The sequence below is a fragment of the Cellulosilyticum ruminicola JCM 14822 genome, assembly GCF_001311925.1.
Taxonomy (GTDB): Bacteria; Bacillota; Clostridia; order Lachnospirales; family Cellulosilyticaceae; genus Cellulosilyticum; species Cellulosilyticum ruminicola.
Genome location: NZ_BBCG01000004.1, coordinates 57672 through 115342, shown reverse-complemented (window position 1 = coordinate 115342; position 57671 = coordinate 57672). Strand labels below are relative to the sequence as shown.

Genomic DNA, 57671 nt, shown 5'->3' with positions numbered 1-57671 from the left:
AATTACATCTGAGATAAAAAAATATGTACAGGAAGAAATCAATAAATGTGAAGAAAAACTTAAATGGTTTGAAATATTATTTTTAGAAAATGTATATAGTGTAAAGCCTATATATAGTATTTATCATTATGGAAAGGCTTGTTTAGTAAATCAAATGTTTAATCATGAGTTATATAATATGGAAGAAAAGTTGAAAGCAAATAAAATTATATATGAAATAAATGCATGGGAATCTAAAAAAGCTAAAGTTAGCAAATGATGTCAAGTTGCATAAATTTGTTGACTTTATTTTTTTGTATTATAAGATTAATTTAACATAACCGGATGAAGCTATACAGAAGAGTGATCTAAGTGACGTTAAAACCTAAGGTTACAAGATCCACCGAAGGAGTAACACTCTCAGGTGCTTAGAAAAGCGAGAACTGCACGGCTGACGGACTCTGGAGAGACTCAAGTTATGGGCGCCGAAGGGGCAAAAGCATTTTGTTTAATCTCTCAGGCAAAAGGACAGAGCACAATACATAATATATAGCAGTAATATGATAAACTAAGTATAAATAAAATAGATTAGGGATTTATTTGCATTTAATAAAATTATATATATTTTATTTAGCCACGGTTAATAGTATTATGTATCAAGCAATAGTCTATAAACTTAAGTAACTCCTCTACTTTAAATTTTTAATTAAAAGAAGGGAGTATTTTTTATGGATATTTTAAAAATTTTAAAGACAATTAATGACTGGGTATGGGGGCCACCTTTATTAGTATTATTAGTAGGGACAGGTATTTTATTTACTGTAAGATTAGGACTCATACAAATTGTTAAATTACCAAAGGCTTTTAAATTAATTTTTAAAGCTGAAAATAATGGAACAGGTGATATTAATAGTTTTGGTGCTTTATGTACAGCACTTGCGGCAACTGTTGGTACAGGAAATATCGTAGGTGTAGCAACAGCGATTAGCGCAGGTGGACCTGGGGCATTATTCTGGATGTGGGTAGCAGCATTCTTCGGAATGGCAACTAAATATGCAGAAGGTGTATTAGCTATTAAATATCGAACAATCGATGCAAATGGTCAAGTATCAGGTGGACCAATGTATTATATCGAAAGAGGGCTTGGTGATAAAATTAAAGGATTAGCTAAATTCTTAGCTGTATTCTTTGCAGTAAGTGGAATCTTAGTTGCATTACTTGGAATAGGAACATTTTCACAAGTTAACTCAATTGCATCAAGTTTACAATCTACATTGGGTGTAGATACTAAAATTACAAGTATTGTTGTAGCAGTATTAATTGGAATTATTGTATTTGGTGGAATTCAAGCTATTTCTAAAGTAGCAGAAAAAGTTGTACCATTTATGGCAATCACATATATTATTTTTACGCTTATTATTTTAGGAAGCAATGGAAGCCAAATTATACCAGCATTGGGTATAGTTTTCAAAGGGGCGTTTACAGGAACAGCAGCAGTAGGCGGATTTACAGGAGCAATAGTTGCAAAAGCTATTCAATCAGGTATTGCTCGTGGAGTATTCTCTAATGAATCAGGTCTTGGGAGTGCGCCAATTGCAGCAGCAGCAGCAAAAACGGAATGGCCAGCAGAACAAGGGCTTATTTCAATGACAGGTACATTTATTGATACAATTATTATTTGTACATTAACAGGTTTAACACTTATTGTAACAGGTGTATGGCAAGGAGAACATGCGGGAGCAGTTATGACACAAGATGCATTTGCTCAAGTATTACCAACAGCTGGACCAATTTTAATTACTATCTGTTTAACACTTTTTGCATTTACAACAATTTTAGGCTGGTGCTATTATGGAGAACGTTGTCTTGAGTACTTAATGGGTGTAAAAGGTATTACAGCTTATAGAATTGTATTTTTAGTAATGGTAGCTTTAGGTGGATTCATTCAATTAGAAGTTATCTGGACACTTGCAGATATCGTAAATGGACTTATGGCATTACCAAACTTAATCGGTTTAATTTGTTTATCTGGTGTAGTTGTAAAAGAAACTAAAAAGTATATGGATTATCTAGATAAAGTAAAATAGATACTTAATTTAAGTTGATTTAGTTAAATTTAAACAAAAAATGCGCAATATGCGAAAATAATTTCGTGATATTGCGTATTTTTATGGGTTAAATGTATAATGTTATAGCACAAAATTTTACATGTTAATCATTTTTAAACATGCAATTATGAATAAGCATTATAATGGAATCAGATTTAGACAGATAAAAAAATAAAAAAATAAAAAGAGACGATTTATAGGAATTAAAGGGTTAAATATTAAGAAAGCTATAGGAGGAATTGAAATGAAATTATTACAAAGAATGAGAAAACAAGGTGCATGCTTATTAAGTCTTGCAACATTATTATCAGTATTTGCAGGAATGCCATTAATGGCATCATCAACTTCAGCAGAATTTAATTATAGTGATGCATTAGAAAAAAGTGTTATTTTTTATGATGCTAATAAATGTGGTCCACATGCTGGGGATAATAATGCATTTGAGTGGCGTGGAGCTTGTCACGTTAATGATGGTAAAGATAAAGGATTAGATTTAACAGGTGGATTCCATGACTGTGGTGATCATGTAAAATTCGGTGTTACACAAAACTATGCAGCATCAGTACTTGGTTGGGCTTATCTTGATTACAGAGAAGCATTTGAAAAAGCAGGTAATGCTGATAAAACATATGATATATTAAAATATTTTACAGATTATTTATTAAAATGTCATCCAAATGCTAATGTATTCTATTATCAAGTAGGTAATGGAGATACTGACCATGGTTATTGGGGAGCACCAGAAAAACAAGGTGATAGAGAAGTTTACTATACATTAAATTCAGGAGCAGCTGGTTCAGATATTGCTGGTGGTGCTTCAGCAGCATTAAGTATTATGTATCTTAATAGTAAAGACAAAGATGCAGCTTATGCTAAGAAATGTTTAGATGCAGCTAAATCATTATATGTTTTAGGAACAGCTAATGAAGGTGTTGCACCAGCTCAAAGTTATTATATGAGTAGTAGCTATAAAGATGATTTAGCTTGGGCAGCAACATGGTTATATAAAGCTACTAATGACTCTAAATATTTAGCAGATGCTGAAAAATACATACAATCAAAAGAAAATTCTAATGTACCAGTAGAAAGTGCTTGGACTATGTGCTGGGATGACATGAGTGTACCAACAGTTGTAGAATTATATAAAGCAACAAAGAAAGACAAGTATAAATCTGCAATAGAATACAATATGAAAGCATGGTATCAAATGTCACCAACTGCTGGTGGATTAAAAATCTTAAATAGCTGGGGGAGTTTAAGATATGCTGCAGCTGAATCAGCTATTGCAATGCAATACTACAATATTACAGGCGATTCAAAAGCTAAAGATTTAGCAATGAGCCAAATCAATTATATTTTAGGTGATAATCCAAACAGTATGTCTTATGTAATTGGATTTGGTGGCAATTATCCATCAAAACCACACCATAGAGCAGCTAACGGCTATCAAGGATACAATGATAATAATAATAAGAAAGCAGCAAAATATGTATTAACAGGTGCATTAGTAGGTGGACCAGGGGAAAGTGATTCATATTCAAATGATCCAGAAAAATATACAGAAACAGAAGTTGGTATTGATTACAATGCAGGTTTAGTAATGGCATTAGCTAGTATTATTTCAGATGGTAAAATTAGTGATATACCAACAAATCCAACAGAGCCAACAAATCCAACAGAGCCAACAAATCCAACAGAGCCAACAAATCCAACAGAGCCAACAAATCCAACAGAGCCAACAAATCCAACAGAGCCAATAAATCCAACAAATCCAACAGAAAAAGTAGAGGGTGTAGATGTAGAAGTAACAACAAGAGTGGGTGAATCAATAGATCAAGTATATAATATTAAAGCAAGTGGTTCAGAAAGTATTGATTTATCAAAAGTAGCAATTCGTTACTACTATAGCACAAATGATAATAGTGCAATGCAATTCTACTGTGATCATGCAGCAGCTCAATTAAATGTAGAACCTTGGTATCAAGCAATTACATCAGATGTAAAAGCAACATTTGGTAAAGATAGTGATGGAAATTATGTTGAAATCAAACTTAATAGTGATATTACATTAAAAGCAAATAGTGGAACAGTTACACTTCAAACACGTTTAGCAAAAGCAGATTGGTCTAGTGTTTCAAACTTTAAAGAAGGTAAAATAGTTGTAGTATATAAATAATTTGAAGATATATTAAAAATGATTAATAAAAAGGCTATGTCTTTGACATAGCCTTTTTATTAATGTTTAATTAAAAGTTAAGTGATTTGAAACGTTCCATAGCTTCAATTGTAGCATTACGATCACCGAAAGCTGTAAGACGGAAGAATCCTTCACCATTATTACCAAATCCAGCACCTGGTGTACCGACTACGGCAATTTCATTAAGAAGGTAATCGAAGAAATCCCAAGATTTCATGTTATTAGGGCATTTAAGCCAGATATAAGGTGAATTATCTCCACCATAGTATTCAATGCCTTTTGCTTTCATAGCAGCAGCAATAATGCGTGCATTTTCCATATAGTATTTAATATTTTCTTTGATTTGAGATTGACCTTCGGCTGTGAAGACAGCAGCTGCACCTCTTTGAATAATATAAGGAACACCATTAAATTTAGTTGTTTGTCTTCTGAGCCAAAGTTTGTTAAGGACGATTTCATCTCCATCACTATTAAGTGCTTTAAGAGATTTTGGAACAACTGTGTAACCACAGCGAGTACCTGTAAAGCCAGCTGTTTTAGATAAACTACAGAATTCGATAGCACATTCTTTAGCACCTTCGATTTCAAAAATACTTCTTGGAAGAGAAGCGTCATGGATGAAACATTCATAAGCTGCATCATATAGAATAATAGAATTATGGTCTAAGGCATATTTAACCCATGCTGTGAGTTGCTCTCTGTTGTAAACAGAACCTGTTGGATTGTTTGGAGAGCAGAGATAAATAATATCTGGAATAACTTCTAAATCAGTTGGAGGAAGTGGTAAGAAATCATTATTTGCATTAGAATCTAAGTAAATAATTTCACGACCAGACATAATATTTGTATCTACATATACAGGATAGACTGGATCTGGAACCATAATGATATTTTCATTACCAAAAATATCTGTAATATTACCAACATCACTTTTTGCTCCATCACTAATGAAAATCTCATCTGTTTCAAGAGAAACACCCATTTGTTCATAGTAAGATTGAACTGCTTGATGTAAGAAATCATAGCCTTGTTCTGGCCCATAACCTTTGAAAGTTTCTTTTTGTCCCATTTCATCTACAGCAGTATGCATAGCGGCAAGTACAGCTGGAGCTAAAGGCCTAGTAACATCACCAATTCCCATACGAATTAATTTTTTTTCTGGATGTTCAGCTACGAACTCGTTAACTTTTTTTGCAATAGTAGAGAAGAGGTAGCTGTCTTGAAGTTCTAAATAATTATCATTAATAAAAGCCATTTTTGAATCCTCCTTGTAAAATTTCATTTAGTATTTAAATTAAATAATTTAACATATTAAATTAATATTCAATAACGCCATCAAAAACTTTAGTGGCAGGTCCTTTCATAAGCACGCTACCATCAGTATTATAAGTGATTTTTAAATCCCCACCACGTAATTGGATAGTGAGTTCCTCACCTTGTTTGCAGAATCCATTAAGGACACAAGATACAGCAACGGCACATGCGCCTGTTCCACAAGCCCAAGTTTCACCTGAACCACGTTCCCAAACGCGCATTTTAACTGTATTTTCATTGATTATTTGTACAAATTCAGTATTTATTCTCTCAGGAAATAGTGGATGAAACTCAAATTTAGGTCCAATTGTTTCGAGAGAGAGATTATCAATATCAGTGTCGCAGAATAAAACAGCATGAGGATTGCCCATAGAAACGCAAGTTACATTATAATATATACCATCTATATCAATAGGTTGATTAATAAATGTTTCTCCTTCAGCAAGAATAGGGATATCTTTAGGAATAAGAATTGCATTTCCCATATTTACTTCTACAGAAGTAACCTTATTATCTTCAACATTTAATTTAAGGTATTTGATACCACTTAAAGTTTCTAAGGTGATGTTTGTTTGATCTGTATAACCTGCTTCATATACGAATTTACCAATACATCTTGTGGCATTACCACACATTTTTCCTTCTGAACCATCTGCATTAAACATACGCATTCTAAAATCAGCTATTTCAGATGGTAAAATCATAACTAATCCATCTGCACCAATTCCAAAATGGCGGTCACTTATAAATTCAGAGAATGCGTTAGGATCTTCAATAGTTTCCTTAAATCCGTCGACATAAACATAGTCATTTCCTATTCCATGCATTTTAGTAAAATTAATTTTTCATAAATCCACACCCTTCATATTATACTTCATAAGTTTTGAGAATATTATCAGCTACAACTCTTGGCGAGACTCGCAAGTCCATGGCTTGTTTTTGAATATATCTATGTGCTTGTTTTTCATCAAGGCCTAAATATTTGATAAGAGAATATTTAGCACGTTCAATAACTTTTACATCATCCATCTTCTTTTTTAAGGCTTTATTCTGTTGACGTAGGGTAGAAATAATTTGTTTTGAATTAAGAACAAATGGAATAGATTGCAATAGGACTTGCTTATTAATTGGTTTACCTACAACAAAAGCACCAGTAACTGCTACTTTATCTTGAACTTGTTCTTTGAGATCTGATTTAACCAGAATGAGTATAGCAGATAAAGATTTTTCAGCTATATCTAGGACAAGCTCGGAACCAAATTCATCGCTTAATGGCGTATTGATTATGACTAAATCATAATCGATAGAGTCGATTTTTCTTCTTGCTTCATTACCAGATGCGGCATATTCATAATCAGAAAAACCAAGAGGGCTAATGAGATCATATAAGGCATTTGAAGATTCTCTTTGGGTGGAGGCAATTAAAATTCTTTCCACACTACCGACTCCTTTTTAATGATTTTTGGTTTTAAATTAGAGGTATTGCTGGACTTCCCAATCATGAACAGTTTGATTGTACTCATTCCATTCTTGGGTTTTAATAGTAAGATAGTTAACAAAAATATGTTTACCTAAAACATTTTGAACGAACTCACTTTGACGCATAGTATTAAGCGCAACAGACAGACTTGCTGGTAAAGTTTGAATACCTAAATCGAGTAATTTGCTTAAAGATAAGTTGTAAGCATTTAAATCTAACTCAGGCATAAGTGGTAATTCATTTTGGATACCATCTAATCCAGCATCTAAAAGTAGTGCAAGTGTGAGATAAGGATTGCACATAGGATCTGGGCTGCGAAGTTCAATTCTGTTATAGCCTGTAGTGCTAGATGGCACTCTAATTAAGGCAGAACGATTTTTGAATGACCAAGAAATATGACGAGGTGCTTCAAAACCAGAAATAAGCCTTTTGTATGAGTTTACAAGTGGATTAGAAATGGCAGAAATTTCTGTAATATATTTAAGAATACCAGCAATGAAATGTTGTGCATTTTTAGGTAACGGATCAGAAGATTTAGTATCAAAAATATTTTCACCATCTTTGAAGAGAGACATATTAATATGCATACCAGAACCGCTAGTATTCATAAGAGGTTTAGGCATAAAAGAAGCATGGAAACCATTGCGTCCAGCGATGGTTTTTACTACTGTTTTAAACGCTAAAATATTATCAGCAGATTGAATAACATTGTCATATTTAAAGTCAATTTCATGTTGTCCGATTGCTGATTCATGATGAGATGATTCGATTTCAAATCCCATTTCTTCTAGTGTAAGGCATATTTCACGACGTGTATTTTCGCCTTGATCTAAAGGTGCCACATCGAAGTAAGAAGCCTTATCGCCGGGTTCGAGTGTTGGACGGCCTTCTAAATCTGTTTTGAAGAGGAAAAATTCACATTCAGCACCGACCTTAAAGATATATCCCATTTGTTTAGCTCTTTCAAAAGCGGATTTTAAGATATAGCGACTGTCACCAGCGAAAGGTTTACCTTCAGCTGTTTTAATGTCGCAAAATAAACGAGCAACTTTACCATGTTGTGGACGCCATGGTAAGACGCAAAGTGTTGTAGGATCTGGAAAAAGGAAAAGTTCGGAGTCTTCTATACTGCTAAAGCCCTTGATAGATGAAGCGTCGAAAGATATACCTTCATCAAAAGCTTTACTTAATTGTTTAGGTGAAATAGATATTGTTTTAAGCTCGCCTAAGATATCGCAGAATTGTAATTTAATAAATCTAATATCGTTATCTTCTACAAATCTTAATGCTCCAATTTTATTATACGACATATGAAATTCCTCCTAGTATGTTTTTAAGTGGTATTTAAAAATAATTACCCCTATTTTAAAATATTTGGTATTACCTGTAAAGTAGGTAAATTTATTTGTTTGAAAAAATAAATTATGTCAAAAAAAGTAAATACATTCACATTTAATGTAAAAAAAATAAATGTTAGATAAAATATATTGACAAATTCAGAAAATTGCTTTATATTTATGTTCAATTGTTATCGAAAGTAAATTGATTTGTGTTGTGTTCCATTAAATAAAATTTTTAAGGTCAAGATTTGTACTCTAATAATTATTTTTTAGCTCTACCACTAAAGGATAAAGAGACGGTTTTGATTTTTTTACTATATATTTAATTTAGTAGGAGGAAATTTAATGGATAACTTCAAAAATCAAAATCCATACGAACCACAAGGGTTGTATGATCCTCGTTTTGAACATGATAACTGCGGTATTGGAGCAGTTGTAAATATTAAAGGGATTAAATCTAGACAGGTTGTTGAGAATGCACTTAGAATCGTTGAAAATCTAGAACATAGAGCAGGTAAAGATGCTGAAGGAAAAACAGGAGATGGTGTAGGTATCTTACTTCAAATCTCACACAACTTTTTCAGTAAAGAAGCTGAAAGATTACATATTGAAATTGGTGAAGAGAGAGACTACGGGATTGGGATGTTCTTCTTCCCACAAAATGAGTTAAAAAGAAATCAAGAAAAGAAATTATTTGAAGTCATTGTACAAAAAGAAGGTATGGAATTCTTAGGATGGAGAACAGTTCCTGTGAATCCAGATGTTCTTGGACAAAAAGCATTTGATAGCATGCCATGCGTTATGCAAGGTTTTGTAAAGAGACCTAAAGATTGTGCAAGAGGCTTAGAATTTGATCGTAAACTTTATATTGCAAGAAGAGTATTTGAACAAAGTAATGAAAGTACATATGTTGTATCATTATCAAGCCGTACAATTGTATATAAAGGGATGTTCTTAGTAGGACAATTACGTTCATTCTTTCATGATCTTCAAAGTGAAGAGTATACTTCTGCTATTGCAACAGTACACTCTCGTTTTAGTACAAATACTAATCCAAGTTGGCAAAAAGCACATCCAAACCGCTTTATTGTACACAACGGAGAAATTAATACAATTACAGGTAACGTAGATAAAATGCTTGCTCGTGAAGACAGCATTAGCTGTGAAGCATTAAAAGATGATATGCATAAAATTATTCCAATCATTAATACAGCAGGTTCAGACTCTGCAAGACTTGATAATACTTTAGAGTTTTTAGTAATGTCAGGTATGGATTTACCTCTTGCTGTTATGATTCTTATTCCTGAACCTTGGAATAATAACAAAGCTATGTCACAAGAAAAGAAAGATTTCTATCAATATTACGCAACAATGATGGAACCATGGGATGGGCCAGCATCTATTCTGTTCTCAGATGGTGATTTAATGGGTGCAATTCTAGATAGAAATGGACTTAGACCTTCTCGTTATTATATTACAGATGATGATCATTTAATTTTATCTTCAGAAGTAGGTGCTATTGATATTCCGACTGAAAGAGTTGTGAAGAAAGATAGACTTCGTCCAGGCAAAATGCTTTTAGTAGATACCGTTAAAGGTAAATTAATTGATGATGATGATTTAAAAACAGAATATGCATGCCGTCAACCTTATGGTGAATGGTTAGATAAATATCTTGTAGAATTAAAACAATTACACATTCCTAATAAAAAAGTTGAAGAATATAGTGAAGAAGAATTAAAACGTTTACAAAAAGCATTTGGTTATTCTTATGAAGATATTAAAACAAGTATTTTACCTATGGCAAAAGCCGGAGCAGAACCAGTAGCAGCTATGGGTGCAGATAGTGTACTTCCACCATTATCTGAAACTAATCCACCATTATTTAATTACTTTAAACAATTATTTGCACAAGTAACAAACCCTCCATTTGATGCAATTCGTGAGGAAATCGTTACATCTACTTGTGTTTATATAGGTGAAGATGGAAATATTCTTCAAGAAGAAGAAGATAACTGTCGCGTACTTAAAGTTAATAATCCAATTTTAACAAGTACTGATATGCTTAAGATTAAAACAATGAATGTGCCAGGATTTAAAGTAGAGGTATTACCTATTACTTATTACAAAAATACATCTTTAGATAAAGCGATTGAACATTTATTCGTAATGGCAGATAAAGCTCACCGTGATGGGGCAAATATCTTAATTCTTTCAGATAGAGGGGTAGATGAATATCACGTAGCAATCCCATCATTATTAGCAGTTTCAGCAATGCAACAACACTTAGTTTCTACTAAGAGAAGAACATCAGTAGCTATGATTTTAGAAAGTGCGGAACCAAGAGAAGTTCATCACTTCGCTACATTACTTGGTTATGGCGCTTGTGCGATTAATCCATATCTTGCACAAGATACAATTAAAGACTTAATCAATCGTAAAGTATTAGATAAAGATTATTACGCAGCAGAATATGATTACAATAAATCTATTCTTAAGGGGATTGTAAAAATCGCATCTAAAATGGGTATTTCAACAATTCAATCTTACCAAGGTTCAAAAATTTTCGAAGCTATGGGGATTAGTAAAGAAGTTATTGATAAATATTTCCCTGATACAGTAAGTAGAGTAGGCGGAATCACTCTTGATGATATTAATAAACGTGTTCAACAATTACATTCAAGTGCATTCGATCCATTAGGATTAGATGTGGATTCAGAAGTTGATAGTATCGGTAGTCACAAATTAAGAAGTGGTAAAGAAGAACACTTATATAATCCTGAAACGATTCATTTACTTCAATATGCTACAAGAACAGGGGATTATGAGACTTTCAAGGAATTCTCTAATGCAATTCATAGAGAAAATAGAACATTAAATCTTAGAAGTATATTAGATTTTAACTTCCCAGAAGATGGTGGTATCCCTATTGAACAAGTTGAAAGCGTTGAATCTATTGTAAAACGCTTCAAAACAGGGGCAATGTCTTACGGTTCTATTTCTAAAGAAGCTCATGAAACTATGGCAATCGCTATGAATAGAATTGGCGGTAAATCTAATAGTGGTGAGGGTGGAGAAGACCCAGAAAGACTTAAAGATAAAGAAAGATGTTCTGCTATTAAACAAGTTGCATCAGGACGTTTCGGTGTAACTTCAGAATATCTCGTTAATGCAAAAGAAATTCAAATCAAAATGGCTCAAGGGGCAAAACCTGGAGAAGGTGGGCAACTTCCAGCAGGAAAAGTATATCCTTGGATTGCAAAAACAAGACATTCAACACCAGGTGTGGCACTTATTTCACCACCACCACATCATGATATTTATTCAATCGAAGATTTAGCGCAACTTATTTATGACCTTAAAAATGCAAATAAAGATGCACGTATTTCTGTAAAACTTGTATCTGAAGCTGGTGTCGGAACTGTAGCAGCTGGTGTAGCAAAAGCTGGAGCTGGCGTTATCCTTATTTCAGGATTTGATGGTGGTACAGGGGCTGCACCTAGAAACTCTATTTATAATGCAGGTCTTCCATGGGAATTAGGTCTTGCAGAAACACATCAAAACTTAATTATGAACGGTCTTCGTTCTAAAGTTGTCATTGAAGCTGATGGTAAACTTTTAACTGGTAGAGATGTAGCTGTAGCTGCACTTCTCGGAGCAGAAGAATTCGGATTTGCTACAGCACCACTTATTACAATGGGCTGCGTTATGATGAGAGTATGTAACTTAGATACATGTCCAGTAGGAATCGCAACTCAAAACCCTGAACTTAGAAAGAAATTTACAGGAAAACCTGAGTATGTTATTAACTTTATGTATTTCGTAGCACAAGAACTCCGTGAATATATGGCTAAACTTGGTGTTCGCACTGTAAATGAACTTGTAGGAAGAACAGATTTACTCAATATCAAAGAATTTGAACACAATATGAAAGCAGCTAAGATGGATCTTAGTTGTATCATAAATAATCCATTTGTAAATGAAGATGTACCTAGAACATTTAATCCAAAAGATATTTATAACTTTGAACTCGAGAATACAATTGACGAAAGAGTAATTATGACAAGAATGCAAAGTGCACTTCGCCATAGACAATCTAAGAAAATCGAGATTGATGTTAAAAATGTTGATCGTACAGTAGGAACAATCTTTGGTTCAGAAATTACAAAAGCATTTGGTACTACATTAGATGAAGATACTTATGTGATTAAATGTAATGGTAGCGGCGGACAAAGTTTCGGTGCTTTCATTCCAAAAGGTTTAACATTAGAACTTGTGGGAGATAGTAATGACTACTTCGGAAAAGGTTTATCAGGTGGTAAATTAATTGTTTATCCACCTAAAAATGCTAAATTTAAACAAGATGAAAATATCATCATTGGTAACGTTGCAATGTATGGGGCAACAAGTGGTAAAGCCTTTATTAATGGTATAGCAGGAGAACGTTTCTGTGTTAGAAACTCAGGAGCTTATGCAGTCGTTGAAGGTGTAGGCGATCATGGATGCGAATATATGACAGGTGGTAGAGTTGTAGTACTTGGAAAAACAGGTAAAAACTTTGCTGCTGGTATGAGTGGCGGTATCGCTTACGTGCTTGATGAAGATAGAGATTTATATAAGAAACTTAATAAAGAATTAGTTTCACTTAATGAAGTAACAGAAAAATACGATATTCTTGAACTTAAACAAATGATAGGGGAACATGTTGCTGCAACTAATTCTGAAAAAGGTAAGGAAGTTTTAGAACACTTTGCAGAATACTTACCTAAATTCAAGAAAATCTTACCACATGACTATGCACGCATGAGACAAACCATTTTAGAAATGGAAGAAAAGGGCATGGGTCTTGAACAAGCACAAATCGAAGCATTCTTTGCTAATACTAAGAAATAGGGGGAGCCAAAATGGGAAAACCAACGGGATTTATGGAATATAACAGAGCGACTAGCGGATGCGAAGCGCCTACTGATAGAATAAATAATTTTAATGAGTTTCACGCACCATTATCAAGAAAAGAGCAGCAAAAACAAGGGGCAAGATGTATGTCATGTGGCGTACCATTTTGCCAATCAGGTCAACCAATTAAAGGAATGGTAGTAGGTTGTCCACTTAATAACCTTATACCAGAATGGAATGACTTAGTATTTAATGGACAATGGGAAGAAGCAGCTAGAAGGCTTCTTCTTACAAATAATTTTCCTGAGTTTACATCTAGAGTATGTCCAGCACTTTGTGAAAAAGCTTGTACATGCGGATTAAATGGAGATGCAGTTTCTGTTAGAGAAAATGAAAACGCTATTATTGAAAACGCATTTGAAATAGGTCTTATCAAACCTCATAGACCATCAGTAAGAACAGGAAAACATGTTGCTATCGTCGGATCAGGTCCAGCAGGACTTGCAGCTGCGACGCAGCTTAATAAAAGGGGACATTTAGTAACAGTATTTGAACGTGAAGATCGACTAGGTGGACTCCTTATGTATGGTATTCCAAATATGAAAATTGAAAAAGGTATTATCGAAAGACGTATTGATATCATGTCACAAGAAGGTATCAAATTTATTACAAACACAGATATTGGTAAGAGACAAAAAGCAAGTAAGCTCTTAAAAGACTTCGATGCAGTTATTTTAGCTTGTGGTGCTTCAAATCCTAGAGATATCAATGCACCAGGAAGAGATGCAAAAGGTATTTATTTCGCAGTAGATTTCTTAAAATCAACAACTAAAAGTCTCTTAAAATCAGAACTTAGAGATGGTGACTTCATTAATGCTAAAGATAAAAATGTAGTAGTTATCGGTGGTGGAGATACTGGAAATGATTGTGTAGGAACATCTATTAGACATGGTTGTAAATCAGTTGTACAAATTGAAATGATGCCTAAATTACCAGATCAAAGAACTGAAAAGAATCCATGGCCACAATGGCCAATGGTTTGTAAAACAGACTATGGTCAAGAAGAAGCTATTGCGGTATTTGGACATGATCCAAGAATTTATGAAACAACTGTTAAAGAGTTTATTAAAAACGAAGCTGGCGAATTAAAAGCTGTTAAAGTTGTTAAAGTGAAATTTGTGACTGATGCTGAAACAGGTAGACGCCAAATGCAAGAAGTAGAAGGATCAGAACAAATAATAGATGCAGACATTGTCTTAATAGCAGCAGGATTCTTGGGGGCACAAAGCTATGTAACAGAAAGCTTCGGTGTTGATGTAAATGGAAGAACTAATGTAGCGACAGAGCCTGGAAGTTATCAAACAAGTGTAGAAAAAGTATTTACAGCAGGAGATATGCATAGAGGTCAATCTTTAGTTGTTTGGGCAATACGTGAAGGTAGAGAAGTAGCTAAAGCTGTAGATGAATATTTAATGGGATATACTAACTTAAGATAAAAATTCAAAAATTACTAAGAGAGTAGGAAAGTAACCACTACTTTCTTAGTAATTTGTTAAAATAAACTCTTTAAAGAATAAAATAAAGTATGGTATATATAATACGAATATACTTATATAGATAAGAAATAAATGATAAAATTCAATAAAAATATAAAAAAATGTTGAAATCATAATATAGGCGATATATAATAGGCATAACAAAATAATGATGTATAGCAAAGGCGCTAACTATATTCTGTGTATCTAACAAGATATGCAGGTAGTTAGCGCCTTTTTTGCTATTTAATTATTTCTGTTTTGCACTATCTGGGTAGAAATAGTGCATGAACATAACACAGATAACTTTTGAAAACAATTGAAGACGATTTAAAAGATTGATGGAGTATTTTAGTTAGTAAAAAATAGGAGTAATAGAGAGTAGGTAGGTGATAGACGTTGTTAAACACAGATTTAATTAGCTATTTGGCAAACCTCTCAAAAATTGAAGTGGAGGATGCTGATAAAGAAAAACTAGTATCTGAAATGAGTGCCATAGTAGAACTAATGGATGCCATGAATGAAGTTACGATTGAAGATGATCTTAATCTTAATGGTGAAGGAATTTCACTTAGTAACTTAAGAGAAGACGAAGTAGTAGAGTCTTTTAATAGAGAATTAGTCCTAGCTAATGCTTCTCATAAGAAAGATGGATTTTTCGTAGTACCGAAGATTATGGAGTAATTAGTGTGAGGAGGAAGAGTATGGCACTATGTGATATGGGCATTTTAGAACTCAGACAGATGTTAGATAGTAAAGAAATTTCATCAGTAGAATTAACGCAATATTACCTAGATAGAATTAGAGAGTTAGACAGTAAAGTTGAAAGTTATATTACAGTTTGTGATGAAGAAGCAATCCTAGCAGCAAAAAGAGCTGATGAAATCATTGCTTCAGGAAATACAAAAATGTTAACAGGGATTCCTATTGGAGTTAAAGATAATATTTGCACAAAAGATATTTTAACAACCTGTGCATCAAAAATGCTTTATAATTTTATTCCACCTTATAATGCAACAGCCATTGAAAAGATTAAAAGTCAAGATGCTGTTATCTTAGGAAAACTTAATATGGATGAGTTCGCAATGGGTGGTTCAACCCAGACCTCTTATTACAAAAAGACTAAAAATCCTTATGATATTACAAGAGTTCCAGGAGGGTCTTCTGGAGGAAGTGCTGCAGCCATGGCTGCGAAACTTGCAGTAGTAACATTAGGGTCAGATACAGGGGGATCCATTAGACAACCCGCTGCATTTTGTGGAGTAACTGGTATGAAACCTAGCTATGGAGCTGTTTCAAGATATGGCTTAGTAGCTTTCGGGAGTTCATTAGATCAAATCGGTCCACTTGCTAAAAGTAGTAAAGAATGTGCAGAAGTTTTAAATGTAATCTCAGGAAGAGATATTCATGATGGCACATCTTCAAGAAAACAAATTGATTTTACAAGTGAATTAGATTGTGAAATAAAAGGACTAAAAATAGCCTTACCAAAAGAATTTTTTGGTGAAGGTATTGACGAAGAAATCAGACAGGCAGTGCTTGCAGCAGTTAAAAAATACGAAAAGATGGGAGCAGAAATAGTAGAAGTATCAATGCCTAGTTTAAAATATGCAATCCAAACTTATTATCTCCTTTCATCTGCAGAAGCAAGTTCAAACCTTTCAAGATATGATGGTATTAAATTTGGATACTGTACACCTAAAGCTAAAACTTATGAAGAACGTATCATGCGTACACGTAAAGAAGGCTTTGGAGATGAGGTAAAGAGAAGAATTCTCCTTGGAACATATGCACTTTCAAGCGGATACTATGATGCTTATTATAAGAAAGCACTTTACCTTAGAGAAAAGATTAAAGCAGAATACGCTAAAATCTTTGAAAGCTGTGATGTAATGATTACACCAACAGCTCCTACAACAGCTTATAAAATTGGAGATAGCTATAACGATCCAGTTAAAATGTATTTAGCTGATATTTGTACAGTTACAGTAAATATTGCTGGATTACCAGCCGTAAATACAACATGCGGTTATGATAAGGACAATATGCCAATTGGTATGTCCATAGTAGGTAAAGCTTTTGATGATGCGAAGGTTCTTGGAGTAGCCGATGCATTTGAGAAAAACTTTATGAGTGTAGATCCAAGTTTATAGAAAGAGTAGGTGGCGAAGATGAGTCGTTATATTCCAATAATCGGACTTGAAGTCCATGCCCAACTTCTGACTAAAACGAAGATTTTCTGTTCTTGTGAGGTGGATTTCGGGGGCGAACAAAATACACGTTGTTGTCCTGTATGTACAGGGCTTCCAGGAACATTACCTGTTTTAAATAAACAAGTAGTAAAATATGGCGTAAAAGCAGCACTTGCATTGAATTGTGGTGTGGGGCAATATACAAAGATTGATAGAAAGAATTATTTTTATCCTGACTTACCTAAAGCGTATCAAATCTCACAATTTGATTTGCCAGTAGTGAAATCAGGAAAGATTAAAATAGAAACTGAAGATGGTGAGAAATATATTCGTATCCATCATGCTCATATTGAAGAGGATGCCGGTAAATTAATCCATGATAATATTGAAAATACAAGTTTAGCAGATTATAACCGTTGTGGCGTGCCACTTCTAGAAATCGTATCAGAGCCAGATATGTCTTCCGCTGAAGAAGCTAGAGCTTATCTAGAAAAGATAGCAGGGTTACTTCAATATGCAGGCGTAAGTTTATGCCGAATGGAAGAAGGTTCATTAAGAGCTGATGTTAACGTTTCAATCAAACGTCCAGATGCAACCAAGCTCGGTACAAAGGTTGAAATCAAAAACTTAAACTCACTTAAGGCGATTGTAAGAGCTATTGATTATGAAATTGAAAGACAAACTAAGATTCTAGATGCAGGAGATGTAGTCATTCAAGAAACTAGAAAATTCAATGATAACAGAGGTATCACACAATCTATGCGTTCTAAAGAAAATGCACATGATTATAGATACTTTAAAGAACCAGATGTTATTCCAGTTATTATTTCAGATGAAGATATCGCAGAAATTAAGCAACAATGCCAGTATTGATAGATGAAAGATTAGACATTTACACAGGAAAATATACACTTAGTAAAGCAGATGCAAAAATACTTGTAGCAGATAAATGTATATCTGATTTCTATGATGAAGCAGTTAAACATTATAATAACTATAAACAAGTGGCCAACTTCGTTATAGCAGAATTATTAAGATACATTAATGAAGGTGAATTAGATAGTAGTCAAATTCCATTCTCTCCAGAAGCATTTGCGAAACTTGTGAAAATGATAGAAGAAGATGTGGTCAACCGTAACAATGGTAAGACAATCTTAAAATTCATGGTAGACGGTGCAAAAGATCCTGAAGAAATAGCAAAAGAACAAGGATTCTTAATGAATAATAACGCTGATGAAATCGTAGAAGTAGTAGATGGCGTTGTAAATGAATTTACAAGTGAAGTAGAAGGATATCTTGCAGGTAAAGAGAAGTTATTCGGATTCTTAATGGGACAATGTACAAAACGTCTAGCGGGTAGAGCAAATCCTAAGAAAATTAAAGAAACACTTGAAGTAGCATTAAATAAGCTTAAGTAGTTCAAAAAATAAAAGTTTTAGAATTTAAAACTAAAGTATTTAGAAAGGAGAGTTAACATGGGAACGATTAGTGGTAAAGGTATTAAAAAGCAAATAGATTTCAAAAGTTTAAAAGACCAACCAGGCGAAAAGTTAACTATTGAAGCCTGTATCCATAAAGTTCGAAAAATGAGTGGATTTGCCTTTGTACTTCTTAGAACTGGTCAATATGTAATCCAATCAGTTTATGAAGAAGATAAATGTAAAACGTCACTTGATGAGATAAAAGAAGGCTGTTATGTAAGAGCAACTGGTGAAATTAGACCAGATGAAAGAGCTGGATTAGGTTTTGAATTAGGCTTATTAGAAATAGAAGTCTTAAGTAGACCAGTAGCTGAGTATCCACTTAATGTATCACATAAAAAAATAGGGTGTGGACTTGAAGCAAACTTAGATAATCGTTCAGTTGCTTTAAGAAATCCATATGAAAGAGCAGTCTTTAAAGTACAAGAAGGTGTTGTTTCAGCATTTAGGGAATTTATGGAAAATCAAGGGTTTACACAAGTTCATACACCTAAAATCGTAGCAGCAGGAGCAGAAGGTGGCGCAAATATATTTAAATTAGATTACTTTAATCAAGATGCTTATTTAGCACAAAGCCCTCAATTTTATAAACAAACTTGTGTAGCATTCTTTGATCGAGTATTTGAAATCGCTCCAGTATATCGTGCTGAAAAGCATAATACTTCAAGACATCTTAATGAATACATTGGCTTAGACTTTGAGATGGGATTCATTGATAGCATGAGCGATGTGATGGAAATGGAAACAGCAATGCTTAAATATTTAGTTTCCTATTTAAATGCAAATTGTAGTGAGTACTTTAAATTATTAGGTGCGACATTACCAGTAATTGATACAATCCCAACTATCACCTTTTCTGAAGCATTAGAATTCATTAAAGGCAGGGGTGGTAAAAATAAATATGATTTAGAGCCGGAAGATGAAGTGTTACTTTGTGAATACGCTAAAGAACATTGGAATAGTGACTTTTTATTCATCACACATTTCCCAGCTTCTAAACGACCATTTTATGCAATGAATGATAAAGATGATCCTAGATTTGCACTAAGCTTTGACTTGCTTTTCAAAGGCTTAGAAATCACAACAGGTGGACAACGTATCCACGATTATGAAGAACAGGTTAATAAAATGAAGGAAATGGGTATGGATCCAGAGGACTTTAAGCATTATCTCAATATTCATAAATATGGTATGCCACCACACGGCGGTTTAGGAATAGGTTTAGAAAGACTTACAATGAAACTTTTAGACTTACAAAATGTTAGACAGGCAAGTATGTTCCCAAGGGATGTACATCGATTAGAACCTTAAGAGATAAAGTAGTATATATGATAAAAATAGATATTTTGAGGAGGATTTAGTAATGGCAAAAGTAAATGAGATTTTTGGATGTAATGTATTTAATGAAGCAGTAATGCAAGAAAGATTACCTAAAAATGTATATAAAGCACTTAGAAAAACAATGGCAGAAGGTAAAGAAATCGATGCCTCTATTGCAGATGTTGTAGCAAGTGCTATGAAAGACTGGGCACTTGAAAAAGGTGCAACACATTATACACACTGGTTCCAACCAATGACAGGAATCACAGCTGAAAAACATGATGCTTTTATCTCTCCAACAGGAGACGGTAAAGTAATCTTAGAATTCTCTGGTAAAGAACTTATCAAAGGTGAACCAGATGCATCTTCATTCCCATCTGGTGGTCTTCGTGCAACATTCGAAGCACGTGGTTATACAACATGGGACCCAACATCTTATGCATTTGTTAAAGATGGTACATTATATATCCCAACAGCTTTCGGTTCATACGGTGGTGAAGTACTTGATAAGAAAACTCCACTTCTTCGTTCAATGGAAGCACTTAATAAACAAGCAATTAGAATTCTTGCTAAATTCGGCAAATCTGTTACAAGAGTAACAACAACTGTTGGACCAGAACAAGAATATTTCTTAGTAGATAAAGCAATGTATGCAAAACGTAAAGACCTTATTTTAACAGGTAGAACACTTTTCGGTGCAAAACCAGCAAAAGGTCAAGAACTTGAAGATCACTACTTTGGTAACATTAGAACTAGAGTAGCAGAATACATGAAAGATTTAGATGAAGAACTTTGGAAACTTGGTATCTTAGCTAAAACAAAACATAATGAAGTAGCACCAGCTCAACATGAACTTGCTCCAATCTTTGGAACAACTAACGTTGCTACTGATCATAACCAACTTACAATGGAACTTATGAAAAAAATAGCTGAGAAACATGATTTAGTATGTTTACTTCATGAAAAACCATTTGCAGGCGTTAATGGTTCTGGTAAACACAATAACTGGTCAATGTCTACAAGTGATGGTGAAAACCTTCTTGAGCCAGGTAAATCACCAAAAGACAATACTCAATTTTTATTATTCTTATCAGCTGTTATCAAAGCTGTAGATGAATATGCAGATCTCTTAAGAGTATCAGTTGCTAGTGCAGGAAATGACCATAGACTTGGAGCTAATGAAGCACCACCAGCAATCATTTCTATGTTCTTAGGTGATGAACTTACAGACATTCTTGAAAGTATTGAAAAAGGTGAAGAAGCACATGATGCATTAAAAACATATATGGAAACAGGTGTAGATGCACTTCCTAAATTTGCAAAAGATACAACTGACCGTAACAGAACATCTCCATTTGCTTTCACAGGAAATAAATTTGAATTCCGTTCATTAGGTTCTACAGCATCTATTGCTGGGCCAAACATTGTACTCAATACAACAGTTGCAGAAGTTCTTGAGCAATTTGCAGATAGATTAGATGGTGCAAGTGATGTAGAAAAAGAAGTACTTGCCATCGTAAAAGAAACAATGGCAGAACATAAACGTATTATCTTCAATGGTAATAACTATAGTGATGAATGGGTTGAAGAAGCTGCTAGACGTGGACTTCCAAACCTTAAAACATCAGTTGATGCAATTCCAACATTCTCAACAGAGAAGAGCATTGCTTTATTCGAAAAACATGGTATCTTCTCAAGAACAGAAGTAGAATCTCGTACAGATATCTTATTAGAAGGTTATGCTAAAGTAATCAATATCGAAGCATTAACAATGTTAGATATGGCTAAAAAAGAGATTTTACCAGCTGTATTAAAATACAACAAAGAAGTATTTGAAACATTAAAAATAAAACAAGAACTTGGCTTAAATGTAAGCGTAGAAAAAGAACAATCTTACGGGGCTAAATTATCAAACCTTACAGAATCATTAATGAGTAAGATTGATGAATTAGAGCAAGTATTACTTGATGCTAAAAATCATGAAGAAGTATTTGATCATGCTAAATATTATAGAGAATATGTATTTGAAAGTATGCAAACACTTCGTATGGTAGCAGATGAATTAGAAACAATGGTATCTGCAACTGAATGGCCATTTCCAACATACGTAGACCTACTCTTCTACGTATAATCACATAGATACTCCAAAAAAGGCGCCGCTACTCCCGGCGCCTTTTTGTGTGGTGGGGATGTTCCTACTACCACGCAAAAGAATGTTACATATCCTAATAATTAGTGTATTATTTATCGTTTTAATAAAGTCATTAATTTTTATATCATCTGCTCTATGACCTCTAGGGAAGATGGTACGATTAGATTTTAGAGCACCAAGATAGTTATTAAACCCTATCTGAGTTGAAGCATTAAATAATGCCCCAACTATCAGCTAAAACATAGCCTTTGTTAACTGGATGTGGTAGCTCTTTTAATAGGTTTGCAGCTATTTCTATTTTACTGGACGTATCTTTTTGATAAAGCACAATGTCATATGGGAGCACAAAGTCTCCACATCGAAGCATAACAGTAACAAACTGATGTCCATATACTGTTTTTCTTTTTAAATGGGAGTTATGAAATGAATAACCTTGGATGAAGAAACGCAAAAAATAGTCTTATGCCTTAATAAGGAAATACCACAAATGAGCTATTTTAGTAAAAATAGCTATACAGCAAAATTTAAGAACGAACAATGTGAAAATTGTCCACTATGTAATCAATGCCCGAGCAAAAAAGAAAAAAAGGGCTATAGTGTTAAGTTTAGCAATAAAAGTTATAGTAACAGTAAGATTCGTGAATTAATGCAAACAAAAGAATATATCAAGCTTACTAACAAAAGGGCTGGTGTAGAAGGCATTCCTTTAGTCATTCGAAGAAAATATCAAGTAGATGCCATGCCAGTTCGTGGCCTTTTGCGCTCAAAAATAGTGTTTGGCTTTAAAATTGGAGCATATAACCTCAATAAACTGCTAAGATACCTTAAGAAAAAAGGTATCTTAACTTCTGATACAATTTTAAGTATAGCGATATATACATTTATTGGTAAAAAATTAAGTGCAATAGACGATGAAAATAAATGTAACTATAATAAGACTTCAAAAACGTTAGTTTTTGGAATCTAATCACGTTTATTTATAGAAAGTTATTTACAAGGAAAATTTCCTAGACAAATCTTTTGTGAAGCAGGATTCGATGTAACAATATTAGGAACAAAACGCTATGAGCAAGCAGCACATCGTTGGTTAAAAGTTTATAATGTGTAGTTTGAAATTAATTAGCACATATCGTTAATATAGTATATTCTAGAAGAAAAAGAAGAGGTACTAAGTAGGCCCCGATGTACAAAAAAACATGGTATAATTAAATGGAAGACTAGACTTTAAAATAAATAAGAGACAGAGGAGAGAATTATGACTGAAGCGGTAAGGATATTAGCAATTGTATGTCCATTTATCTTTTTAGCTGGATTTGTGGACGCTGTAGCTGGTGGTGGTGGAGTTATTTCATTACCAGCTTACTTATTTGCAGGATTACCTGCACATATGGCAGCGGGAACAAATAAGTTATCAGCTGGATTTGGGACGATTATGGCGGCATTTAAGTATTTGAGGATGGTAAAGTAAAACTAAGAATAGCAGTATTTGCAGCGGTAGGTTCTGTAGCTGGAGCTACCATTGGAACCAATTTAGCTTTGTTCATTAGTGAGCAGTTATTAAAAGGTTTAATGTTAGTAGCTATTCCATTAGTAGCTATCTTCCTGATGATGCAAAAAGGAATGGGTAGTGAAAATGTAGAAAAAGAAATGTCAGTTGTGAAGCAATCTATATTAGCTACATGCATTGGATTAGTAATGGGATGTTATGATGGCTTAATAGGGCCTGGAACTGGAACATTTTTAATTCTATTATTCTCAGCTGTAATGGGACTTGAATTAGTGACTTCATCAGGCTGTGCGAAGGTGTCGAATTTAGCTTCTAATATTACTTCAATGATTATTTACACTTTAAATGGAAAGGTACTATTTTGGCTGGCATTACCAGCAGCAGTATGTGCTATGTTAGGTGGATATGCAGGTGCTCATTTTGCCATCAAAGGTGGGGCTAAAAATGTTCGCTATGTGATGTTCATTGTTTTAGCACTACTATTTGGAAAGACTATAATGGAGATTATATAGGCGAAAAAGGCTTTAATGAGTATTGATTTAATTTTATAAGAACAATACATAAACGAAATACCACTAAGAGAGTAAAGTACTTAGGGGGATTTTTATACTTGAAGTATTATTTTGAAAATATTGACTATTATAATGAGAGAATTTATTATAAAACTAAAATGTAAGGAGCAAAATGAGATGATAAAAAGCTTATAGATAATAGATGGCAAATGAGTTTTCATCAGGGAACTATCATGAAGGACTAAAAATAGATATGTTTAAAGGGCAGAGAAAATGAAGATTAACTAAAAAGAGGTTGTTACAAAAGTTTATTTTGTGGCAACCTCTTTTTATTCTAAGTCTCAAAACCAATGAGAATGCCTTTTCGTTCAGCATAATAGCTACAAAGGCCACTGGTTGGCATAATTTCGATTTTACTAGTTGGAAAGGCTAATTGTACTTTTTGAGCAATATAATCAGCTAGTTCTGGGGCGAAGCAGTGAGCAATAATGAGTCGTTTACCATTAAAGCCTCTTGCAAATAATTCTTTAATGGCTTTATCATAAGCAGTCATTTTACCGCGGCATTTTTGCAATACGTCTAAAGTACCCTCTTCAGTAGTTGTACCTAATATTTTTATACCTAGAATACCTGCATAGTGCCTTGTAATTTGCTTACACGTCCATTTTTGATGAAGTTATCGAGGGATTGAAGTACAAAGAGTAAATGCGTGTTCTTACGGTAATTTTCTATGCTTTCAACGATTTCATCAAAGCTCATAGAAGCATTAATATATTCAGTAAGCTTTCTAACGATAAGGGTAATTTCAGGTCCAGCAGATTTAGAATCTATAACATAAATTTTGCGTTCAGGATAAAGTGTTTTAAAGAGATCTGCTGCTATCTGTGCGCTATTATAACTGCCAGATAAACCACTTGTTATAGTAATAGCGAATACATATTCAGATTTTTCATAAGCACTAAGCCATGTCTGTGGGCTAGGTGCAGCGCTGCCTGTTTTTCCGTCATAGGCATACATTTGAGCCATAAACTTTTCTATATTAAGGTTAAAATCATCAACAAATTCAGTTTCGCCCACATCAAGTTTGAGGGGAGCCCTTGCAAAATCAATTTTATTTATAAGTGTAGGATGCTCTAAACATGTAAGGTCACATCCAGAGTCAACAACTATTCCGTATTTCATAAAATCCTCCTAATGGTCATGTATGATACTTTTAAGAAACTATAAAAATTGTACTATGAGAGGAGAAAGTGTTACAATTTACAAAAACGGTCAAAATGTAAGTAAATTTGAGCATTAAGTTGGGAGGTAATATGAGACAATCAGAGGGTGGTACAAATCTTACAACTAGGAATCAATATATTAGAATGCATATAGCAAAGACATTAATTCATTTAATGAAGGCAAAAAGTTTAGAAGCTATCACAATCACTTCTTTAGTTAAGGAAGCTAATGTATCACGAATGACTTTTTATAAATATTATAAGTCTAAGATAGAAGTGCTTTCAGATTATATGTATGAATTAATGAATGCTTATATGGAAGATACGAAGCAAAAAACGGATATTGGTGTATTCCGTGAACTGAAACATATTTGTCATTGTTTTACATTCTTTAAAATGTACAGTGAGGAAATTACAGTTTTAATTGAGGCCAATATGTATGCTGTTATTATTGACACATTAAATGATTATATGGATACTTATGTATTACCAATCTTTCCATATTCAAAATATGAATTATATTATTATGCAGGTGCATTGTGCAATACCTATATAAAATGGATAAAATCAGGCATGAAAGAAACACCCGAAGAGATTGCTACATTAATATATAGACATCTGGATACAAAGAAATAGGAATATGTTATAAAATTAACGAATCCATTGATACACAAAGGATATCGTTAATTTTTTAATTAGTCTCAAAAGTATTGACCACCGTATAAAAGTGTACTAATATTTCTTTATAAGAAATAGTGTTACAAATAGTGAAATAGCGGAGGCGTTAATATGAATCATATTTTAGATAAATTTTCATTAGCAGGGAAAGTAGCAATTGTAACAGGAGCAACTAGAGGATTAGGTCAAGGGATCGCAGTGGGACTCGCTGGTGCGGGAGCAGATATTGTAGGTGTGGGCACAAGCAATTTAGATGAAACGAAACAAAAAGTAGAAGCATTGGGCAGAAGATTTGTAGAGATCAAAGCGAATCTTATTTCCCAGGAAGTAATTCCTCAAATTGTAGAGGAGACTATTAAACAATTTGGAAAAGTAGACATTTTAGTTAATAATGCAGGAATCATTAGGAGAGAAGATGCTATAGATTTTACTGAAGAAAATTGGGATGATGTAATGAACATCAATTTAAAAACCACATTTTTCTTATCACAGGTAGTGGCAAAACAGTTTGTAGCACAAGGTAAAGGGGGAAAAATCATTAATATTGCTTCTATGTTATCGTTTCAAGGCGGCATTCGCGTACCATCTTATACGGCTAGCAAAAGTGCTGTAATGGGGATTACAAGAGCTATGGCAAATGAATGGGCTGCATATAATATCAATATTAATGCAATTGCACCAGGCTATATGGCCACAGATAATACTGCTGCTTTAAGAGGAGATAGTGAACGTAATATAAGCATTTTAGATAGGATTCCAGCTGGACGTTGGGGAACTCCAGAAGACTTAGCGGGAGCAGCAGTATTTTTAGCTTCGGATGCAGCAAATTATGTGAATGGATTTACATTAGCCGTTGATGGAGGTTGGCTAGCAAGATAGAAAACAAAGAAGAAGTTGCTTATTGTGTAGTGCAAAGCAACTTCTTTTTTTACACCTATTTTACAGCTAAAGGACTTGTGTTGTATTGGAAAAATAATTACTATATAATCAAGCTTAGAAATATGATAGAAAATTCAGAAGTAAAGGGGCTAGAAAAATGGCTAAAGCAATATTACAGACAGTAGACCGTGCTTTACAATTATTAGAGATTGTGGCAGAACATCCTGAAGGCGTGATGGCTAAGGAATTAGAGGAATGCATGGAGCTCAATAAAGTAACGGTACATAGATTACTAGCAACTTTAGAAAATAGAGGCTTCATTGAGCGTGATGGAAATGGATATACAATGGGTATTAAAGTCGTAGAATTAAGTAGTATGAAACTTAACAATGTAGAACTTAAAACAGAAGCAACACCATATTTAAGAAAGCTTGTAAAAGAATTAGGCCTGCCAGTACAAATGGCAATTTTAGAAGGTCAGGAAGCAGTATTTATTGATAAGGTAGAAAGTTTAACAAGCCTTAGAATGTATTCGCAAATAGGTAAAAGAATTCCTGTGTATTCTTCAGGAGTAGGAAAGGCTTTACTTTTACAAAAAACAGATGAAGAGATATTAAACTTACTTTCAAAAATTCAATTTACACAGTTCACAAGTAAAACTTTAACTTCGGCTGAAGCGGTACTTGAAGAAATTAAGCAAGCAAGAATAACAGGTTATGCAGTAGATCATGAAGAACATGAAGAAGGTATCGTCTGCATAGCAGCACCTATTTATGACTATAGAGGTGAGATAATTGCAGCCATTAGTGCAGGGGGAAGAGAAGGCGTATTTAAAGGTAATTGGGGTCAAGAAAGCATTCAAATTATTAAAAATACAGCCTTAGAAATTTCAAAGAGATTAGGTTATAGAGGGTAGCTTTGAAATAGAAATTTAGGATTGATAATAGATATATAATAGATAGAGTATGGGAGTAGATAAAATGAAAAAAGATTTGATGTATAGTCTTACAGTATTATTTACAGTTGCCAATGGTATACTTGGTGCAATGACAATCGGGATAACGGAGCTAATTAAGTATTCTGGGGATGATACAGTAAATTTAGCAGAAGAAACGATGAGTATAGATCCAAATGTTTTAGGAGATATGCACCTTGTTGGATGTAGTTTGAAGGCTAATAAGGGATGGATATTTGTTATTTTAATGTGCATTGGAATTATTGCTTTTATAACTATGAATATCTATGATTATCAACAGAAAAAATCTATAGATAAAATATAGGACAATATAGAAATAAGGATAAATAGTAAGAAAAGAAGATTTTATGGTTGGATAGTACATGAAGTCTTCTTTTTTATATTAATAACCTATAAAGGTGGAGGGTTTGCCAAAGTATGAATAAGTGAGTTTTTTATTTTGCGAAAAATAAAAATATAATAATAAAAACGAATAAAAACAATATTTAGATTGTTTAAATAAATAGAATAATGTAGAATATTTAGTGTAAAAATATCATAGTCGTTAATTTAAGACTAAGTTTTTCCAGCAACAATAAGTTGTTCTAAATAACCTTCTATTTTAGAATAGGTAGTTTGTCTTAAGCGTTTTTCATGCAAAGCCAACTTTCCTATTCTTTGAACTAAGTTAGAAAACGTCTTGTAAGTATGTAGAGTGATTCTTTTTAGTGTATAGAATTGACATAAGTCTACAAGCAGTAATGTATAAAATCTTTGCATACTTACGCTTCTACCCTGACTTTTAAGTATGCTTTGATCTACACTATCATAAAGTGGCATTGTAAGTAATGTTCCTAGAAGTTTCCTATAAAGAATTGCTTCTACATATTTAGTTTTACCTACATGCATTTTATCTAGGGAAAGGGTGCTTTTTGGAACCTTAAAAAGAAGTTCTATTTGCCATCTCATACGATAAAGTTCTGTAATAATAGATGTATTAAGGATTTCTTTGCTGATGTTAGTAATCATAAGATTCCAGTGTAAAAACTGACATTTGTATGCATCGATATCGGCACCATTATTTTGTATAATAGCCTTTCTGATACATTTAGTTGCAATATCATCAGAAAGTTTTACACCTACTAAGCAGACTTTAGCTTGTTATATTTTGCGGTTCCAATATAAATATCTTGATTAATAGAATCTTTACTTTGGCTAAGAAGTTCTTCTAACTCCAGTTGTGCATAGATAGCATATCTTCATCTGCAACTTGATTTGGTAATGAAATAGTTGTTACATCTAAAAGTTTCACATCTGAAAAATAGTTGAGTAATAATGATTGATGATTTTCTAAAGCATTCACATAGATTAAAGAAAAAGCTTGTTTCAATAGTTCTTGTAAACAAGGTATACATTCATTGAGTCTTTTAGAAATAGCTTGTTTACTTAAGGATACACCATTTTGAAACAACACATTTTTCAACAATCACTTCTTCGGTGATATTCTTTGAATCTAAAAGTCATAAAGACATTGCTTTTGTAAATGTCTCAGGTAGAAGTTTAGAATGACGTTTCATAAAACTAGTTAATTTTTAAACTTTTTCTATAAAAGATGGTATAAAAAGTATAAAAAGTTTAAAAAGTTTAAAAAGTCTAAATACTAATCTTGCGATATACATGGGAAATCTCTTAATCTGAGTAGTATTAGACTATAGAGGTTTCCTATTTTTATTGAATTTATTACTGGAAAATTTTGTTTATAAATTAACGCTTATGGTAAAAATATTTAATAATGTGAGGTGTGATATGATTGATATTCAGGGAGTAACCAAAATTTACAAGGGGAAGAAAGGAACTGAGATTGTAGCTAATGACAACATTAACTTAGTAGTAGAGGAGGGGGAAATATTAGGATTATTAGGTCATAATGGTGCTGGAAAAACAACATTAGTTAATCAAATACTTGGATTAGTAAAACCAACTAAAGGAGAAATTAAAGTATTAGATCATTCTATTGTAAAAAATCCTGAAATGGGAAGATTTTTGTGCTCCGTTCAACCACAAGCGCAAGTTCCTATAGGAGAATTAACACCTAATCAAGTAGTTGCTATCATGGGAAAAATGAGAGGTGGAAGTATCGAAGAAGTAAATAAAGAACGTGATAGATTATTTGAAGCATTAGACATTGAACGTTGGGCTAAAGTTGAAGGAAGACATTTATCTGGGGGAGTAAAACGTTTAACAGCATTTTGTATGGCTGTTATTCAATCAAAAAACGTCATTATTTTAGATGAACCTACCAATGATGTAGACCCTGTAAGAAGAAGATATTTATGGCAAGAAATTAGAAGACTTACCCAAGAAGGTAGATCAGTTATATTAGTTACACATAATGTTGTAGAAGCTGAATCTGCTGTAGATAAGGTTGCTATTTTAGACAGTGGTAAGATGATAATACAAGGAACACCAAGTAGCATAAAAGAATCTATGACAAATAATTTAAGGCTAGAATTTACAACATTAATACCTCAAGACCAAATTAGTTTACCAAGCTGGATAGTATCATCTCGGTTTGAAGGAAATCGTATGTCATTAGCTATGGAAGAAAAGAACGTAACAAGAGCTATTGAATGGGCACGAAGTGAAACGAGTAATGGCGAAATTACAGACTATTCATTATCAGAAGTTACACTCGAAGATGTATATGTTAAATTAACAGAGGAAAGAGAGGGGAAAAATCATGAGTTACGCAAAACAATTTAAGTATGTATTTAATTTACAATTTATTAGATGTGGTGGCACATTAACATTCTTTATGTTAATTCATATTCTTTTTGCATTAGGAATTGCTATTGGTTTTACTTATTTATACGCAGATATAGATCAAAGTAGTGTACTATTTTTAGCTACAGGTGCACCTACAATGATTTTAATTATGATAGGGCTTGTTAGTTTACCTATACAAAATTCAAATGCTAAAGTAGAAGGTTATATTGATTTTTTACGTACATTACCTGTCAGAAGATCAGTTATTATATTAGTAGATACATTAATTTGGTTATGTGTTACATTACCAGGAATTATTATTTCAACAGTATGTTCTCATTTTATTTTTCATCCAGGGTATGCTATTTCATGGACAATTATCCCAGGCTTTATATTAACAGCATTAACTTGTATTGGTGTTGGATATGGATTTTCATATGCATTTTCACCTCAAGCAGCTATGTCATTATCACAAGTTATTGCCTTTGGTTCGTTAATGTTTTCACCTATTAATTTCCCTATAGACCGTTTACCAGGATGGCTTCAAGCTGTTCATCATGTACTTCCAATTTATTCAATGGCAGAAGTTTTACGTAGTTCAATGGCATGTACAACATTTAGTGTTAATTCTGTTCATTATATTAGACTCATTATATGGTGTGTCATTGGATATGGTGGTGCAATTTATGTACTTAATAAAAAATAGGAAATAAAAAAAGGAGAAATAATATGCGAAAAATTGCAGTGGTTGGAGCCGGTGTAATGGGAGTAGATCTTGCTGCAACAGCAGCGTTTTATGGATATGAGGTTATATTAAAAGATAAAGATGAAGATGTTTTAGAAAAAGCTAAAAAGATTATGAAGAAAAATATTAGACAATATCGTATGTTATCTAATGAGCTACAGACATGGGATTCTAAAGATATTATGAGTCGAATAAGTTTTACAACAGATTATACAGGTTTTGAAAATGTAGAATGGGTAATTGAAAATGTAACTGAAGATATAGAAGTAAAGAGTAAAGTTTATAAAGAACTTAATGAAGTATGTTCACTCGGTACATATTATGGTGTAAATACAAGCTGTATTTCAATCACTCAGATAGCATCATTAATGAATGAACCAGATAAAGTGATTGGTATGCATTTTATGAATCCAGTTCCATTAAAAGAAGCAGTAGAGACTGTTATTGGTTTTCATACTTCAGAAGAAACAATAAATGAAGCAAGAATGTTATTAAATAGTATGCAAAAGAAATTAATAAAGGTAAATGACTTCCCAGGGTTTGTTGCTAATAGATTATCTCATTTATTTATGAATGAAGCAGCTTTTTTAGTACAAGATCATGTAGCAAATCCTGAGAATATAGATGCTATTTTTAGAATGGGTTATGCCCATAAAATGGGGCCATTAGAAACAGCGGATCTTATTGGGTTAGATACAGTTGTAAATTCTTTGGATGTATTATACAAGGAGTATCAAGATCCTAAGTTTAGATGTTGTCCATTGCTTAAAAAGATGGTAGCAGCAGGATTATTAGGAAGAAAGAGTGGTAGAGGTTTTTATAAATACTAATCAATTTATAAAAGGGGAGTCAGGCATTGAAATATGTTAAATGTGTAGTATGGGATTTGGATAATACTTTATGGGATGGAACTTTGTTAGAAGGGGATGCAGTTTCCTTAAAGCCAGGAATAAAAGAAATATTAAAGACATTAGATGAACGAGGAATTTTGAATTCAATTGCTAGTAAAAATGATTTATCAGATGTAATGCAAAAATTAGAAGAATTTGAGATAGCACATTACTTTTTAGTACCTCAAGTAGGATGGGGAGCAAAATCCACAGCTATAGCACGTATAGCAGAACAGATAAATATCAATAGAGATACGCTAGTATTTATAGATGATCAGCCATTTGAAAGAGATGAAGTAGCAAGTGTATATCCTGAAGTAATGATTGTGGACGCAATAGATTATAAAGAGCTAATTAATATGGAACGTCTAAATCCTAAAGTTATTACAGAGGATAGTAAGAGACGTCGACAAATGTATTTGGAACAAGAAAAACGTGTATATGATGAAACACATTATGAAGGAACATCTATAGAGTTTTTGGAAAGCCTAAACATGGAGATTAGAATTTCTAGAGCCCAAGAGTATGACTTAAAAAGAGCTGAAGAATTAACAATACGTACTAATCAATTAAATTCAACAGGTATTCAATATGGATATGATGAATTAAAAGAATTGCTTGATGTGCCTAGTTATGATGTATGGGTATGTGAACTTACAGATAAGTATGGAAGCTATGGAAAGATAGGATTGGTACTTGTAGAACACATAGATAATAGGAGTATTATTAGATTGCTATTAATGTCATGTAGAACTGTTTCAAGAGGAGTGGGAACTGTATTACTTTCATTTTTAATGAAACGTGCTAAAAGTGCACAAGAAGTTCTGCAAGCAGATTTTATAAGAACAGATCGTAATAGACAAATGTTGATTACATATCAATTAGCTAATTTTGTTCAAAAGAAAAAGGAAGATAAGAGAATCTTATTTGAAAATGATTTATCTATTATTCAAGAGTATCCACCATATATAAAAATTATTGTTGATGATGAAAGAAAAAAATAAGTTTAGGAGGAGTATAGAATGGAAAACTATGAACAAGCACGTGAAAGCATAAGGAACTTTATTATAGGTAATATGGATGTGTTTGATGAAGATATTACATTAGCGGATGATGATAATATATTTGAAAAAGGGTTTGTGACTTCAATATTTGCAATGCGTTTATTAGATTTCATTGAAGATGAATTTAAGATTGAAGTAGCAGATGAAGATATTAATTTAGTTAACTTTAGTTCAGTACAGCAAATGGTAAAATTAGTAGAGAAAAGCGAGGGATAATATGAAAAGCATTTATGAAAATCCTATTCTAATAGAAGCAGAAAAGTTCGTAAATGAAGTTTTAAGACCAAATGCAAGCAAGTTTGAAGAACAAGGCTATATAGATAATGAAGTAATTCAAGAAATGGCGGAGCGAGGATTTTTAGGTGCCATTTTGCCGACTGAATATGGTGGACTTGGATTAAATGCATTAGACTATGGTTACTTTACTGAGATTATAGGAAAAGCATGTTGTGCAACAAGAACATTATTAACTGTACATACATCACTAGTTGGGGAAACAATACTTAAGCTAGGAAGTTCAGAGCAAAAAGAAAGATATTTATATGATATTGCACAAGGAAAAAAGATAGGATGCTTTGCACTTTCTGAACCAGAAACAGGAACAGATGCAACTGCTGTAAAAACGACATATCGAGAAGAAGAAGATGCATATGTAATAAATGGCTCTAAAAAATGGATTTCATTTGGTGCATTAGCAGATATATTTTTAGTAATCGCTGCAAATGAAAAAACTGTTACAGCGTTTATTGTAGAAAAATCAATGCAAGGTATTAAAGTAGAACCTATGAAAGGTATGTTAGCAGGTAGGGCGGCTCAGATGGCGCATATTACATTTGATGAAGTTAAAGTGCCTAAAGAAAATGTTTTAGGAAGAATAGGAGCAGGATTTAATTTTGTTGCAAATACAGCATTATTTTATGGACGTTATAGTATTGCATGGGCAGGGTTAGCACTTAGCGAAAGAGCGTTAGAAGAAATGGTAACTTATTCGAGAAAACGTGAACAATTTGGAAAGAAAATAGGAGAATTCCAATTAGTAAGAGAAATGATTGCAGATGCAGTTACTAAAGTACATGCGGCAAGAAGCTTATGTATTCACGTTGGGCAGTTACGTAATGAAAATCATAGAGATCAAGTTATGGAAACTAATGTTGCTAAATACTATACTTCTAAGATAGCAAATCAAGTAACAGCAGATGCAGTACAAGTATTTGGTGGAAATGGATGCTGGAATGAATATGCACCTGAGCGTTTATTTAGAGAAGCAAAAGTATTAGAAATTATAGAAGGAACATCTCAAGTACAACAGATGATGATTGCTAATTATGGATTACATAAATATTATAAGCACTAATGGGGGATATGTATGCAAAATGAAAAAAGGAATTTAGTTCAAGTTCTCTATAGTGTAAAAAAGAGTAGGCAGAAAATTTATTTTTTAAATGCTAAACAAGAAGTTAATGGTATTTCGTATGAAGAATTAGTAAATGAAGCAAAAACGTGTCTTATTAAATATCAACAACAAGGACTACAAGCAAAGGATTATGTATTAATACAGGTAAGAGATGAGAAAAAGTTCTTTATTACATATTGGGCATGTTTAATGGGGGGAATGATACCTGTATTACTTCCATTTATTAATAATAAAAATGAATTTTATAGATTATTTAATGTATGGCAACAGATTCAACAAGCATGGTTAATCACAGATGATATTAAGTATCAGCAAAAGTTAGAACAGTATGCTACCAAAATTAATGAGCCTATTTTAGAAGATATATTAAAGAAACTTGTTAATCCATTTGAACTACCAAAGTGTGAAGGTGAGTTAAGTGAATATAAGTTAGATGAACAAGATATAGCGCTCATTCTTTATTCATCTGGATCAACAGGAGAACCTAAAGGAGCTATATTAACTCATGGAAGTATTTTAGCTAACATGCGTAGCTTTATTTCAGCATTACACTTAGGGAAAGAAGATGTTTCTCTTAATTGGTTACCTAATACACATATATTTGGACTTATAGGATTTCACTTTATTCCTATGTTTTTAGATATTAATCAGTATCAGATGACAACCAATTTATTTACTTTAAATCCACAATTATGGTTATCAAGTGTTAATAAATATCGTGCAACATATTTAGCAACATCTAATACTGGATTAAAAATTTTTAGAGGTATATGATGTTAAAGCAGCAGAATTAGAACAGTGGGATTTAAGATGTATAAGAAGCATAGTTATAGGCGCTGAGCCTATTTCATATAACATTTGTGATAGCTTTTACAATGTGTTAAAGAAATGGCATCTTAGTAGAAAAGCATTAGCACCAGGATATGGTTTAACAGAGATGACTATGGCCGTAGCAATTAGGCAGTTAGGGAAGGATTTTAAAAGATACATAGTGGATAGAAACAAACTAATTGTAGGCAAGTGTATTCAAGAACGAGATGAAGAGAATGAAGAAACTGTTACATTTGTTGAATGTGGAGAAGTATGTGATTGCTGTGAAGTACAGATAACTGATGATGAAGAAAAAACATTAGCTGATGGATTTGTAGGACATATCAAAGTGAATGGACCTTGTGTTATGCAAGGTTATTATAACAGTAATGGTGCAATAACCAGTGCTATTGATGAGAAAGGATGGTTGGATACTCAAGATTTGGGATTTATAGATAACAAACATCTTGTGATTATTGGTAGACAAAAAGAAATGATCATTATCAATGGAGTAAATTATATACCTAACGATATTGAAAAGCTTATAAAAGAATCAACACAAACTGGGGAACTTGAGCACTGTATAGCGTGTGGTTATTTCGATGAAGAAACTGGTGCAGAAGAGCTGGTAATTTTTATAAAGTATGATACTGATAAATTCGAGTTTATAGAGTTAGCTGAGCATATTAGACAAACTGTCCTAATTTCATTGGGAATAAGGCTAAGGTCTGTTGTTAGAGTAGATGAGATTCCACAAACACATACAGGTAAAGTGCAAAGATTTAAGCTTATAGAGAACCTGAAACAGGGAAATATCTGTGAAATAGATAAGTGTAAAAGTGAAAAATTAATAAAACTAGATAAAAAAGAAAAGTTAAATGACATAACATATGTAAAGGAAATTATTAGACAAGAAGTTAAAAAGATGGTCTTAATATCAGAAGTTAGTGATGATGAAAACTTTTTTGATTTAGGTATAGATTCATTTAGACTAGTTGAATTTCACAAAAATATACAAGAATGTTTAGGTATTAGATTGGCCGTCACAATATTACTTGATTACCCTACTATAAATACTATATCTGAAAAAATAGTGTTAGATTTAAATGAGAAGAAAAATATAGTAGTTGGGAAAAAGAAAAGTAGGACAAGTAATAGTGCAATTGCAGTCGTAGGAATGGCATGTAGATTTCCTAATGATGTAAATTCACCAGAAGCATTTTGGAATATGTTAGAAAGTGGGATAAATCCTATTACTGAAATTCCTGATACACATTGGAGCAGAGATGGAAAGATTAAAAATGGTAGCTTCTTAGAAAATATTGATCAATTTGATCCTCTGTTTTTGGTATTTCACCTAAAGAAGCAGAAGCCATGGATCCACAGCAACGAATTTTGCTAGAGATGACCTGGGAAGCCTTTGAAGATGCGGGCATTAATCCTAAAAGTGTAGGAAATAGCAGAACAGGTGTATTTGTAGCTATTATGCAAAATGATTATGCTTACTTAGGTAAAAAAGTAGGTAAAGGATTTGGGGCATATTCTGTTACAGGGACTATGCCAAATAGTGCAGCTGGAAGGCTTTCATATGTATTCAATTTAAATGGACCTTGTATGGCGATAGATACTGCATGTTCATCATCTTTAGTAGCGATACATCAAGCTATGTTACAACTTAGAACAGGAACTTGTGAATCAGCAATAGTTGGTGGAATTAGTATACATGCAGATTCAGATATGCAAGAAAGTTTTGAGTCATTAGGTGCATTATCAGATACTAATAAGTGTAGTAGTTTCGATGAAGATGCGGATGGTTATGTAAGAGGCGAAGGTGGAGCAGTATTAATACTAAAAAGATTAGATGATGCCATAGAACAAAAAGATGATATTTGGGGAATCATTCGAGGCGGTGCAGTAAATCATAACGGTCATAGTGGAGGACTTACTGTTCCAAGCGGATTAGCACAAAGTAAAGTAATTACTGAGGCGTTAATGGATGCTGAAGTTGATTCAAATGAGATTGATTATATAGAAGCACATGGTTCAGCAACTAGACTTGGAGATCCTCAAGAATTAAATGCATTAGGAAATGTATTTGGTAGTAGAAAAGAAACATTATATGTAGGAAGTATTAAATCAAATATAGGTCATCTAGAAATGGCTTCAGGTATGGCAGGTATATGCAAAATTTTAGTATCAATGAAATATGGTAAATTACCAGCTAACCTTCATTTTAAGCAAGGAAATAAGTTAGTAGATTGGACATCACTACCATTTAAGGTAGTTGATAAAACAATAGAATGGCCATATAAATCAGGTAAACGAATAGCAGGAATAACTTCTTTAGGATTAAGCGGGATAAATGCACACTTAATTTTGGAAGACAGAGAGAGTTTGCATAATATGGATGTAAGTGAAGAATCTATAGAACAAATTTGTACTATTTCGGCAAGAACAAATAATGCACTAAAAGAAAATATACAACAATTAATTAGCTGGTGTGACAAGCCAACTACTTCATTAATTAGTTTATGTAAGTCATTAAATATAAGTAGAGCACAACTTGGATGCCGTTTAGCCATTCAAACCAATAGCATAGAAATGTTAAAGGAACAATTAGGTAAGGCGATAAAGAAGGACATTAATAATCAAGGAAAATTAGATAAAGTAGTCTGGCTATTTACAGGACAAGGATCACAGTATAGTAAGATGGCTTATGAGTTATATAAATATAGTGCAGCATTTAGAAATCAATTAGAGAAACTTGATCAGCTTTTTAGTCCATTTATTAATAATTCTATTATTAAGCTTATTTATGAATTAGATGAAAGCTTACTTGCAAAACATAGCTATGCACAAGCTATGATTTTCTCAGTACAAGTATCTCTTGCGGCATTTTTAAAGGTACTAGGAGTTAAGCCAGATTTAGTTATTGGACATAGTATAGGGGAATATGCAGCAGCTTATGTTGCAGGAATAATGGATTTAGAAACAGCAGTAAAAATGGTTGCTACACGCGGAAGAGTTATGGATGAAACTAAAGTAAGCGGAAAAATGGTAGCATTATTAACTGATTTGAAGATAGCATCAAGCTTAATAGAAGAGTATGAAGATGTTTCAATCGCAGCAATTAATGCACCTCAAAATGTAACTATTTCAGGTGGTTTAGAAAGTATAAAAGCTGTTAAGAAAAAGGCTAGAAAGGCTCATATATTTGCAGAAACCTTGAGTGTTTCAAGTGCATTTCATTCCATTTTAATGACTGAGGATTCTAAGAAATTAAAAGAACAATTACAAGGAATTAAATTTTCAAAATCTCAAATTCCTATGATTTCTACTGTGACAGGAAAAGTAATAGATACAGTAATAGATGAAAGTTATTGGGAAAAACATCTTGTAAGTACAGTAAATTTTGTACAAGCAATTGAGACTTCTACAGAGTTAGGTGCAACGGTATTTCTCGAAATAGGTGCAACAGCAACATTATGTGGATTAGTAGCTCAAAATTTACAAGATGATAAATATATGATGTTACCTTGCATACGCAAAAATGAGTCAGATTATAAGCAGATATTAACAAGCTTGGGTTGGTTATGGGAAAAAGGAATAGATATTAAGTGGAAGGAAATTTATAAAGATCATAGGGTAGAAAGAGTAGAAAACTTACCACATACATCTTATGAGCGAAGTAGAGTGTGGCTAATAGACGAAGGCATCAATAAGCATATGATGGGGAGTGATAGCTTAATGAAGGAAGAACAGCTAAGTAGTGTAATTAAGAATAAGTTAAGGGAATTAATTTCACAAGTAACAGGAGTTAGTAAGGAAACAATTACAGATGAGCTTAATTTATTTGCATTAGGTGTAGATTCACTTATGCTAGTGCAGTTAAGTAAGAGAATTAATGCACAGTATCAAGTAATGATTCCTGTAAATGTATTCTTTACTACATTACATACAATTAATGCGATTCTTGAGTATGTAAGTGAGAAAAATCCTAGTGTATTAGAATATACAAATCAAGTAGAAGTAAATAAGGTACAAGAAAATAAAATTGAAGTGAATAAACCACAAGTAAATAGAACGGTTTTAAGCAAAGTAAGTAAACCTGTAGAGCAACATAAAGCAAGTATACCTGTGATTCAAAATACATCAAATAGAGAATGTGATGATTTACAAAGTATTTTCAAGGACCAGTTAACAATTATAAAACAACAATTAGCACTTTTAGGAAATACAAATTTTGAAATTCAAGATAGTATCCAGTTAGAACAAATAACAAATGAAGAAGTAGCCATTACACAAGAAGAAACTGAAGTGAAACATATTCCTACTTCTGAAGTAAAAAAGGGTACGGATGAAGGTCAACTTATGGCAAGCGCATCAAGAAATATGCAATTTGCTAGTGATGAATTAACACCACAGCAACAGAGATTTTTAGATGAATTCATTACAGAATATACACAAAAAACAAAGAAATCTAAAGCATATTCTCAAGATAATAGAGCACATTTAGCTGATTGGATTTCATCTCTTAATTTTAGTACAAGCACAAAAGAAATTGTATATCCATTAGTGTCAGACCACTCTAAAGGATCTAAATTTTGGGACATAGATGGAAATGAATATATTGATACAGCAATGGGTTATGGAGTTGGATTCTTTGGCAATAATGCAACATTTATTAATGAAGCAATTAATGAACAAATTAGAGAAGGGTTTGAATTAGGACCACAAACAGATTTAGTAGGAGAGGTTACTGATTTAATTTGTGAATTAACAGGATGTGAAAGAGTTGCATACTGTAATACTGGTTCAGAAGCAGTTATGGTTGCTATTAGATTAGCTAGAGCTGTAAGTAAACGAGATAAGATTGTACGTTTTATTACATCATTCCATGGAAGTTTTGATGGGGTGTTAGCAGAAGCTGAAGATAGTGGCAGTAGACCGATGGATATAGGTATACCACAATCTATGGTAGAAGATACAATGGTTTGCCAATATGGTAGTAGAGAAACATTAGAATTTGTAAGGGCACATGCGAATGAACTGGCAGCTGTATTAGTTGAACCAGTCCAAAGTCGTAACCCAAGTTTACAACCAAAAGAATTTTTACAAGAACTTAGAGAGATTTGTACAGAATATGGCATAGCAATGATTTTTGATGAAATGATTACCGGCTTCCGTATTGAATTAGGTGGTGCACAAGCTTTCTTTGATATTAAAGCAGATATGGCGCTATATGGAAAATTAGTAGCTGGAGGTATGCCTATAGGCATAGTTACAGGATCTAGTAAATATCTAGATGCAGTTGATGGGGGATATTGGTCATTTGGAGATGAGTCAATGCCAATTGTACCAACTACATTTTTTGCAGGAACATTTTGTAAACATCCATTAACAATGGCAGCCTGTCGTGCAGTATTAAGAAGACTTAAAAAAGAAGGAAATCAACTTATTGCTGAAGCAAATAGCCGTACAGCTCGATTTGTAGAACGAATTAATGAGTTCTTTATGGAAGAAGAAGTACCTCTACATGCTGTAAACTTTGGATCTATGTATCGTTTCGAATCTCTTGTTGCAACTAATATGCCATTACTTGGTTTAGAATTAAACTTATTATTTAAGTTAATGCAAAATAAGGGTGTATATGTTTGGGAAAGACGTACATGTTTCTTCTCTATAGAGCATACTGATGAAGATGAACAAAAGATATATGATGTAATATATGAAAGCGTAAATGAACTTCGTCAGGGAGGATTTGAATTTAAGGTTTTGGAAGGTTTTACACCAGAATCTAGTAAAAAAAAAATAGACAAGAGTCAAGGCTAAGTTTATCTGCAGAAGAACGTCGTATATATGTGTTATCTAAGTTAAAAGGTGGTAATGAAGCTTATCAAATATGTGGAGATATACAGCTTAATGGAACACCTAATCTCACATTGTTTAAAAAGGCTTTTGAAAAAATAACTACAAATAATGAAATGTTAAGATGTAGTTATCAAATAAAAGATGGAGAGCTAGTTAGATCTATAGCAAACGAGATAGAAATTGAGGTTATTCAAGGGAATCTAAAAGAAGAGTCAAGAGAAGAATTTGAGAAGAGATGGCGCAAACCATTTGATTTAGCTAAAGCACCTCTTTGGCGTTTAGGAACGTTAATAGATGAGAATGGTGAAAATCATTTCCTATTTAATTTTCATCATATAATTTCTGATGGAACATCTATAGATATTATAATGAGTGAATTTGTAGAAAGTATAAATGGTAGGGAGTTAACGAGCGATAAACGTTCATATTGCGACTTTGTATATGAGGAAAGTGCAAACTTAAAATCAAATGAAAGTAAAGCAAAAAAAGAATGGTGGAGTAGCGTATTGACTCCCCTACCAAATCCTTTAAATTTACCATATAAGGGTGTACGTCCAGAAGTGAATGATTTTAAAGGAGATACAGTACATTTCACAATAGAATCAGATACATTAGAAAAATTAAAAATAAAGGCAAGAGAGCAGAGAACAACTACATTTATATATTTTTTAAGTACATGGACTACTTTCTTAGGTTGTTTAGCAGGCCAAGAAGATTTTTGTATAGGTACGCCATGGGATAGAAGAAATGATGGAGAATATGATCAAACGGTAGGGATGTTTGCTCAGAGTTTAGCATTACGAGTACAGCCAAAGCAAACGCAATCATTTAAAAGCTACTTAAAAGATGTAAGAGAGATGTGTACTAAGTTATATGAACATGCAGATTATCCTATGGAAGAGCTTTTAGATGAATTAAAAGTACCAAGAAATATTAATAGAAATCCTTTATTTGATACGATGTTTATCTATGAAAATGGACATATGCAAGGAGTTGAATTGGGTGAAGTTAAAGGAATAGTAAGAGAAGAGAAAGGTACTTATACTACATTTGATGTATCTCTTGAAATGTCAGAAGAACTAGGAAAGGTATATTGTACAATTAACTATTCAACACACTTATTTAATAAGGAACAAATTGAAGAGTGGATTGTTTGGTATAAAACCTGATTAATCAAGTGTTAGATGATAGTGAAATTATATTAGGAAAGTTACAGTATCTTTCAAAAGAGCAACAAATGGAATTATTGGAACAAGGGCAAGGAATTTCACCAAATGTAGAAGGAATAACGGCAAAAGGGCTTATTTCAGATGCATTTGAGAAATATAGTAATGAATCTGCTATCTGGTTCGAAAATAGAGAGATGACCTTTGCAGAATTAGAAGAACGCGTTAATGTACTTGCTAATTATTTGGTAAGTAAAGGTGCAAAATCTGGACAAGTTGTTGCTATGTTATTAGAACGTACACCAGATTTAATTGCAACATTATTAGCTATACAGACTATAGGAGCTACATGGTTACCATTGGATATAGCCTTTCCAGAAGAACGATTAAGTTATATGCTCCAAAAAAGTCAAGCACAGTATTTAATATATAGTAGAAAAGGAATATTAGGTAACTTCAGAGAGCTTGATATAGTAGGCATAGATATTAATGATGTTCAAGAGGTGCCTAATATACAAGAAGTTAATTATGAAAGTAAAGTAGTTGATATAGCTTATGTTATTTTTACATCAGGATCTACAGGAAAGCCTAAAGGTACAGCTATCGAACAAGGTGCATTAGCTAATTTTATAGTAGGAATGAAAGAAAGTTTAGAGTATCAAGAAAAGGGTAGAATTGCATGTATGACAACGGCTTCTTTTGATATATTCCTACTAGAAACAGTATTTTGCTTAGCACATGGAGGGTGTATCGTTTTAGGTAAAGAAGATGAGGTAATTAACCCAGAAAAAATTGCAAACTTAGTATGTGCAGGAAACGTAAACTATTTACAAATAACACCTACGCGATTACAACTTTTATGTACTAATAAAGAGGCGAGCCGTAAAGTTTTACAGCATATTAATACATTAATAGTTGGTGGCGAAGCATTTCCAAATCATCTATTAAGTACATTACAAGAGTATAAGAATTTAAGAATATTTAATGTATATGGACCAACAGAGACATGTATATGGTCTGCTTGTAAAGAGCTAACTTATTCTCAAGATGTAACAATAGGATTGCCTATTGCAAATACACAAATTTACATTTTAGATGCACGTAAACAATTAGTACCTAATCTTGTAGAAGGTGATTTATGGATTGGTGGGAAAGGTGTAGCAAGAGGATACATAGGGGATGCTAACTTAACTAATGAACGATTTATAAAGAATCCTTTTGGTGAAGGCAGAATGTATTGCACAGGGGATAGAGCAAAATGGGAAAATGGTGAATTAGTATGTTTAGGAAGAGCAGATAACCAAGTAAAAATAAGAGGATATCGTATAGAACTTGAGGAAATTGAACAGGTAATCAAGAATTATCAAGGCATTAGTAATGCAGCAGCCAATATTTATGAATTAACACCAGGTAATAAGATATTAGTTGCATATTTTAGTAGTGCTGAAAAAGGAAAGATAGAAGTTGAAGAAGTTAAAGAATGGCTAAGAAGCCAATTACCAGATTATATGGTACCAGCTATACTTATGGAAATTCCAAAGATTCCTCAGACATATAACGGAAAAGTAGATAGAAATGCATTACCTGTCCCAGAGAGAAAAGAAGAGATAAAAGAGGACATAAGTAATCCAATAGATAAAAAATTAGTAGCTATCTGGAAAAGAATATTAGGTGATCAAGATATAGCATTAAATGATAATTTTTTTGATATTGGAGGAAACTCATTTAACTTAGTTCTTATGCAAGCAGAACTTGAACAAGACTTTGAAGGAATATTTGAAGTAACAGATTTATTCTCTAATCCAACAATCATTAAGCAAAGACAATTTATTGAATCTAATATGAAAAATGATAGCCATATAGGTACGTTTAGTATAAGCCCAGAGTGGATAGAGATAAATAACGGAGAAGAGGGCTGCTTACAAGTTGCATTAGAACATAAACTAAATCAAAGTATGCAACAAATAGGTAATACATATCACTTAAATGTACAAGGAATCATAGGTGCATTATTTGCGGTTTGTCTAAATAAAGTAGGAAATATGAATATGTTACCAGTATGGTTTAGTAATCAAAATGGGGAATTAGATCTTGTTTCTTTTGATTTCAATGCATATGAAACGTTAGATGAAGTGTTTGAAGAAATACATAAGGTTAAGCATTATACACTTGCAAATGTAGATATTGTATTAGATAAATGTGAAGAAATTAGAGCCTGTACTGTATTAAATGAAAAAGAAATGGCAGATCAAATGAGTGATTACTTTGACATTATGATAGGCATAGATAAGCAGCAGGAAAATATAGTATTTAAATATAGCAATCGATTAAACAAAGATGCATTAGAACAATTTATAGGTCAATTTATGAATTTACTATACAGTATGTTTAATATTAAGGAGGAAGATTATGAATAAAGTTACAATCATATTTCCTGGCCAAGCATCCCAATATGTTGGAATGGGAAAAAAATATTATGATAAATATGAGTCAGTTCGTGAAAGATTTGAAGAAGCATCAGAAATATTAGGATTTGATTTAGCTAAGCTATGTTTTGAAGGACCAACTAAAGACTTAGTACAGACACAAAATGCACAAGTTGCCATTTTTGTATTAAGCTTTGCTATGTTTGAAGTTATTCAAAAAGAGGAAAATGTACAGGCGGATTATTTAGCAGGGCATAGTCTTGGTGAATTATCAGCATTAGCTGCATCAGGAGCTTTCAGTTTTAAAGATGGTGTACGTATTGTCTATACTAGAGGACAAGCTATGGCAAAATGTACTCAAGGTGGAATGAGTGCAGTTACTAAATTATCTGTAGATTATGTTTTAAACTTATTAAAGGAAATAGATTTAGAAAGCATGAATGTAGAAATAGCTAATTATAATGCACCTTATCAAACTGTATTAACAGGTAGCAAAGAGGGACTCAAAGAAGTAGGAGAATATCTTACAAAATCAGGAGCAAAAGTAGTTAGCCTCAATGTCAGTGGTGCATTTCATAGTAAATATATGTTAGGCGCAGCTGAAGAACTTAGTAAAGTTTTAAATGAAGTAGAAATAAAAGAAATGAAGATACCGGTTATGTGTGGCCTAGAAGGAAGACTTTATACAAATGATGATGATATAAGAGAGGCACTTATTAAACAATTAACAGGCCCTGTACATTGGAGTACAGTAGTACAAAAATTAGATGAATTAGGAACTAAATTATGGATAGAAGTAGGACCTAAGGATGTATTAAAGAAATTAATTAATCGTAACATAGAGCAAGTAGAAGCTTATGCTTATGAAAAAGAAGAAGATTTAGAAGGTATTCAAAAAGCATTAGCGCGTATAGAAGAAGTGAAAAAACAAATGCCAAATTTAATAGGATTATGTTTAGGGGCAGCAGTGGCAACGCGTAATACAAACTGGGATGAACAGGCATATACAGAGGGAGTAGTAAAACCTTATAAATCAATTACATCTATATTTGATCAAGTAGCAAAAGAAGATAGAAAACCTAATGAAGTGGAGATGAGACAAGCATTAGAATTATTAAAACTTATCTTTGATACAAAAGGAGTTTCAGTAGAAGAACAAAAACAACGTTTTAAATCAATTCTAGAGTACTCAGAGAGTGAAGCATTATTTCCAGAGTACGAATCACTAAAAGAGGAGTGAGATAATGGAAAAACGTCTGATGAAATTAGAAAGCTTAAAACTTGATGATTTATCAGCATGTAAATTAAATGTTAAGAGCAAAGTAATAGAGAAAAAGGTAGTAAATAAATCTAAGGCAGTTGCAATCATTGGAATGAGTGGAAAGGTTGGAAATGCAGAAAACTTAGAAGAGTTTTGGAAACTACTAGTAAAAGGTAAAGAAGGTATTGGCTCACTCTCAGAAGATCGTAAGGAAGATTTAGAGAAGCTAGTTGCTGCTAAGGGAATAACAGAAAAATTAGATGAAGATAATTATTTAAAAGAAACCTTTTTTAAAGATGTAGCTGGGTTTGATTGTAGTTTTTTTAATATTGCTCAGCAAGAAGCTAATCACATGGATCCTAATCAACGTATCTTCTTAGAAACAGCATGGCATGCATTAGAAGATTCAGGATATGGTGGAAAAAGTATTAAGGGAAGTAATACAGGTGTGTTTGTAGGATTTTCTTCAGACTTTGGAGAAGAATATAAACGCGTTTAGAGACATTAACCCCAGAGGTACCAGACATTGCAATTGCAGCTAATGTTAAATCTATTATCGCTAGTAGAATAGCATATTATCTTGATCTTAAAGGACCAGCATTATTAATTGATACAGCATGTTCATCAGGATTGGTTGCAATGTACACAGCATGCCGAGCTATACAAAATAATGAATGTCAAATGGCTTTGGTTGGGGCAGTCAAATGTGATTTGGTACCACTTAAAAAAGAAGCAGGATTAGATATCGGTGTAAAAGATATTAAAGAGATTCAAGCACCAGATTTACATACTAGAACATTCGATGAAAGATGTGCAGGAACAGGTGGAGCAGAGGGAACATTTGCTTTTGTATTAAAAGGATTAGATGATGCAATGGCAGATGGAGATGACATAAAGGCTGTTATATTAGGTGGAGCAATTAATCAAGATGGTACTTCTAATGGCTTAACATCTCCAAATGCTAATGCCCAAGAAGAACTTATTGTAAGAGCTATTAAAGATTCTAATGTATCAGCAGAAAGTATTAGTTATATAGAAGCACATGGAACAGCTACCCCATTGGGAGATCCTATAGAAGTCAAAGGCATTCAACAAGCATTTAAACACTTTACAAATAAAAAGCAGTTTTGTGCGATTGGTTCATTAAAAACTAATATAGGTCATCTTGATCATGCTTCTGGATTAGGAGGCATCGCAAAAATCATTTTAGCAATGCAACATAAAATGATACCAGCCAGTATAAATTTCATGCAGCCTAATAGAAAGATTAACTTTGTAGAATCACCAGTTTATGTAAATACTCAAACTAGTATTTGGGAGACAAATGATACTTTAAGAGCAGGTATTAATAGTTTTGGTTTAAGTGGAACGAATTGTCACTTGATTTTAGAAGAAGCACCATCAAAGAAAAATGAAAAAACACATGACGCTGAAGAAAAAGCAATAGTATTACCATTAAGTGCAAAATCACTATCTGCATTAAAACAATTGGCTATTAATTATAGTCAATATTTAGAAAATGAACAGGTGGATTTAACTGATACAGTTTTTACAGCAGCTAATGGGAGATTACATTATGAGGTACGTCTAGGCGTGGTATTTAATAGTCGCAAAGAATTATGTAAAAAACTTAGAGCGTTTGTTAGGATGGATGAAAATTCATTACCTATAGAAGGTATTTACTTTGGGCGTCATCGTATTGTTGCCAGTGAAGGAAATAAAAAATATGAGTATGATTTAACAGAAGCAGAAGCTCAAAATTTAGAGATAAATGCTAAGATAGTATTGAGAGAAAAAGGCGATAAACATATGGAAGAAGTTCTAAATGAATGGGCAAAGAGCTATGTTAAAGGTGCAGATTTAAATTGGAGAGTACTAACTAATAATCAAGAACAACATCGTATTTCATTACCAACGTATCCGTTTGAGCATGTGCATTGTTGGGGAAAGGTTGGCAAGAAAAGAGAATACCAAAGTAAATTGACAACACATCATTTATTAGGAAAAGAAATCGCTAATGTAGTAGGTCATAAAATTTACGCAGGTGACTTTTCAACCAAGTCTCATTGGGAACTAGATGAGCATAAAATCAATAACCATGCAGTTTTACCTGGAACAACATACGTGGAAATGTTGGTAGCAGCAGGATTAAAAGAACAAGGAGATTTTCCACTTACCTTTACTAATATTATGTTTGGAGCACCGTTTACAACAGTAGGTGATGAAATACGTAAGTTACATACATTAATAGAAGACGAAGATGGAAAACGAAGATTTAGATTTGTAAGTTCTACTGTGACAGATGAATGGATTCAACATGGTGAAGGTGTATTTATAAATAATGTAAATGAGTATATGAAAGCACCTAAAAAGGTAGATTTAGCAAAAGTAAAAAATAGTTTAAATCAAATTATGCCAGTAGAACGAAATGATGATATAAAAAGAGGACTCTATTTAGGCAAAAGATGGGATGAATGCTATAAAAATGGATGGATGAACTCAGAACATACTCATTTCTTAATAGAATTAGCTGTACCAGAAGAATTTCAAGAGGATGCAAAGAAATATTATATATATCCTTCATTAATGGATGTAGGAATTAATGGTGCGAATAACTTTATGAGTGAAAGTGAGCTATATCTACCATTATCTTATGGAAAATTAACAGTATACAATAAATTACCTAAGCGTGTATTCTTTGAAATCACAAAAATAAAAGGTGAAAAAGGCGGGAAAACACAAGTATTCAATGTAAATCTATATGCACCAGATGGGGAAATTGTAGTAGAGGTAACGAACTACTGTATTAAATCAACTTCAGATAGTAATTTATTTAAAGTAGATAAGCAAAGTGATTTATATGGATATAGTGAAGTTTATAAATTAGAATCAGAAGTTACAAATTATAGAGAAGTAGAAGGAAAAACTATTGCATTTATTGGAAAGGCACCTAGATTATTTAATGAACTAATAGAAGTCTATAAAGGACGTAATGAAATAATAAAAGTGCCTTTTAAGACAAGTGATGATCTTGAAGAGCTTGTAAATCAAAAGATAGATATAGGTATTTTTGCATGGACACCATCTGTAGAATGTGATTTTACAGACGAGGCACTTATTAAGGGCTTTGAGTTCATGAAAAATGGTTAGCGTTACGTCTAAAAGTAAATGAAGGTTTAGTGTTATTAACACAAAATGGAGTATTTACAATGGAGGATAAAATAATTCATCCAGGACAAGCAGCATTAAGTGGTTTTAATCGTACAATGGAAAAAGAATTAAGTCATATGCCATTAAGATGTATAGACTGTGATAAAGAGGTATCTATAAGTTTATTAGCTAATGAAATAGTAAATAAGGATAGAGCAGGATATATAGTATATAGGGAAAATAGAATGTTTGTACCACAAATTGAAAATAATACTTTATCTCAAAAGGTGGATAAATTAGAAACAACAGTTGATGGTGTAATGATTATCACTGGTGGGACAGGAGAATTAGGAAGAACAATTGCTAAGGCTCTAGCTAGTAATGGAATTAATAAAATTGTATTATTTGGAAAACAAAATGTGCCAGATGAAGCTGAATGGGATTACATTAAAACTGATAGTCAAGATGAGAAGATTAGTCAGCGTTATGAAGATTTCTTAGAACTAAAAGATAAGCTAGAAGTTTTTAAAGTACTTCCAGTAAACATGAGTAATGAAAATGAAGTTTTAGAAGCATGTGAGAAAGTAAGAAGTCAGTATGGGCCAATCATCGGTGTAATGCATTTGGCTGGTAATGTAGGAGATGGATTTATAATTAATAAATCTAGAGATGTGTTTGATAATGTTTATCAACCTAAGGCAAGTGGTGCGTGGTATATGCATAAAGCTACATTACAAGATCATTTGAGATGGTTTATTAGTTTTTCAAGTATAGCAACGTTAGATATACAACCAGGACAAGCTGATTATGTGGCTGCAAATATGTTTTTAGATGCGTTAGCACGATATCGAAAGAGTATCAATTTACCTGTTTGCAGTATAGAATGGCCAGCTTGGAGAGAAGTTGGTATGGCTAAACGTATGAATGCTGTAGATGAAGAAGAATTATTTATACCAGTGAATACGGATGAGGCGATTAAGTTATTGATGAATATATTAGTCATGGATGATAAAATGCCAGCTGTTATTATGCCAGGGAAAATGAAGGTTGTAGCGCCTGAAACTAAAGAAATAAGTCATAAGGTGTGGCAAGAAGATGAAAATGAAGTGGTGCTTGTAGGAGTGCAAGAACCTGATGAAATTGAGTTAAATATTGCTAGAATTTGGGCTAATACACTAGATATGAATCAATTTGATATTGAAGATGATTTTAATAGTTTGGGTGGAAATTCACTTCTTATTTCTCAACTATTGTCTGAATATGAAAAAGTTTATCCAGGACAAATGGAAGTAGCAGATTTATTTACGTATTCAACAATTGGTGAACAAGCTCAATATTTAAGACAGAAAGGCAACCCTGTTCAGGAAGTACAGGTTAAAAAAGTTAAAAACGATGAACGTAATCAAAATGATAGTAGCAAAGATGAAGCAATCCAAAAGGAACAGGATTTAGATGAAATACTAGAACTTGTAGCAAGTGGCAAGATGACAATAGAAGAATCAGCTCTAAAGGTATTTTTGAAATAAATGTTCAATCATAGTACAAGCTAGCAATATAGGGGGATAAAGTATATGGAGCAAATTAAAAAGTATATATTATCACAAGTGGCAAGACAGCAGTTATCGAAAGAAGAAGCGAAGCAATTTATTATGAAGCTTAGCAAAAATAGTCAAGAACAATATGAGGATATTGCAATTATTGGTATGGCTGGAAGATTTGCAAAGGCATCTAACTTAGATGAATTTTGGACATTACTAGAAAAAGAAATTAACTGTATTCGAGAATTTCCTAAAGAAAGAGTAAAAGACTTCGAAGTTATTATGCAAAATCCTTATTATACGGAGTTTATGGGGTGTAAGCAACTATCTAAAAAAGAGATGCAAGATGTTCATCAATTAGGAGGATACTTAGATCAAGTAGACAAATTTGATTCAGCATTCTTTGGAATATCCCCTAATGAAGCAACATATATGGACCCAAATCAACGCATAGCTTTAGAGGTAGCATGGGAAGCTATGGAAGATGCAGGATATGGTGGAGATGCTTTAAAAGGAAGTCGAACAGGTGTATACATTGGACGTGATGGAACAAACTATACTTATTACAAACAATTTTCAGAGCCAAATCAAATGCAGCTTACTGGATCTTGGGAGAGTATATTAGCAAGTAGAATTTCTTATCTTTTTGACTTTAAAGGACCATGTATGTTAATCGATACAGCATGTTCTGCTGGACTTGTTAGTATACATATGGCTATTCAAGCTATTAGAATAAAAGAATGTGATATAGCTATTGCTGGTGGTATAAATTTAATGCCTACAGGAGAAATTAAATCACAATATGCTTTAGGGGCTAATATGGCGAATGTAGAATCAGGAGATGGTTTCATAAGAACCTTTGATGATAGAGCTCATGGTACTGTTTGGGGAGAGGGGGCAGGTATGGTTGTACTTAAAACCCTTAAACAAGCTATAGAGGATGGGGACAATATTCATGCAGTTATCAAAGGAAGTGCAATTAATAATGATGGTTGTACAAATAGCTTAACTGCACCAAGTGCAAAAACACAAGAAGAGGTTATTTTAGATTGTTGGGAAAAGGCTGGTATTTCACCAGAAGCTATCTCATATATTGAAGCTCATGGAACAGGGACTATATTAGGAGATCCTATAGAAATAAAAGGTATAACAAATGCGTTTAGGCATTACACAAAGAAAAATCAATTTTGTGCTATTGGTTCTTTGAAAACTAATATGGGGCATATGGTAGCTGCTTCAGGGGTGGCTTCTTTGATGAAAGTTGTGTTGTCATTGAAGCATAAAGAAATTGTACCTACTATTAATTTCAATAAACCTAATACTTATATCAATTTCATGGAAAGTCCCATTTATATAAGTGATAAAATGCAAAAATGGGAAGCTGTTGAAGGAAAGAGATATGCAGCAATTAACTCATTTGGATTTAGTAGAACCAACTGTCATATGGTAGTAGGAGAAGCACCTGAACAAGTAAGTGAAAATGGTAATAAACCATATTATTGTTTGACCATTAGTGCAAAAAATCCAGAGTCATTTAAAGCATATTTAAAGAAATATATTACATTTATAGAAGAAACAAATGAGTCTCTCATGAATATTTGCTATACATCTAATATTGGACGTGGTCATTATGCATATAGAGCGGTGTTTATAGGTTCTACAAAAGAGGAAATGATTAGAGGTATAAATAAAGCATTAACATTAGAAAACCTTAACTATACAGGTAAACAAATATATATAGGATATCATAATATTGTTAGTGACAAGAAGAAGTTATTAGAACAAGGTGATATAAGTGCCAGGGAGTGCAAAAATCATAGTGAATTAGCTATGTTTAAATTAAGTGATTATTTACAAAAGGGATATCCACTTGAGCAATTAATGGAGGTATGTAGGTTATATATAGAAGGTGCAGAAATTGATTGGTATAAATACTATGAAGATGAAAAATGTAAACGAGTATCTATTCCAACCTATCCTTTACAAAAAACAAGATATTGGGCAAATCCTAAAATAACACAAGTTAAAGGAAGCATTCAGGCTAATTTACATCCATTAGTTCATCATGAAATAGTTGATAAGGCGTTTGATTTCTGTTATGAAACTACTTTTGAAGTAGAAAATCAGTGGGTATTATCAGATCATCAGATAAAACATCAACCTCTTGTTCCAGGAACTACATATTTGGAAATGGCAAGATTTGTGGGAGAACAAATATTAGGACAAAAAGAAATGGTCTTTAAGGATGTCTTTTTCTTAATGCCACTTATGGTAACTAAGGGAGAACATGTATTAGCAAGAATAAGAGGAAAAAGAATAGATAATGGACTCCAATTTAATATTGAAAGTTGTAATGAAGAAGGTCAATGGAGACCACATACAGAAGGAAAAATATTTAAATTAGAAGGTGAACTGCCTAAATTAAATAGAGATTTAACATATTTGAAATCACAAGGAGAGAAAGAAGTAATCTCATTTGATGAAGAAAGAGATACAACAGTATTTAATTTTGGAGAGCATTGGAATAATGTAACAGCATATTGGAACATTGGAAATGATGTATTAGTACAACTTAGAATTAATGATAAATTTAAAGATGAGTTAAATATATTAGGCTTACATCCAGCAATGTTAGATAATGCTATTAACTTCACTAGTCAAAATACAGGAGAAACATTCTTACCATTTACTTATAAGCATTTTGAATATTACAATGCATTACCTGCTATTTGTTATAGCTATATCCATTTACAAGAGAATAAAGATTTAAGTGGAGAAACAATGACTTATGATGTAGATTTATTAGATGAACAAGGTAATGTTGTTGCTAGAGTAACTGATTATACAACTAAAAAAGTTCATAATGTCGATTTTGGACAAGCAATAAATGAATCAGAAGTATTACAAATGAAGTGGCAAATTAAGAAAGAAAGAAGCAAGAACAAGTAGCAAATAATAGTAAGTGGGCAATGATTAGTAGAAGAGGAGAAAGAAGTCAACAGCTTACAGAAGCATTAGAGAAAGCTGGAGTATCTCTTACAAATTATTATTTAGAAGAAGTAGGGGATAATGAAAAGGTATTTGCTCCAAATGAAGAGGGGCTAAATAGTATACTAGATAGATTAGTAGAAAATAATGAAAAGGGTATTATTTTTGCAGTAGATTATACTACTACTGATGAAGAGTGTACGGAGATAATGAATTCTAGTGCAGCTTTAAATAAAGCAAAAATGTTAGGAGTAGATGCATTATTTAAAGTTTATAAATTAGTTATGGAGCGTCGTATAAAGTTAACAGCAGGACTTAAGGTCTTAGGTAGAGAAACTTGGAAAGTTGATGGTAGCGAGAATTTATTTATGCCATTATCAGCAGCAACCTTATCATTAGCAGGCGTTATGGGACAAGAATATAGTGCCTTAAAGGTAGATCAAATAGAGATAGCTAATGGTATAACTATGGATGAAGTAGCAAAAGAATGCATTAATTACAGTGGCGATGGACTTAGAGCACTTCGTTTATCAGGAGTTTATGAACAAGTTATTGAAGATTATACATTTGAAGGAGAAAGTAAGTTTGAAGTAAAGACAGATGGTGTATATGTTATTTCAGGTGGCCTTGGTGGAATAGGGCTTTCAATTGCTGAGCGTTTAACAGAACGAGGAAAAGTTAATATAGTTCTGTTAGGTAGAAGAGAGATTGCATCTGAGGATAAGTGGTTAGATGAATCTACTAATACTTCAAATAAAATGATGAAGACATACAGTAGACTACTAAATATTAAGAGAAAAGTTAATACATTACAGTATCAAGTAGTAAATGTAACTAATAGTGATGATGTAGTGAATTTAGGTAAAGAATTAAAAGTTAAATATGGCAAACTTCTAGGTATTTATCATGCTGCTGGTGTAGCCGGAGAAGGTTTCTTAATGAATAAAGAAGATAATAAGTTCTTACAAGTTACCCAGCCTAAAATAAATGGTGCCATGAATTTATATCTCTTAGTAAGAGAGGAAAAAGAAAGTTTCTTGGCATTATTCTCATCTATTACAGCACTTACAGGTGGTGAAGGACAAGGAGATTATTGTGCAGGTAATGCATTTATGGATGCGCTAGTGAATTTAGGTGAAGAAGAAGGTTGCAATGTATGTGCAGTTAACTGGCCAAGCTGGAATGGAAGTGGTATGTCTGTAGATTTTGATATAGATGAAAGTCAGAATTTATTTAAACATATTGAAATGCAAGATGGTCTAAATCTATTAGAAAAATTTATTGCAGAGCCTAGACGTCTCGTTATCCCTACTCAATTTAATGAAAAAGTTTTAAAGAATGCAAAAGAAGAATTACCTTTTAAACTTGGATTAGATATTGAGAAGAGATTAGAAGATATTGAAGAAAAAGCAGATAATTCAAATGGAGAACAAATAGAAGTAAATATTACAGGTTTAGCTAATTTAACTGAAACACAGTTAAAGATAGGTTATATTTTTTCAATGGTATTAGGTGAATCTAATATAGATGCGTATACGAGTTTTCAAGATATGGGAGGAAACTCATTAATGGCAACAGAACTTATTAAATTGTTAGAGGAACAATTTAATGGGGTAGTAGATATATCAGATTTATTCTCTTACCCATCAGTTGCCGAACTCTCAGAATTCATTGATGGAAAATTAGCAGAAAATAATATAGAGGCAAATGATAATAATGAAGATGTTATTTTTGATAGTGAACTAAGAGAACTTATTAAAGGTGAATTAGGTGAAGCAGAACTAGAAGCTCTATTGATGGATGAAGGGAGCGAAGTATAATGCCTGATGAGAAGATAGATATAAAAAAAGAATTATTACACTTTCTTTTATTAAAAGTTAAAGAGAAAGAATTAGCTCCTGAAATTGTTAAGCAATTTTTAAAAGAAATAAATAAGGCTGCAGATACGCCTAAAAAACAGGAAGAACAGAAATCAGATGATATTGCCATAATAGGAATATCATGCAGATTTCCAGATGCAGATTGCCCAGAAGAATTCTGGGACAATCTGGTGTCTGGCAAAGTATCTATTGGTACATTTCCAGAACAAAGAAGAGAAGATTATGAGCGTGTTGGTCAAAAGACTAAGGGAACTTTAAAAGGAGGATATTTAGAGAGTGTAGATAAATTTGACCCAGAGTATTTTAATATTCCACCGGCTGTGGCATTAAATATGGATCCGTATCATCGTATAATGCTAGAGATATTTGTTGAAGCGATTGAAGAGGCTGGATATTGTCGAAGTCAAATCAAGGGTAGTAATATGGGTGTTTTTGTTGGAAATGACCATTCTCATCGCTTAATGAATTCATATTTATCTTATCTTTCTAACACTGATTTTACAGCGATAATGGGGTCATGGACAGGTGTTTTAGCTAGTCGAATAGCGTATCTTTTTAATTTAACAGGGCCAGCATTAGTAGTTGATAGCGGTTGTTCATCTAGCCTTTTAGCGCTTGACCATGCTGTAAAAGCATTAAAAGAAGGTGATTGCGAAACAGCATTAGTAGGGGGAATAAATCTTTTATTTTATCCAACTGGTATTAATGAGGAGACACAGTCTCCAGATTCAGTAGTACGCGCATTTGATCAGGAAGCAAATGGAACAGTGTGGAGTGAAGGTGCAGCATCTATTTTATTAAAACCACTTGATAAAGCTATAAAAGACAAAGATCATATTCATGGTGTTATCAAAGGAATTGCAACAAATAATGATGGTAAGACAAATGGTTTAACAGCGCCAAGTGCTAAGGCACAATATGATGTAATTATTAAAGCGTGGGAAAGAGCAAAAATTTTACCAGAGACAATTTCATATATTGAAACACATGGAACTGGAACAAGATTGGGAGATCCTATAGAGGTTAAGGGATTAACAGATGCTTTTAGAAAATATACTAATAAGCAACAGTTTTGTGGAATAGGTTCTGTAAAGACTAATATTGGACATACAGTTGGGGTATCGGGATTGGCTTCTATTATTAAAGTACTATTATGTATGGAAAATAAAATGTTGCCTGCAAGTAAAAATTTTAAAGTACCAAATCCTTATATTAATTTTATAAATAGTCCGGTTTATGTAGTTGACCATTTAATGCAATGGGAAAGTAATGGCCATTCAAGACGAGCTGGGGTAAGTGGATTTAGTTTAGCGGGAACTAACTGTCATGTCGTATTGGAAGAAGCACCTGAACCAACTAAAGTGTCTACTAATAGGCCTGAAGTATATGTACTTTCTGGACGTACAATAGATCTTTTAAAAGAAGATGCATATAAACAGCTAAATAGTATAATACGCCAACCACATGTTTCTATTGGTGATAGATGTTTTACAGCTGCAACAGGTAGAGAACATTATAAGTATAGAGCGGCTATTATTTGTGATGATTTAAAAGGATTAAAAGCTGGACTAAAAACATTAATTTCATTATTACAAGGAGATAAAGTAGAAGAAGCCAGTCAAGGTATTCAACTACAGGTATATTTAAAGTGTTAATTTCTCAAGATAATGAAGTTAAAGAAGTAGTTAGCAAGCAGGTAATAGATGAATGTATTGACGGTCTATTGGATAAGTTATCAAGTAATTATTTAGAGAAGTTAAATAAATTAGCTAGTTATTATATAAATGGTGCTGACATTAATTTTGTAAGATTGTATCAAAAGGAAGAAGTATATCGCTGTAGTATGCCTGCTGAAACCTTTATGAATAATAGATATTGGGATGAAACAAAGACACATATAACTGAAGTTGAAGAAGAAACATATGAAAGTGATTTCTTTAATAAAGAAAGTCTA

The 57671-nt window shown here is 32.9% G+C and carries 43 protein-coding genes, 2 pseudogenes and 1 riboswitch (2 of these 46 cut by a window edge); of the genes and pseudogenes, 36 read left to right on the top strand and 9 right to left on the bottom strand.

Features of this window, described 5'->3' with window-relative positions; genetic code table 11:
• The 3 genes from JCM14822_RS02695 to JCM14822_RS02685 form a co-directional block, all read left to right on the top strand.
• Nucleotides 1–259, top strand: the final stretch of a protein-coding gene (locus JCM14822_RS02695; protein WP_054739411.1) for a metallophosphoesterase family protein. Its footprint begins 908 nt before the window's first position; the window shows 259 of its 1167 coding nt (coding positions 909–1167); its start codon lies beyond the left edge, outside the window; the stop codon is at nucleotides 257–259.
• A 171-nt stretch (nucleotides 260–430) separates the two neighbouring features.
• A riboswitch (glycine riboswitch) is annotated at nucleotides 431–521 on the top strand.
• 186 nt (nucleotides 522–707) lie between these two features.
• Entirely contained in the window at nucleotides 708–2066 is a 1359-nt protein-coding gene (locus JCM14822_RS02690) for an alanine/glycine:cation symporter family protein (RefSeq protein ID WP_054739408.1), read from the top strand.
• A gap of 265 nt (nucleotides 2067–2331) precedes the next feature.
• Complete coding sequence (locus tag JCM14822_RS02685; RefSeq protein WP_054739406.1) at nucleotides 2332–4263, top strand: glycoside hydrolase family 9 protein; 1932 nt, start codon at nucleotides 2332–2334, stop codon at nucleotides 4261–4263.
• A gap of 70 nt (nucleotides 4264–4333) precedes the next feature.
• On the opposite strand, the gene JCM14822_RS02680 is transcribed toward JCM14822_RS02685, so the two are convergent.
• The 4 genes from JCM14822_RS02680 to glnA all read right to left on the bottom strand — a co-directional run bounded on the left by JCM14822_RS02680 (nucleotide 4334) and on the right by glnA (nucleotide 8388).
• Nucleotides 4334–5539, bottom strand: coding sequence for an LL-diaminopimelate aminotransferase (locus JCM14822_RS02680; RefSeq protein ID WP_054739404.1), 1206 nt, complete (start codon nucleotides 5537–5539; stop codon nucleotides 4334–4336).
• A 61-nt stretch (nucleotides 5540–5600) separates the two neighbouring features.
• Nucleotides 5601–6440: a diaminopimelate epimerase gene (gene dapF / locus JCM14822_RS02675; protein WP_054739402.1), complete on the bottom strand. Its 840-nt coding sequence runs from the start codon at nucleotides 6438–6440 to the stop codon at nucleotides 5601–5603.
• 25 nt (nucleotides 6441–6465) lie between these two features.
• Entirely contained in the window at nucleotides 6466–7035 is a 570-nt protein-coding gene (locus JCM14822_RS02670; protein ID WP_054739401.1) for an ANTAR domain-containing response regulator, read from the bottom strand.
• Between the two features lie 36 nt (nucleotides 7036–7071).
• On the bottom strand, nucleotides 7072–8388 hold the full coding sequence (gene glnA, locus JCM14822_RS02665; RefSeq protein ID WP_054739399.1) for a type I glutamate--ammonia ligase: 1317 nt from the start codon (nucleotides 8386–8388) through the stop codon (nucleotides 7072–7074).
• A gap of 375 nt (nucleotides 8389–8763) precedes the next feature.
• On the opposite strand from glnA, the gene gltB reads away from it, so the two are divergent.
• The 8 genes from gltB to JCM14822_RS02630 all read left to right on the top strand — a co-directional run bounded on the left by gltB (nucleotide 8764) and on the right by JCM14822_RS02630 (nucleotide 21973).
• Complete coding sequence (gene gltB, locus JCM14822_RS02660) at nucleotides 8764–13311, top strand: glutamate synthase large subunit (RefSeq protein WP_054739396.1); 4548 nt, start codon at nucleotides 8764–8766, stop codon at nucleotides 13309–13311.
• Nucleotides 13312–13322: 11 nt separating this feature from the next.
• On the top strand, nucleotides 13323–14810 hold the full coding sequence (locus JCM14822_RS02655) for a glutamate synthase subunit beta (RefSeq protein ID WP_054739394.1): 1488 nt from the start codon (nucleotides 13323–13325) through the stop codon (nucleotides 14808–14810).
• Nucleotides 14811–15248: 438 nt separating this feature from the next.
• Complete coding sequence (gene gatC / locus JCM14822_RS02650; protein WP_054739392.1) at nucleotides 15249–15533, top strand: Asp-tRNA(Asn)/Glu-tRNA(Gln) amidotransferase subunit GatC; 285 nt, start codon at nucleotides 15249–15251, stop codon at nucleotides 15531–15533.
• 20 nt (nucleotides 15534–15553) lie between these two features.
• A complete protein-coding gene (gatA, locus tag JCM14822_RS02645) occupies nucleotides 15554–17002 on the top strand; it encodes an Asp-tRNA(Asn)/Glu-tRNA(Gln) amidotransferase subunit GatA (RefSeq protein WP_054739391.1) in 1449 nt (482 codons plus the stop codon).
• An 18-nt stretch (nucleotides 17003–17020) separates the two neighbouring features.
• A complete protein-coding gene (gene gatB / locus JCM14822_RS23005) occupies nucleotides 17021–17914 on the top strand; it encodes an Asp-tRNA(Asn)/Glu-tRNA(Gln) amidotransferase subunit GatB (RefSeq protein ID WP_306307280.1) in 894 nt (297 codons plus the stop codon).
• Nucleotides 17902–18459, top strand: coding sequence for an Asp-tRNA(Asn)/Glu-tRNA(Gln) amidotransferase subunit GatB (locus JCM14822_RS23000; RefSeq protein WP_306307279.1), 558 nt, complete (start codon nucleotides 17902–17904; stop codon nucleotides 18457–18459). The genes gatB and JCM14822_RS23000 overlap by 13 nt, the downstream gene beginning before the upstream one ends.
• Nucleotides 18460–18516: 57 nt before the next feature.
• Entirely contained in the window at nucleotides 18517–19833 is a 1317-nt protein-coding gene (aspS, locus tag JCM14822_RS02635) for an aspartate--tRNA(Asn) ligase (protein WP_054739389.1), read from the top strand.
• 52 nt (nucleotides 19834–19885) lie between these two features.
• On the top strand, nucleotides 19886–21973 hold the full coding sequence (locus tag JCM14822_RS02630; RefSeq protein WP_054739386.1) for a glutamine synthetase III family protein: 2088 nt from the start codon (nucleotides 19886–19888) through the stop codon (nucleotides 21971–21973).
• A gap of 232 nt (nucleotides 21974–22205) precedes the next feature.
• Here the strand turns inward: JCM14822_RS02630 and JCM14822_RS22400 are convergent, their stop codons facing one another.
• Nucleotides 22206–22340: a hypothetical protein gene (locus JCM14822_RS22400; RefSeq protein WP_278287160.1), complete on the bottom strand. Its 135-nt coding sequence runs from the start codon at nucleotides 22338–22340 to the stop codon at nucleotides 22206–22208.
• Between the two features lie 141 nt (nucleotides 22341–22481).
• On the opposite strand from JCM14822_RS22400, the gene JCM14822_RS02625 reads away from it, so the two are divergent.
• Nucleotides 22482–22961, top strand: coding sequence for a transposase (locus JCM14822_RS02625; RefSeq protein WP_157047599.1), 480 nt, complete (start codon nucleotides 22482–22484; stop codon nucleotides 22959–22961).
• Between the two features lie 288 nt (nucleotides 22962–23249).
• Nucleotides 23250–24013: pseudogene (locus JCM14822_RS02620) on the top strand (sulfite exporter TauE/SafE family protein).
• Nucleotides 24014–24347: 334 nt separating this feature from the next.
• Here the strand turns inward: JCM14822_RS02620 and JCM14822_RS22395 are convergent.
• Complete coding sequence (locus tag JCM14822_RS22395) at nucleotides 24348–24587, bottom strand: hypothetical protein (RefSeq protein WP_278287159.1); 240 nt, start codon at nucleotides 24585–24587, stop codon at nucleotides 24348–24350.
• A 47-nt stretch (nucleotides 24588–24634) separates the two neighbouring features.
• Nucleotides 24635–25195, bottom strand: coding sequence for a DegV family protein (locus JCM14822_RS02610; protein WP_054739383.1), 561 nt, complete (start codon nucleotides 25193–25195; stop codon nucleotides 24635–24637).
• Nucleotides 25196–25326: 131 nt separating this feature from the next.
• Between JCM14822_RS02610 and JCM14822_RS02605 the strand changes: the two genes are divergently transcribed.
• The 4 genes from JCM14822_RS02605 (at nucleotide 25327) to JCM14822_RS02585 (ending at nucleotide 28073) form a co-directional block, all read left to right on the top strand.
• Nucleotides 25327–25872 carry a TetR/AcrR family transcriptional regulator gene (locus tag JCM14822_RS02605; RefSeq protein ID WP_054739382.1) on the top strand — a complete coding sequence of 182 codons (546 nt, stop codon included), beginning with the start codon at nucleotides 25327–25329 and terminating at the stop codon, nucleotides 25870–25872.
• A gap of 153 nt (nucleotides 25873–26025) precedes the next feature.
• On the top strand, nucleotides 26026–26793 hold the full coding sequence (gene kduD, locus JCM14822_RS02600; protein WP_054739380.1) for a 2-dehydro-3-deoxy-D-gluconate 5-dehydrogenase KduD: 768 nt from the start codon (nucleotides 26026–26028) through the stop codon (nucleotides 26791–26793).
• Nucleotides 26794–26950: 157 nt separating this feature from the next.
• Nucleotides 26951–27709 carry an IclR family transcriptional regulator gene (locus JCM14822_RS02590; RefSeq protein WP_054739376.1) on the top strand — a complete coding sequence of 253 codons (759 nt, stop codon included), beginning with the start codon at nucleotides 26951–26953 and terminating at the stop codon, nucleotides 27707–27709.
• Nucleotides 27710–27758: 49 nt separating this feature from the next.
• Nucleotides 27759–28073: a hypothetical protein gene (locus tag JCM14822_RS02585; protein WP_157047597.1), complete on the top strand. Its 315-nt coding sequence runs from the start codon at nucleotides 27759–27761 to the stop codon at nucleotides 28071–28073.
• 251 nt (nucleotides 28074–28324) lie between these two features.
• Here JCM14822_RS02585 and JCM14822_RS02580 read toward each other — a convergent pair whose 3' ends face one another.
• Together JCM14822_RS02580 and JCM14822_RS02575 are read right to left on the bottom strand one after the other, a co-directional pair.
• The gene (locus tag JCM14822_RS02580; protein WP_408606173.1) at nucleotides 28325–28816 is read right to left on the bottom strand and encodes a transposase; all 492 of its coding nucleotides are present in this window, start codon (nucleotides 28814–28816) and stop codon (nucleotides 28325–28327) included.
• Nucleotides 28817–28976: 160 nt separating this feature from the next.
• Nucleotides 28977–29231, bottom strand: coding sequence for a hypothetical protein (locus JCM14822_RS02575; protein WP_054739367.1), 255 nt, complete (start codon nucleotides 29229–29231; stop codon nucleotides 28977–28979).
• A gap of 323 nt (nucleotides 29232–29554) precedes the next feature.
• On the opposite strand from JCM14822_RS02575, the gene JCM14822_RS02570 reads away from it, so the two are divergent.
• From JCM14822_RS02570 to JCM14822_RS02480, 19 genes and pseudogenes are all read left to right on the top strand, one after another.
• On the top strand, nucleotides 29555–30511 hold the full coding sequence (locus JCM14822_RS02570; protein ID WP_054739365.1) for an ABC transporter ATP-binding protein: 957 nt from the start codon (nucleotides 29555–29557) through the stop codon (nucleotides 30509–30511).
• Nucleotides 30489–31220, top strand: coding sequence for an ABC transporter permease (locus tag JCM14822_RS02565; protein ID WP_054739363.1), 732 nt, complete (start codon nucleotides 30489–30491; stop codon nucleotides 31218–31220). Before JCM14822_RS02570 ends, JCM14822_RS02565 begins: the two co-directional genes overlap by 23 nt.
• A gap of 23 nt (nucleotides 31221–31243) precedes the next feature.
• A complete protein-coding gene (locus JCM14822_RS02560) occupies nucleotides 31244–32089 on the top strand; it encodes a 3-hydroxyacyl-CoA dehydrogenase family protein (RefSeq protein WP_054739361.1) in 846 nt (281 codons plus the stop codon).
• A gap of 26 nt (nucleotides 32090–32115) precedes the next feature.
• Entirely contained in the window at nucleotides 32116–33153 is a 1038-nt protein-coding gene (locus tag JCM14822_RS02555) for an HAD-IIIC family phosphatase (RefSeq protein ID WP_054739360.1), read from the top strand.
• Between the two features lie 18 nt (nucleotides 33154–33171).
• Complete coding sequence (locus tag JCM14822_RS02550; protein ID WP_054739358.1) at nucleotides 33172–33429, top strand: acyl carrier protein; 258 nt, start codon at nucleotides 33172–33174, stop codon at nucleotides 33427–33429.
• 1 nt (nucleotide 33430) lies between these two features.
• Nucleotides 33431–34567, top strand: a complete 1137-nt coding sequence (locus tag JCM14822_RS02545) for an acyl-CoA dehydrogenase family protein (protein WP_054739357.1) — start codon at nucleotides 33431–33433, stop codon at nucleotides 34565–34567.
• Between the two features lie 12 nt (nucleotides 34568–34579).
• The gene (locus JCM14822_RS22390; RefSeq protein WP_054739356.1) at nucleotides 34580–35401 is read left to right on the top strand and encodes an AMP-binding protein; all 822 of its coding nucleotides are present in this window, start codon (nucleotides 34580–34582) and stop codon (nucleotides 35399–35401) included.
• Nucleotides 35402–35438: 37 nt separating this feature from the next.
• Nucleotides 35439–39422 (top strand): annotated as a pseudogene (locus JCM14822_RS24760) (phosphopantetheine-binding protein); the annotation flags it as partial.
• A gap of 386 nt (nucleotides 39423–39808) precedes the next feature.
• Nucleotides 39809–41269 (top strand): aspartate aminotransferase family protein, encoded by a 1461-nt coding sequence (locus JCM14822_RS24755; RefSeq protein WP_408606172.1) that lies wholly within the window; start codon nucleotides 39809–39811, stop codon nucleotides 41267–41269.
• A gap of 29 nt (nucleotides 41270–41298) precedes the next feature.
• Nucleotides 41299–42477, top strand: a complete 1179-nt coding sequence (locus tag JCM14822_RS02525) for a condensation domain-containing protein (RefSeq protein ID WP_054739353.1) — start codon at nucleotides 41299–41301, stop codon at nucleotides 42475–42477.
• Between the two features lie 68 nt (nucleotides 42478–42545).
• Nucleotides 42546–44891, top strand: coding sequence for a non-ribosomal peptide synthetase (locus JCM14822_RS02520; protein WP_172674751.1), 2346 nt, complete (start codon nucleotides 42546–42548; stop codon nucleotides 44889–44891).
• Entirely contained in the window at nucleotides 44884–46140 is a 1257-nt protein-coding gene (gene fabD / locus JCM14822_RS02515) for an ACP S-malonyltransferase (RefSeq protein WP_054739348.1), read from the top strand. The genes JCM14822_RS02520 and fabD overlap by 8 nt, the downstream gene beginning before the upstream one ends.
• Before the next feature lie 4 nt (nucleotides 46141–46144).
• On the top strand, nucleotides 46145–46660 hold the full coding sequence (locus tag JCM14822_RS22380) for a beta-ketoacyl synthase N-terminal-like domain-containing protein (protein ID WP_054739347.1): 516 nt from the start codon (nucleotides 46145–46147) through the stop codon (nucleotides 46658–46660).
• A gap of 26 nt (nucleotides 46661–46686) precedes the next feature.
• Nucleotides 46687–49311, top strand: coding sequence for a type I polyketide synthase (locus tag JCM14822_RS02505; RefSeq protein WP_306307281.1), 2625 nt, complete (start codon nucleotides 46687–46689; stop codon nucleotides 49309–49311).
• Nucleotides 49312–49370: 59 nt separating this feature from the next.
• Nucleotides 49371–50837, top strand: a complete 1467-nt coding sequence (locus JCM14822_RS02500; RefSeq protein WP_054739345.1) for an SDR family NAD(P)-dependent oxidoreductase — start codon at nucleotides 49371–49373, stop codon at nucleotides 50835–50837.
• 45 nt (nucleotides 50838–50882) lie between these two features.
• On the top strand, nucleotides 50883–53798 hold the full coding sequence (locus tag JCM14822_RS02495; RefSeq protein ID WP_054739343.1) for a type I polyketide synthase: 2916 nt from the start codon (nucleotides 50883–50885) through the stop codon (nucleotides 53796–53798).
• Between the two features lie 20 nt (nucleotides 53799–53818).
• Nucleotides 53819–55657, top strand: a complete 1839-nt coding sequence (locus JCM14822_RS02490) for a beta-ketoacyl reductase (protein WP_054739341.1) — start codon at nucleotides 53819–53821, stop codon at nucleotides 55655–55657.
• A complete protein-coding gene (locus JCM14822_RS02485; RefSeq protein ID WP_054739339.1) occupies nucleotides 55657–57372 on the top strand; it encodes a type I polyketide synthase in 1716 nt (571 codons plus the stop codon). The genes JCM14822_RS02490 and JCM14822_RS02485 overlap by 1 nt, the downstream gene beginning before the upstream one ends.
• Nucleotides 57366–57671, top strand: the start of a protein-coding gene (locus JCM14822_RS02480) for a non-ribosomal peptide synthetase (RefSeq protein WP_054739337.1). Its footprint extends 4827 nt past the window's final position; only the first 306 of its 5133 coding nucleotides appear in the window; the start codon lies at nucleotides 57366–57368; its stop codon lies off the right edge, out of view. Before JCM14822_RS02485 ends, JCM14822_RS02480 begins: the two co-directional genes overlap by 7 nt.

What these genes read in the sequence shown, in the direction of transcription:
- fabD (WP_054739348.1), top strand. Translation starts at nt 44,884, where the DNA reads ATGAATAAAGTTACAATCATATTTCCTGGCCAAGCATCCCAATATGTT.
- JCM14822_RS02500 (WP_054739345.1), top strand. Translation starts at nt 49,371, where the DNA reads ATGGAGGATAAAATAATTCATCCAGGACAAGCAGCATTAAGTGGTTTT.
- kduD (WP_054739380.1), top strand. Translation starts at nt 26,026, where the DNA reads ATGAATCATATTTTAGATAAATTTTCATTAGCAGGGAAAGTAGCAATT.
- aspS (WP_054739389.1), top strand. Translation starts at nt 18,517, where the DNA reads ATGGGAACGATTAGTGGTAAAGGTATTAAAAAGCAAATAGATTTCAAA.
- JCM14822_RS02610 (WP_054739383.1), bottom strand. Translation starts at nt 25,195, where the DNA reads ATGAAATACGGAATAGTTGTTGACTCTGGATGTGACCTTACATGTTTA.
- JCM14822_RS02690 (WP_054739408.1), top strand. Translation starts at nt 708, where the DNA reads ATGGATATTTTAAAAATTTTAAAGACAATTAATGACTGGGTATGGGGG.
- JCM14822_RS02630 (WP_054739386.1), top strand. Translation starts at nt 19,886, where the DNA reads ATGGCAAAAGTAAATGAGATTTTTGGATGTAATGTATTTAATGAAGCA.
- gatB (WP_306307280.1), top strand. Translation starts at nt 17,021, where the DNA reads ATGAGTCGTTATATTCCAATAATCGGACTTGAAGTCCATGCCCAACTT.
- JCM14822_RS02560 (WP_054739361.1), top strand. Translation starts at nt 31,244, where the DNA reads ATGCGAAAAATTGCAGTGGTTGGAGCCGGTGTAATGGGAGTAGATCTT.
- JCM14822_RS02565 (WP_054739363.1), top strand. Translation starts at nt 30,489, where the DNA reads ATGAGTTACGCAAAACAATTTAAGTATGTATTTAATTTACAATTTATT.
- JCM14822_RS24755 (WP_408606172.1), top strand. Translation starts at nt 39,809, where the DNA reads ATGGCAAGCGCATCAAGAAATATGCAATTTGCTAGTGATGAATTAACA.
- JCM14822_RS02545 (WP_054739357.1), top strand. Translation starts at nt 33,431, where the DNA reads ATGAAAAGCATTTATGAAAATCCTATTCTAATAGAAGCAGAAAAGTTC.
- JCM14822_RS02685 (WP_054739406.1), top strand. Translation starts at nt 2,332, where the DNA reads ATGAAATTATTACAAAGAATGAGAAAACAAGGTGCATGCTTATTAAGT.
- JCM14822_RS02605 (WP_054739382.1), top strand. Translation starts at nt 25,327, where the DNA reads ATGAGACAATCAGAGGGTGGTACAAATCTTACAACTAGGAATCAATAT.
- JCM14822_RS02495 (WP_054739343.1), top strand. Translation starts at nt 50,883, where the DNA reads ATGGAGCAAATTAAAAAGTATATATTATCACAAGTGGCAAGACAGCAG.
- JCM14822_RS02655 (WP_054739394.1), top strand. Translation starts at nt 13,323, where the DNA reads ATGGGAAAACCAACGGGATTTATGGAATATAACAGAGCGACTAGCGGA.
- JCM14822_RS02520 (WP_172674751.1), top strand. Translation starts at nt 42,546, where the DNA reads ATGGAATTATTGGAACAAGGGCAAGGAATTTCACCAAATGTAGAAGGA.
- JCM14822_RS22390 (WP_054739356.1), top strand. Translation starts at nt 34,580, where the DNA reads ATGCAAAATGAAAAAAGGAATTTAGTTCAAGTTCTCTATAGTGTAAAA.
- JCM14822_RS02625 (WP_157047599.1), top strand. Translation starts at nt 22,482, where the DNA reads ATGAGCTATTTTAGTAAAAATAGCTATACAGCAAAATTTAAGAACGAA.
- JCM14822_RS02550 (WP_054739358.1), top strand. Translation starts at nt 33,172, where the DNA reads ATGGAAAACTATGAACAAGCACGTGAAAGCATAAGGAACTTTATTATA.
- gltB (WP_054739396.1), top strand. Translation starts at nt 8,764, where the DNA reads ATGGATAACTTCAAAAATCAAAATCCATACGAACCACAAGGGTTGTAT.
- JCM14822_RS23000 (WP_306307279.1), top strand. Translation starts at nt 17,902, where the DNA reads ATGCCAGTATTGATAGATGAAAGATTAGACATTTACACAGGAAAATAT.
- JCM14822_RS02585 (WP_157047597.1), top strand. Translation starts at nt 27,759, where the DNA reads ATGGGAGTAGATAAAATGAAAAAAGATTTGATGTATAGTCTTACAGTA.
- gatA (WP_054739391.1), top strand. Translation starts at nt 15,554, where the DNA reads ATGGCACTATGTGATATGGGCATTTTAGAACTCAGACAGATGTTAGAT.
- JCM14822_RS02485 (WP_054739339.1), top strand. Translation starts at nt 55,657, where the DNA reads ATGCCTGATGAGAAGATAGATATAAAAAAAGAATTATTACACTTTCTT.
- JCM14822_RS02590 (WP_054739376.1), top strand. Translation starts at nt 26,951, where the DNA reads ATGGCTAAAGCAATATTACAGACAGTAGACCGTGCTTTACAATTATTA.
- glnA (WP_054739399.1), bottom strand. Translation starts at nt 8,388, where the DNA reads ATGTCGTATAATAAAATTGGAGCATTAAGATTTGTAGAAGATAACGAT.
- JCM14822_RS02570 (WP_054739365.1), top strand. Translation starts at nt 29,555, where the DNA reads ATGATTGATATTCAGGGAGTAACCAAAATTTACAAGGGGAAGAAAGGA.
- JCM14822_RS02680 (WP_054739404.1), bottom strand. Translation starts at nt 5,539, where the DNA reads ATGGCTTTTATTAATGATAATTATTTAGAACTTCAAGACAGCTACCTC.
- JCM14822_RS02490 (WP_054739341.1), top strand. Translation starts at nt 53,819, where the DNA reads ATGATTAGTAGAAGAGGAGAAAGAAGTCAACAGCTTACAGAAGCATTA.
- JCM14822_RS22380 (WP_054739347.1), top strand. Translation starts at nt 46,145, where the DNA reads ATGGAAAAACGTCTGATGAAATTAGAAAGCTTAAAACTTGATGATTTA.